The 57,671-nt window shown below is 45.7% G+C and carries 52 protein-coding genes and 1 tRNA gene (2 of these 53 cut by a window edge); 4 read left to right on the forward strand and 49 right to left on the reverse strand.

Annotated elements, in window-relative coordinates; translation table 11 throughout:
• The 7 genes from hydG to H8704_RS07305 all read right to left on the reverse strand — a co-directional run.
• Positions 1 to 1,196, reverse strand: the 5' portion of a protein-coding gene (gene hydG / locus H8704_RS07275) for a [FeFe] hydrogenase H-cluster radical SAM maturase HydG (RefSeq protein WP_249297827.1). Its footprint begins 232 nt before the window's first position; 1,196 of the gene's 1,428 nt are visible here — the first part of the coding sequence; the start codon lies at positions 1,194 to 1,196; the stop codon falls past the left edge of the window.
• 93 nt (positions 1,197 to 1,289) lie between these two features.
• Entirely contained in the window at positions 1,290 to 1,535 is a 246-nt protein-coding gene (locus tag H8704_RS07280; protein WP_022464981.1) for a TM1266 family iron-only hydrogenase system putative regulator, read from the reverse strand.
• Between the two features lie 433 nt (positions 1,536 to 1,968).
• Complete coding sequence (gene glpK, locus H8704_RS07285; protein WP_249297828.1) at positions 1,969 to 3,456, reverse strand: glycerol kinase GlpK; 1,488 nt, start codon at positions 3,454 to 3,456, stop codon at positions 1,969 to 1,971.
• Between the two features lie 100 nt (positions 3,457 to 3,556).
• A complete protein-coding gene (locus H8704_RS14250) occupies positions 3,557 to 5,224 on the reverse strand; it encodes a glycoside hydrolase family 36 protein (RefSeq protein ID WP_249297829.1) in 1,668 nt (555 codons plus the stop codon).
• Positions 5,225 to 5,324: 100 nt separating this feature from the next.
• Complete coding sequence (locus H8704_RS07295) at positions 5,325 to 6,143, reverse strand: class I SAM-dependent methyltransferase (RefSeq protein ID WP_249297830.1); 819 nt, start codon at positions 6,141 to 6,143, stop codon at positions 5,325 to 5,327.
• Between the two features lie 86 nt (positions 6,144 to 6,229).
• Entirely contained in the window at positions 6,230 to 6,406 is a 177-nt protein-coding gene (locus H8704_RS07300; protein WP_022305870.1) for a DUF6472 family protein, read from the reverse strand.
• A 203-nt stretch (positions 6,407 to 6,609) separates the two neighbouring features.
• Positions 6,610 to 7,155, reverse strand: a complete 546-nt coding sequence (locus H8704_RS07305) for a spore maturation protein (RefSeq protein WP_022464985.1) — start codon at positions 7,153 to 7,155, stop codon at positions 6,610 to 6,612.
• 185 nt (positions 7,156 to 7,340) lie between these two features.
• Here H8704_RS07305 and H8704_RS07310 point away from each other — a divergent pair, with 185 nt between their 5' ends.
• The gene (locus tag H8704_RS07310) at positions 7,341 to 8,900 is read left to right on the forward strand and encodes a response regulator transcription factor (protein ID WP_249297831.1); all 1,560 of its coding nucleotides are present in this window, start codon (positions 7,341 to 7,343) and stop codon (positions 8,898 to 8,900) included.
• A 58-nt stretch (positions 8,901 to 8,958) separates the two neighbouring features.
• On the opposite strand, the gene H8704_RS07315 is transcribed toward H8704_RS07310, so the two are convergent.
• The 13 genes from H8704_RS07315 to H8704_RS07375 form a co-directional block, all read right to left on the reverse strand.
• Positions 8,959 to 9,459, reverse strand: coding sequence for a CarD family transcriptional regulator (locus H8704_RS07315; RefSeq protein WP_118677271.1), 501 nt, complete (start codon positions 9,457 to 9,459; stop codon positions 8,959 to 8,961).
• Positions 9,460 to 9,672: 213 nt separating this feature from the next.
• Positions 9,673 to 10,560, reverse strand: coding sequence for a ribokinase (locus tag H8704_RS07320; protein ID WP_249297832.1), 888 nt, complete (start codon positions 10,558 to 10,560; stop codon positions 9,673 to 9,675).
• Between the two features lie 33 nt (positions 10,561 to 10,593).
• Positions 10,594 to 11,157, reverse strand: coding sequence for a hypothetical protein (locus H8704_RS07325; protein WP_249297833.1), 564 nt, complete (start codon positions 11,155 to 11,157; stop codon positions 10,594 to 10,596).
• Positions 11,158 to 11,595: 438 nt separating this feature from the next.
• Entirely contained in the window at positions 11,596 to 13,467 is a 1,872-nt protein-coding gene (gene ftsH, locus H8704_RS07330) for an ATP-dependent zinc metalloprotease FtsH (RefSeq protein ID WP_243101842.1), read from the reverse strand.
• A gap of 117 nt (positions 13,468 to 13,584) precedes the next feature.
• Complete coding sequence (hpt, locus tag H8704_RS07335; protein WP_022464991.1) at positions 13,585 to 14,115, reverse strand: hypoxanthine phosphoribosyltransferase; 531 nt, start codon at positions 14,113 to 14,115, stop codon at positions 13,585 to 13,587.
• Positions 14,060 to 15,661, reverse strand: a complete 1,602-nt coding sequence (gene tilS / locus H8704_RS07340; protein WP_249297834.1) for a tRNA lysidine(34) synthetase TilS — start codon at positions 15,659 to 15,661, stop codon at positions 14,060 to 14,062. Before tilS ends, hpt begins: the two co-directional genes overlap by 56 nt.
• Before the next feature lie 17 nt (positions 15,662 to 15,678).
• Complete coding sequence (locus tag H8704_RS07345) at positions 15,679 to 18,012, reverse strand: SpoIIE family protein phosphatase (RefSeq protein WP_249297835.1); 2,334 nt, start codon at positions 18,010 to 18,012, stop codon at positions 15,679 to 15,681.
• 147 nt (positions 18,013 to 18,159) lie between these two features.
• On the reverse strand, positions 18,160 to 18,462 hold the full coding sequence (locus H8704_RS07350) for a septum formation initiator family protein (RefSeq protein WP_022464994.1): 303 nt from the start codon (positions 18,460 to 18,462) through the stop codon (positions 18,160 to 18,162).
• Positions 18,463 to 18,628: 166 nt separating this feature from the next.
• Entirely contained in the window at positions 18,629 to 19,021 is a 393-nt protein-coding gene (gene yabQ / locus H8704_RS07355) for a spore cortex biosynthesis protein YabQ (RefSeq protein WP_022464995.1), read from the reverse strand.
• Positions 19,018 to 19,314 carry a sporulation protein YabP gene (yabP, locus tag H8704_RS07360; RefSeq protein ID WP_022464996.1) on the reverse strand — a complete coding sequence of 99 codons (297 nt, stop codon included), beginning with the start codon at positions 19,312 to 19,314 and terminating at the stop codon, positions 19,018 to 19,020. Before yabP ends, yabQ begins: the two co-directional genes overlap by 4 nt.
• A gap of 173 nt (positions 19,315 to 19,487) precedes the next feature.
• Complete coding sequence (locus tag H8704_RS07365) at positions 19,488 to 19,727, reverse strand: RNA-binding S4 domain-containing protein (RefSeq protein ID WP_022464997.1); 240 nt, start codon at positions 19,725 to 19,727, stop codon at positions 19,488 to 19,490.
• A 122-nt stretch (positions 19,728 to 19,849) separates the two neighbouring features.
• Positions 19,850 to 20,125, reverse strand: coding sequence for an HU family DNA-binding protein (locus tag H8704_RS07370; RefSeq protein WP_022463587.1), 276 nt, complete (start codon positions 20,123 to 20,125; stop codon positions 19,850 to 19,852).
• 176 nt (positions 20,126 to 20,301) lie between these two features.
• Complete coding sequence (locus H8704_RS07375) at positions 20,302 to 20,847, reverse strand: stage V sporulation T C-terminal domain-containing protein (protein WP_022463588.1); 546 nt, start codon at positions 20,845 to 20,847, stop codon at positions 20,302 to 20,304.
• A gap of 433 nt (positions 20,848 to 21,280) precedes the next feature.
• Here H8704_RS07375 and H8704_RS07380 point away from each other — a divergent pair, with 433 nt between their 5' ends.
• Complete coding sequence (locus tag H8704_RS07380) at positions 21,281 to 22,654, forward strand: sodium-dependent transporter (RefSeq protein WP_249297836.1); 1,374 nt, start codon at positions 21,281 to 21,283, stop codon at positions 22,652 to 22,654.
• 3 nt (positions 22,655 to 22,657) lie between these two features.
• Here the strand turns inward: H8704_RS07380 and H8704_RS14375 are convergent, their stop codons facing one another.
• Positions 22,658 to 22,819, reverse strand: coding sequence for an MATE family efflux transporter (locus H8704_RS14375; RefSeq protein ID WP_334299404.1), 162 nt, complete (start codon positions 22,817 to 22,819; stop codon positions 22,658 to 22,660).
• A 159-nt stretch (positions 22,820 to 22,978) separates the two neighbouring features.
• Between H8704_RS14375 and H8704_RS07390 the strand changes: the two genes are divergently transcribed.
• A complete protein-coding gene (locus H8704_RS07390) occupies positions 22,979 to 23,551 on the forward strand; it encodes a carbonic anhydrase (protein ID WP_249297837.1) in 573 nt (190 codons plus the stop codon).
• Positions 23,552 to 23,679: 128 nt separating this feature from the next.
• Positions 23,680 to 24,621, forward strand: coding sequence for an ion transporter (locus tag H8704_RS07395; RefSeq protein ID WP_022463591.1), 942 nt, complete (start codon positions 23,680 to 23,682; stop codon positions 24,619 to 24,621).
• A 7-nt stretch (positions 24,622 to 24,628) separates the two neighbouring features.
• On the opposite strand, the gene H8704_RS07400 is transcribed toward H8704_RS07395, so the two are convergent.
• From H8704_RS07400 to H8704_RS07535, 28 genes are all read right to left on the reverse strand, one after another.
• A complete protein-coding gene (locus H8704_RS07400) occupies positions 24,629 to 25,303 on the reverse strand; it encodes a DNA alkylation repair protein (protein WP_249297838.1) in 675 nt (224 codons plus the stop codon).
• Between the two features lie 24 nt (positions 25,304 to 25,327).
• Positions 25,328 to 26,359: an acyltransferase gene (locus H8704_RS07405; RefSeq protein WP_182439747.1), complete on the reverse strand. Its 1,032-nt coding sequence runs from the start codon at positions 26,357 to 26,359 to the stop codon at positions 25,328 to 25,330.
• Positions 26,360 to 26,412: 53 nt separating this feature from the next.
• The gene (locus H8704_RS07410; protein ID WP_249297839.1) at positions 26,413 to 27,732 is read right to left on the reverse strand and encodes a M18 family aminopeptidase; all 1,320 of its coding nucleotides are present in this window, start codon (positions 27,730 to 27,732) and stop codon (positions 26,413 to 26,415) included.
• Between the two features lie 30 nt (positions 27,733 to 27,762).
• On the reverse strand, positions 27,763 to 28,461 hold the full coding sequence (locus H8704_RS07415) for a DUF3795 domain-containing protein (RefSeq protein WP_249297840.1): 699 nt from the start codon (positions 28,459 to 28,461) through the stop codon (positions 27,763 to 27,765).
• Between the two features lie 41 nt (positions 28,462 to 28,502).
• Positions 28,503 to 28,706: a hypothetical protein gene (locus tag H8704_RS07420; protein ID WP_249297841.1), complete on the reverse strand. Its 204-nt coding sequence runs from the start codon at positions 28,704 to 28,706 to the stop codon at positions 28,503 to 28,505.
• Entirely contained in the window at positions 28,660 to 28,935 is a 276-nt protein-coding gene (locus H8704_RS07425) for a hypothetical protein (RefSeq protein ID WP_249297842.1), read from the reverse strand. Before H8704_RS07425 ends, H8704_RS07420 begins: the two co-directional genes overlap by 47 nt.
• 60 nt (positions 28,936 to 28,995) lie before the next feature.
• Positions 28,996 to 29,496: a TPM domain-containing protein gene (locus H8704_RS07430; protein WP_249297843.1), complete on the reverse strand. Its 501-nt coding sequence runs from the start codon at positions 29,494 to 29,496 to the stop codon at positions 28,996 to 28,998.
• Positions 29,489 to 31,186, reverse strand: coding sequence for a hypothetical protein (locus tag H8704_RS07435; protein WP_249297844.1), 1,698 nt, complete (start codon positions 31,184 to 31,186; stop codon positions 29,489 to 29,491). The genes H8704_RS07430 and H8704_RS07435 overlap by 8 nt, the downstream gene beginning before the upstream one ends.
• A gap of 64 nt (positions 31,187 to 31,250) precedes the next feature.
• Positions 31,251 to 32,096: an NYN domain-containing protein gene (locus tag H8704_RS07440; RefSeq protein WP_022463598.1), complete on the reverse strand. Its 846-nt coding sequence runs from the start codon at positions 32,094 to 32,096 to the stop codon at positions 31,251 to 31,253.
• Between the two features lie 3 nt (positions 32,097 to 32,099).
• Positions 32,100 to 33,677, reverse strand: a complete 1,578-nt coding sequence (locus tag H8704_RS07445; RefSeq protein ID WP_249297845.1) for a sensor domain-containing diguanylate cyclase — start codon at positions 33,675 to 33,677, stop codon at positions 32,100 to 32,102.
• Positions 33,678 to 33,807: 130 nt separating this feature from the next.
• On the reverse strand, positions 33,808 to 35,895 hold the full coding sequence (locus tag H8704_RS07450; protein ID WP_249297846.1) for an aminopeptidase: 2,088 nt from the start codon (positions 35,893 to 35,895) through the stop codon (positions 33,808 to 33,810).
• A gap of 42 nt (positions 35,896 to 35,937) precedes the next feature.
• The gene (locus tag H8704_RS07455; RefSeq protein WP_118677244.1) at positions 35,938 to 37,014 is read right to left on the reverse strand and encodes an HD-GYP domain-containing protein; all 1,077 of its coding nucleotides are present in this window, start codon (positions 37,012 to 37,014) and stop codon (positions 35,938 to 35,940) included.
• Positions 37,015 to 37,092: 78 nt separating this feature from the next.
• Entirely contained in the window at positions 37,093 to 38,067 is a 975-nt protein-coding gene (locus tag H8704_RS07460) for an aldolase catalytic domain-containing protein (RefSeq protein ID WP_022463602.1), read from the reverse strand.
• 229 nt (positions 38,068 to 38,296) lie between these two features.
• Complete coding sequence (locus H8704_RS07465; RefSeq protein ID WP_022463603.1) at positions 38,297 to 39,091, reverse strand: RnfABCDGE type electron transport complex subunit B; 795 nt, start codon at positions 39,089 to 39,091, stop codon at positions 38,297 to 38,299.
• Between the two features lie 15 nt (positions 39,092 to 39,106).
• Positions 39,107 to 39,706, reverse strand: a complete 600-nt coding sequence (locus H8704_RS07470) for an electron transport complex protein RnfA (protein ID WP_022463604.1) — start codon at positions 39,704 to 39,706, stop codon at positions 39,107 to 39,109.
• Complete coding sequence (gene rsxE / locus H8704_RS07475; RefSeq protein ID WP_249297847.1) at positions 39,706 to 40,536, reverse strand: electron transport complex subunit RsxE; 831 nt, start codon at positions 40,534 to 40,536, stop codon at positions 39,706 to 39,708. Before rsxE ends, H8704_RS07470 begins: the two co-directional genes overlap by 1 nt.
• A gap of 12 nt (positions 40,537 to 40,548) precedes the next feature.
• The gene (locus tag H8704_RS07480) at positions 40,549 to 41,214 is read right to left on the reverse strand and encodes an RnfABCDGE type electron transport complex subunit G (RefSeq protein WP_022463606.1); all 666 of its coding nucleotides are present in this window, start codon (positions 41,212 to 41,214) and stop codon (positions 40,549 to 40,551) included.
• Complete coding sequence (locus H8704_RS07485) at positions 41,204 to 42,196, reverse strand: RnfABCDGE type electron transport complex subunit D (RefSeq protein ID WP_178658997.1); 993 nt, start codon at positions 42,194 to 42,196, stop codon at positions 41,204 to 41,206. The genes H8704_RS07480 and H8704_RS07485 overlap by 11 nt, the downstream gene beginning before the upstream one ends.
• 13 nt (positions 42,197 to 42,209) lie before the next feature.
• Positions 42,210 to 43,532 (reverse strand): electron transport complex subunit RsxC, encoded by a 1,323-nt coding sequence (rsxC, locus tag H8704_RS07490; protein ID WP_022463608.1) that lies wholly within the window; start codon positions 43,530 to 43,532, stop codon positions 42,210 to 42,212.
• A gap of 387 nt (positions 43,533 to 43,919) precedes the next feature.
• Positions 43,920 to 43,992, reverse strand: a tRNA-Thr gene (locus H8704_RS07495).
• 108 nt (positions 43,993 to 44,100) lie between these two features.
• Positions 44,101 to 46,239, reverse strand: coding sequence for a methyl-accepting chemotaxis protein (locus H8704_RS07500; protein ID WP_249297848.1), 2,139 nt, complete (start codon positions 46,237 to 46,239; stop codon positions 44,101 to 44,103).
• A gap of 304 nt (positions 46,240 to 46,543) precedes the next feature.
• A complete protein-coding gene (locus H8704_RS07505) occupies positions 46,544 to 49,372 on the reverse strand; it encodes a cellulase family glycosylhydrolase (protein WP_249297849.1) in 2,829 nt (942 codons plus the stop codon).
• Positions 49,373 to 49,612: 240 nt separating this feature from the next.
• Complete coding sequence (locus tag H8704_RS07510) at positions 49,613 to 50,590, reverse strand: substrate-binding domain-containing protein (protein ID WP_249297850.1); 978 nt, start codon at positions 50,588 to 50,590, stop codon at positions 49,613 to 49,615.
• Between the two features lie 12 nt (positions 50,591 to 50,602).
• On the reverse strand, positions 50,603 to 52,603 hold the full coding sequence (locus H8704_RS07515; protein WP_249297851.1) for a methyl-accepting chemotaxis protein: 2,001 nt from the start codon (positions 52,601 to 52,603) through the stop codon (positions 50,603 to 50,605).
• Between the two features lie 213 nt (positions 52,604 to 52,816).
• On the reverse strand, positions 52,817 to 55,471 hold the full coding sequence (locus tag H8704_RS07520; RefSeq protein WP_249297852.1) for a M56 family metallopeptidase: 2,655 nt from the start codon (positions 55,469 to 55,471) through the stop codon (positions 52,817 to 52,819).
• 210 nt (positions 55,472 to 55,681) lie between these two features.
• On the reverse strand, positions 55,682 to 56,599 hold the full coding sequence (locus H8704_RS07525) for a nucleoside hydrolase (RefSeq protein WP_249297853.1): 918 nt from the start codon (positions 56,597 to 56,599) through the stop codon (positions 55,682 to 55,684).
• Between the two features lie 14 nt (positions 56,600 to 56,613).
• On the reverse strand, positions 56,614 to 57,573 hold the full coding sequence (locus H8704_RS07530) for a ketopantoate reductase family protein (RefSeq protein WP_249297854.1): 960 nt from the start codon (positions 57,571 to 57,573) through the stop codon (positions 56,614 to 56,616).
• A 21-nt stretch (positions 57,574 to 57,594) separates the two neighbouring features.
• On the reverse strand, positions 57,595 to 57,671 hold the 3' end of the coding sequence (locus H8704_RS07535) for a hypothetical protein (RefSeq protein WP_249297855.1). 148 nt of this gene lie beyond the right edge of the window; 77 of the gene's 225 nt are visible here — the last part of the coding sequence; its start codon lies beyond the right edge, outside the window; the stop codon is at positions 57,595 to 57,597.

The following is a 57,671-nucleotide window of genomic DNA, read 5'->3' on the forward strand; positions in this document are numbered from 1 at the left end:
CCGGTTCTTCCTGCACGGTAACATGCAGTACAGAAGCTTGGAATATATCCCATCTTCATCAGCCAATTTACCACCTCGTCCAATGTACGGGTATCGCTGACATCAAACTGTGCAGAGCTGTCATCACGAACCGGCTCAGTATAACCACCGACACTGGTACGGGAACCGCCACTGATCTGTGAAATTCCCAGATGAAGGACATGCTCTCTGGTTCTCTGGGATTCTCTGGTTGATATGATCATACCGGTATATGGCACGGCAATACGGATCACCGCCACGATCTTTTCAAAAATCTCATCCGGCACGGCATTACTGAAATCGTCTGTATCAATATCGTCAGCCGGACAGATACGCGGAACACTGATGGTATGAGGTCCCACTCCCTGCGCTGCCTCCAGATGCTCTGCATGCATCAGGATTCCTACCAGCTCGTAACGGTATCCCTCCAGACCGAAAAGAACACCAAGACCAACATCATCAATACCGCCCTCCATGGCACGATCCATCGCCTCGGTATGATATGCATAATCATGCTTTGGTCCCGTTGGATGGAGCTGCTCATAGGACTCCTTGTTGTAGGTTTCCTGGAACAAAATATAAGTACCGATCCCAGCATTTTTCAGACGGGTATAATTCTCTACTGTCGTGGCCGCAATGTTGACATTCACACGGCGGATCGCTCCGTTTTTGTGCTTAATACTGTAGATAGTATCAATACTTTCCAGAATATATTCCAGCGGATTGTTCACCGGATCTTCTCCTGATTCGATTGCCAGACGCTTATGACCCATATCCTGCAGAGCAATGACCTCATCCCGGATCTGTTCCTGGGTCAGCTTGATTCTCGGAATATGTTTATTTTTGTGATGATACGGGCAATAAGTACATCCATTCACACAATAGTTAGAAAGATAAAGAGGTGCAAACATGACAATACGGTGACCATAAAATTTCTCCTTGATCTCCATCGCAAGCTCCCGGATCTGACGATTGATCTCCGGATCATCACACTCCATCAGGACTGCCGCCTCCTTGTGGCTGATTCCCTTTGCCTTTTTTGCCTTTTCCAGGATTTCCTTCATCAAAGGAATATTGTCCTTATTTTTCTTTGCATAATCAAGAGACTCCAGGATCTCCTCATGGTTAATAAACTCCTCTGCCTTCAATGACTTTGGATCATACTTGTAGCTACTCATTATTTTTCCTCCATATTTTTATAACTGTTATTTTAACCTGTCCGATATTCCGGACACTGTATCTTACAAATATCATTTTATCTTCAACGGATACTACGTCTTGGAATATACCGCCTTTGCACTAACCCCCGGTGTCATTCCCAGCTTACCTGACAGCGCACTTACCGTATTGGTATCCGCATCCATCACAACACTGATCACGGAAACGCCACGCTCCCGGTAGGGCATCCCCATCCTGCCCACAATGTACTCCCGGTACTCGTGAAGCAGTTCATTGACCCGTTCCACACGATCCATATCCTCGACGATAATACCAAGGATTGCAATTCTCCGATCCATAATAATCCTACATCCTCCATCCATAACTTCCTGCCACGAACCGTCTGTCTTGTCTCTGCTCTTTCATCTAAAAAGAAAAAAACCGTATCTTACCCTTAATCCTCACCGCGTTGCGAACATTTCCCTATACGCTGAAAAAGGGCAAAACCAGCGTTTTGCCCTCCAAGAATTGCTTCGCAATTCTCGTTGGCTTCCCTCTACGCTACGAGCATTTTCCTATACGCTGAAAAAACGTCCCATGTCCAAATGACATGAGACGTTTCCCGGTACAAAATCAATATTTATTGTACTAATAACAAACCGCAGACTTCCCCTGCGTAATCCTTCAAAACATATCATGCCTTTGCGTTGGGACGAACCCTTCGTGTCAGAACATGAGAATATTTTATCATCTAAGGTCTGGAATGTCAAAAATAAATTAACTCAGACTTCCTTAATCAGTCCAGCTTATGGCACATTTCACTGCCCGCTTCCACCCGGCAAGTTTTTGTTCACATTCTTCCTTGGAAATCTCCGGCATAAATCTGCCTCCGACACCGGCATTTTGACGGATATCTTCAAAGTCCTTCCAATATCCTGCAGCAAGTCCCGCCAGATATGCCGCTCCCAGAGCCGTGGTTTCGAGACACAACGGCCGGTTGACCGGCGTCTGGATCACATCAGCCTGTGTCTGCATCAAAAAGTTGTTGGCACTGGCTCCTCCGTCCACCTTCAAGGCTGACAGGGTGATCCCGGAATCTGCTTCCATCGCCTGCAGCACATCACTGACCTGATATGTGATGGCTTCCAGTGTTGCACGGATAATGTGGTATTTATTGACGCCACGGGTCAGGCCCACAATGGTTCCTCTGGCATACTGGTTCCAGTATGGTGCTCCCAATCCCGTAAATGCGGGTACGACGTAGCAGCCGCTGGTATCCGGCACCTTACGGGCCATATACTCGGAATCCTCCGCGGAATCGATCAGCCGCAGTTCATCCCGCAGCCACTGTACCGAAGCACCTCCGATAAATATAGATCCCTCCAGCGCATAATAAACCTTTTCATCAATCCCCCATGCAATCGTCGTTACCAGACCATTTGTAGAAAATACCGGTCTCTCTCCTGTATTCATCAGTAAAAAGCAGCCTGTCCCGTATGTATTTTTGGCCTCACCCTGAGAAAAACAGGTCTGACCAAACAATGCCGCCTGCTGGTCTCCCGCCACTCCGGCAATAGGAATCTCTCCTCCCAGAAATGATGTGTCCGTTTTTCCGTACAGTCCGCTGGAAGGACGCACCTCCGGCAGCATACATACCGGAATGTCAAGCCGCTGCAGTATTTCCTGATCCCAGCACAGATCATTGATATTGTACATCATAGTCCGGGAAGCATTGGAATAATCCGTAGCGTGAACCTTACCTCTGGTCAGCTTCCATATCAGCCATGTGTCTACCGTACCAAACAGCAGCTCTCCCCTTTGCGCCCGTTCTCTGGCTCCCGGCACATGATCCAGAATCCATTTCAGCTTCGTAGCAGAGAAATAGGCATCGATCACAAGACCTGTTTTCTGACGGATCATCTCCGTGAGGCCTTCTGCCTTCAACTGATCGCAGTATTCCGACGTTCTGCGGCACTGCCATACAATGGCATGATAAACCGGTTCTCCGGTTTCTTTATCCCAGACGATGGTCGTCTCTCTCTGATTCGCGATCCCGATTGCCTGAATATCCTGTGCCGCAGCACCTATTTTGGACATTGCCTCCACTGCCACTCCAAGCTGGGTGGACCAGATCTCACTGGCATCCTGCTCCACCCAGCCCGGCTGAGGAAATATCTGTGTAAATTCCTTCTGTGCCACAGAGACAATTTCTCCCTTTTCATCAAATAAAATGCAGCGATTACTTGTAGTTCCTGCATCTAAAGCCATGATATACCCCATATGACTACCCCCATTTATAGCATTTTTCAATGATTTACCAAAACTTCGCACATGCAACTTATCGCTGTACTCATAATATTTCATATGCAGTCTGAGTTATTTATAATTTTACCTTTAATTCCTTTTCTCCGTCCTGTCCCTGATATCGGACAACGGTATATCTGCCCCTGCGCTCCACACTCCGGGATGCCCCATGAAGTTCAGTCAGACTCTTCTGTAATTTTCTTTTTTCTGCATCATAGTTTCCCACATCATCCGAGGTAAAAAGCAGACCTCCAAACAATCCATTTACCTGCGCCAGTAATGCCTTCTGTTTCGCTGACAGCTTAATATTGTCATCCCGCAGCAGATAAACATCCGGATCATTCCAAAACGCCCGCCCATTTAACTGCCTGCGATAAATCGTATTGCCAATGGTGTTTTTGGTGGAAACACGCTCTCTGTGTAGAAGCTTTTCCTTTGGAGATCCATCCCAGTCCAGCCCCACATCCGGACCGATCCGGCAGTAATCCACCTTACCAAACGCCGGCCCCAGTGGGACACCACAGCCAAGGATCAGCTTGTCTCCAACAAGCTCCCGCAGAAAATCCATAGCTTCACACATAAGCTGCCCTCTCGTTTTATATGGCGTCGGCTGCATACAAGCACCATAAAGAAAATCAAGCTTCACCAGATCAAAGCCCCACACATCCAGGACCTGATGAAATACTTCTTTTAGATATTCCCGCACCTGCGGCAGCTCTGTATTTAATGCATAAAAGGTACTCCAATTACTGCCACCGCACACCGGATGCCCATTTTCATCCCGTACCAGCCAGTCCCGGTGCTCCTGATAGCATCTGGAATTTTTTTCGCATACAAACGGAGACAGCCACAGTCCCGCCTTCATGCCATATGTATGGATCCGATCCACCACCGGCTCCAGCCCATCCGGGAACTTGTCCCGGTTCACATCCAGCCAGTCCCCCACATAGGTCTGATACCCATCATCAATCTGAAAAACATCAAAGTTCTGTCCCATTTCGTGGACATGTTCCAGATTTTCCATAATGATCTGCTCTGAAATATTCTGGTAATGATTGTACCAGCTTGTATAACCTGTCATAGGACTTCCCGCCGGCTTATTAATTTGCATTTTTTCAAAATAAAGATCAAACACCTGATCCTCTGTACCAGAAAGCTCCACCAGATCAAAAGCATTCCACTCCTCCGATATCCTTAAGCCTGAACAATCCTTTTCTATGGTCATCTGCTGTGCTCCGCCATTATAATAAAACACGGTAAATCCGGCACGTTCGCTTAAGGAGCCCAAAAAGCGGTATCTCTCTCCATCCCGGAAATAACAATAGGTAAATCCATGAAACTGTCCCGTTCCCTTTGGCTTCATGGTAAAATTCACATCACCATAACGATCCAGATAATATTTTTCCACCATGCCAGAGGCCAGCGGAGATATAGCCGGTTCCTTTTCGAGAATCGTATGTTCATGGGAATCCGTCCAGGACTGATATCCATTCATGAAAATCTGTTCCGGCTTCCTGCCACCCCTGCACGACCATGGAAAGGTCATACTGACAGATTCCAGCGTCAGCTCTCCCACGGGATTTCCATAATCATCAAAATCCTTCGGAATGATCCGGATATGAAGCTCCCCCTCATCCTCCTGCCAGCGCAGAGTAAAATAAGGCTGCTCACCTCCCTGATACATTTCCGCCACAAAGGGTTCCCCATTCCGGTTTCCCCTGATCAAAAATATAATATCTTCCACGTCTTTTCCTCCCTGATCAAGTTATCTCTCTGACTCCTTCGGCAGAGTCTGTAAAATAACCTCTGTAACAATCATTTTATATCTGTTCTTTCCCGCAGCTTTATCTTTCCAATATATCCAGCGTATGCGCTCCTGCTCCGATCAGATCCTGTCTCTCACAGACCGATAAATGGTACTGTATAAAAAGCTCAAAGGTCTCCTCGTCCATAGAATTCAATACCGGCCGCATATAATTTGCCGGACCATCCGGAGAAATAATTTTGATCCGCTTCAGATCTGCCGCCCGATTCAGTGCATCAATATCCTCAATGCGCATATAATCGTACAAGTCGCCCTCTTGTGGTGTACAATGAAAATCCTGAGACAGTCTTCCATCCTCCAGACATTGCTTTGCATTGCCGTCCCGGAAACCGTACAGAAGAACTCCGTATTCATTCATACAGTACGCCACCAGTATCCGGCCTCCCGGTCTGGTCACGCGCTTTGCCTCCTGTAACGCTTTCCGCTTATCCTCAAAGGTATACAAATGATACATTGGACCAAACAACAAAGTAATATCAAAGGAACAGTCCGCAAAACGGGACAGTTTTAATGCATTTCCCTGATATGCCTTTACGCTGCTCCCCTTTGATTTCAAAATCCCCAGATTATATTTCACAAGCTCCACTGCCGTAACATCATATCCCTCCTCCGCCAGCGCAACACTGTATCTGCCGGTGCCGGCGCCGATATCCAGAATACGAATTTCAGAACAAGCCGCTGTATCTGATTTATTCCCATCATTTTGTCTGTTCTCTATAAGTTCATCAATGCACTGATGAATATACTTCATAGAAGTAATATACTCCACCTTTCCGTGGCGTCTGGTAAGCCTTTTATCCTCGTTAAATTTATTATAATATTTTTCTAATTCCGTCATATGATTTATTCTCCCGATCGTCTCCTATATCCTCTAGCGGTCCATCGCATATATACTGCTCCAAACCTTTATCTGGTGCCGGAATCTTACATCTGATGGCGAACCACCTGGTACTCATCTCCATTGCGGTAATATGGGCAGCTGTTTCGATGATCTGTCATAAATCGTACCATATCATCCTCATCCATATTTACATCACAGAAATACTCCTCATATTCTTCATCATAACTGTAATTTGCACAGGTATCACATTCGTTTGACATTTTTATCTCCTTTATTCCATTTGTAAATTTTCATTATAATGTATTTACCCATTAAAATATCAATTAAAATTCTTAAGTATAGTAAGAAAATTATAACTCCCATCATAAACTCCTGTCAATTTGAACTTCGTTAAAATCAGCAAAAACAGGATAACCATTCATCTCATATTTATATGTTTTCTCTGATATCATCCCCCTCTGATCTATCCCATTCCCCGGCACAGCCATACACTTGCTGCCATCCCAGCAAAGGTAGCGATCAGTGCCCCGGTTAATGTCCAGTTCATTTTCGTTACCGGAGAATGTTTTTTATCCCCGGTGGCAATAAAATACACGGAAATTGTATAAAAGATCGTTTCTGAACAGCACATCAAAACAGACGCTAAAAATCCCTCATGGGAATCAGTTCCAAACTCTTTATAAATATCGAGAAGCAGACCGGTGGCTGCCGAAGATGATACCATTTTGATCAGGGAAAGAGGCACCAGAACAGCGGGAAAATTGATTTTTTCCGCCATAGGTGAAATCCATGCAGAAAATGTTTCCAGCAGACCGGATGCCCTGAGAATGCCAATGGCCATCATCAGTCCGATCAAAGTCGGCAGCACCTTTAATACAACCCGGAAACCATCCTCTGCTCCCTTGACAAATGCGCCAAAAATATCCGTATGGCTGCAGAGGCCATACCCCACAATATAAAAGATTACAATGGGTATCATAAAATTGGATAAATATAGTAGAAACTGCATGAAAAAACTTCCCCTTTCTTGCAAATCCTGAGACGAATGTATATAATAACAGTAAGTGGGGTTAAACATCCTATTGTGCAGAGTTTCGTATACGGAACTCTGTCTTGTTGTAAATATATTCTGTCAGGAAGTCTTTCATTCACGAAATCTCCTAAACGCAGAATCAGAAAGGTTTGGTAAATTACATGAATACCGTTTTTATTGCGGATGACGAACTAATTATACGTCAGGGTTTAAAATGTATTATTGATTGGGAATCTCTGGGATTTTCAATTATTGGCGAAGCATCCAACGGCATTGATGCATTAGATTATATTGTCCGGGAGCAGCCGGATCTGGTACTGATGGACATTCGTATGCCCGGTCTTCTGGGAGTGGATGTGGTTAAAAATGCCAGAGACAAAGGATTTGAAGGTCACTTCATTATTCTGAGTGGATTTACTGATTTCAAATACGCACAGTCAGCCATCCGGTATGGAGTCGATTTCTATCTCACAAAACCCATTGATGAGGACGAGCTTCTGGAAGCCGTACAGGCCTTAAAAGACACCATCGAGGAACAAAGCCGTCAGACCGGTACCTGGCAGCATTACCGCCAGAAAGCCCACGGCATGATCTTGTTGGATATTCTTACAGGGAAGGCAGATCTTGACCGGATCAATATAGAGGATCTCCATATGGAGGCCGATGAATATCAGGTCGTTATCTATGAAAAATACAGTCACAACGCAACACAAATGTCTTATCGCTTTGCCGATCTCTTAAAGGTCACCAATGAAATGAACAGCTCCTACGAGCAGATCACCATTGATGACAATGAGATCCTGTTGTTAAAGGGAGAGTTTACGCTTCACAAATTCCAGCAGTTTCTGGAGCATTACGAGCGGGAGCAGAAGCCTCAGAAGGATTCTCCTCTGGATTCTCTTTTTATCACCTATGGCAGACCGGTAAAGGATCTACAGGAAGTTCATACCTCCTATCAGGAGGCACTTCGTCTGCTGCAGCGTCGTTTCTTCTGCGAGCACCGCCAGCATACCATCGGTTATGACCAGCTCCCAAAGCAGGATGAGGAAAACCGTTTTGAATTAACTCCGGAGGTACTGCAGTTTTACTGTGAGACGCTGATTGGTTATATTCAGGCCGCTAAGCGGAATCAGATGGCAGAAATGCTTCATGAACTGGAAACAAAGCTGTACTCCTGCGATGAGGATATTCCCCGGATCAAATTGTTTTTGACCGATCTGTATCTGTCCATCAAAGAAAAGATTTTTCATTTGTACCATAATGCGGATATTGCTTTTCCAAGTAATGCCGAAATTATTGAATTTATTAACGAGAAATATTATTTATACGAAATTGTACTGTTCTTTACAGAACAGTTTGAAATGATCATCCGCGCCATTGGTAATCCATCCAGCGAAAGTGTAATGGATGATATCATCCATTATATCGAACACAATTATATGGATAATATCAAGCTGGAAAATATCGCTCCTCTTTTTGGATATAACAGTTCGTATCTGGGCAAGATCTTTACCAAAAAAGTAGGAGAGGGATTTAATGTTTTTGTAGACAAGATCCGTATTGAGCACTCCAAGGAGCTTTTGGAGGGCAGTTCCCTGAAGGTATATGAAATTGCCGAAAAAGTCGGTTACCGGAATGTGGATTATTTCCATACAAAATTTAAAAAATATGTAAATCAAAGTCCGGCAGAATACCGTAAACAAATGCGTAAATCCGAATAAATATCACAAAAGCCATGACCAAAATGATCATGGCTTTTATTTTATGTCCATCGGTATTTTACCGGCCGAGCTTTTGAGCAATATAATCTCCCACCTGGGAAATCTCCATTCCCAGCGCATAGGCAAGCTCTCCATACAGCAGCTCCTCTGCCTGATGGAAATAACGCTCATCTACTGCTGCCACCTTTTTCCCCTTATCCATACGCTCTTTTTCGTGAAGATAAATGGTTTTAATAATCCGCACAAGTTCCCGGCAGTCCCCACTGCGGACGGCCTCCTTATATTGGCTTTCTCTTTCCTTTTCATTGACGATCCAAATTGTTTCCAAAGAAGGAATCTCCTCCACAAGCTTCTCCGCTTCCTCCTTACCAAGCACCAGCCGCATCGGCAGTTTTATATGATCCACCGGCACATACACCAGAGAATCCTTTTGATACACCGGACGGAGTGTATAATATTTCTTCTTGCGATCCGCTACTGACATGGATAATCTTCCAACTGCTGTCACCTCACACACCCCATGTGTTCCATACACAACACTGTCATTTACCTGATACATATTTTCCCTCTTTTCATACTGTAGATTCCGTTTCATATTGATACTTACATTAGACCATAGATAAACCGGAAGCCCCTGCAGACTGGGCTTCCGGTGTCCGATACCGTTTCAAGTTCTATGGTAATTGTACCACATTTTAAGTATTTTTGTAAGTCAAAATTTGAAAAAAGAGTTTTTTGTATACTGATAAATTACCGTTTTATCCGTATTTTGTTACTGTTTCAGTGCTTCTTCCACCTCACTGCGGTAAGGAATGGAAGGAACCGCTCCTTCTCTGGTCACAGCAATAGAGGAAGCCTTTGCACTCATCCTCAATGTCTGCTCCACCGGCAATCCTTCCACGAGTCCTGCCAGAAAATATCCGGTAAAGGTATCCCCTGCCGCCGTGGTATCCACCGCATGAACCGGAAAGATCGGCTGCCTGTAGGTCTGTCCGGTTGCTCCATAAACAGCTCCATCACTGCCCAGCGTCAGTACAATCTTTGCCTTTGGGAATCTGCAGCACATTTCATGGAATATCCTGTCCGGATCAGACAACCCCGTGATCTGTCCGCCCTCAATCTCATTGAGCAGAAAGATACTGATCTTATCCATATCCACATCCTCCAGACGTTCATTAAACGGAGATGGATTTAATGCAATCTGCATCCCCTTTTCATAAGCGCACTCTACCATGTATGCGATATCGTTTACCTCATTCTGCAGAAGGAGAATATCTCCGTCCTGAAAAAGGGACAGTACTCCGTCAATGTATTCCTTCGTCAGCATCTGATTGGCTCCTCCAAATAAAAGAATACAATTCTGCGCCTCCTTGTCGATCTGAATAATCGTATGCCCTGTCTTACCCGGAATCTGACGGATATATTCTCCGTGAACACCATACTCCTGACAGGCATCCAGAAATGGCTGCCCGTCTTCTCCGATCATACCGCCGTGATAAACCTCAACTCCCGCTTTTGCCAGCGCAATGGACTGATTGATTCCTTTTCCTCCCAGAAAAACATTCATGCCGCCGCTGCTGATGGTTTCTCCCGGCTGTACAATATGATCCACGCGGTATACATAATCCAGATTCATAGATCCAATGTTTAATACTTTCATAGAAATCACGCATTCCTTTCACATAAAAGAATTTTACAAATAAATTTCTGCATCAAGAATATAGCCACAGGAGCATTTTACAATAGTTCTGTTACCGTTCAGGATCACCTTCGGAGCATTCTTGCATTTTGGGCAAAGCACAGTAACTTTTCCATCCTGCTTCTTCTCCCTCACTGCCTGATCTGCTATTTCCTTCACCTGTTTCTTCTCGCAGGCGATTTCTTTTCTCGCTTCATCCGTCAAGCTGACCATCTCTTCTGTCGTGGAGTAATAGCCATATTTTTCATCAAAATCCCCGATTTCCCTAAGAACGTCTTCCTTACTGTCATCACTTGCATCGTACCATTCCATTCTCTTAAGATACGGACCAAGCCAGCTGTCATAAAGTGAATTTGCGACAATTCCCACTTCACTAAAGGAATCCTTTCCCTCTCCGATCGTAAAGATCAACTCCCGGTCATCCTGAGATTGTTCCTGAAAATTACATCCCGCAAACGCATCTCTTACGGTCTGATATACCGCCCCCAGATCATGCCGCTGCAAACGCAGCACCTTATCATCATCAATTTCCACTGTAAGCTTATAAAGATAATCCATACAAATACCCATACCCTTCTACCCGTTACAAATCTCTGATCCCATTATTGCCCGATCAAAGAATCAAATTGTTTCAGTTCCCCTTTTCTCCATTTTAACATCTTACACGATTGATCCGCAAGATGATATGCCTAAAAAGCATTGAACCAGTGGTTTAAGAAATAGAAACAGTAAAAGGGACAGCCTACGAACAGCTGTCCCTTTTGGAGAAGGTATTTTTGTTACTTATGGGGTGTAGCAAAAACTATATAATGTATTGGGGTTTACGATGATTAGTATAACAGCGGGGTCTGCTAAAGTGTGCATAAACTTACCATCTTTTCCAAAAAGTTTTTGTGCATTTTTGCTTTCCCATGAAAAACGGCTATCATTTTCCATAAAAAATCTGAAAATGATAGCCGTTTTTTGTGATTTCTATCAAATGCGTCCATAAACGCCTTATTTGTCGGATGAATCTGTCTCCGTCTCTGTCTGATCCTCGTGATCCTTCTCAAAGAGAGCCTCAAACTCTTCTCTGGTAATACGCTCCCGATCCATCAGAATCTCCGCTGATGCATGAAGCACATCCATATGCTCCTCAATAATAGCACGGGCTTTTTGATAACAGTCCTGAATAATGGCACGAACCTCTTTGTCAATGTCTCTTGCCGTTTCCTCACTGTATGTTCTGCTGGTATGGCCAAAATCGTTTCCAATAAACACTTCATCACTGTCGGCATAATTGATCATACCGATGGCATCAGAAAAACCATACTTCGTCACCATATCGCGGGCTGTCGCCGTCGCTGATTTGATATCCTGGGATGCTCCCGTGGTAATATCATCAAAGATCAAAGACTCTGCAATACGGCCACCGAGACTGACCATAATATCCTGCAGCATCTTTCCGCGGGTTGTAAAGGTCTCATCCTTATCCGGCAAAGGCATGGTATAACCTGCTGCCCCCTGTCCGGTCGGAATCACAGAAACAATATGCACCGGTCCCACATCCGGCAGAACATGGAACAAAATAGCATGACCTGACTCGTGGTATGCAGTGATCTTTTTGTCCTTCTCGGAAATGATCTTACTTTTCTTCTCTGTACCGATCCCCACTTTAATAAAGGATTTATCAATATCCGCCTGCGTAATGCATGGCCGGCCTTCTCTGGCACAGGCGATCGCAGACTCGTTCATAAGATTCTCCAGATCCGCTCCGGTAAATCCTACGGTTGTTCTTGCTACCTTTTCCAGATCCACGTCATCGCTTAACGGTTTGCCTTTGGAATGAACCTCAAGGATCTCCTCACGGCCTCTGACATCCGGTCTGCCGACTGCCACCCGACGGTCAAATCGTCCCGGACGAAGGATCGCCGGATCCAGAATATCCACACGGTTGGTTGCAGCCATCACAATAATGCCTTCATTGACGCCGAAACCATCCATCTCTACCAGCATCTGGTTCAGCGTCTGCTCGCGCTCATCGTGGCCACCGCCCAGACCGGTACCTCTCTTACGGGCCACCGCATCAATCTCATCGATAAATACAATACACGGTGCATTTTTCTTTGCCTCCGCAAACATATCACGGACACGGGATGCACCGACACCCACAAACATCTCCACAAAATCCGAACCGGATAAACTAAAGAACGGAACGCCTGCTTCTCCGGCCACGGCCTTGGCAAGAAGTGTCTTACCGGTTCCCGGAGGTCCCACAAGGATGATACCCTTCGGAATACGGGCACCTCTCTCGGTATATTTGGCAGGGTCTGCCAGGAAATCCACGATCTCCTCCAGCTCCTCCTTCTCCTCCTTTAATCCTGCCACATCTTTAAAATGCTTGGCATTTGGATCGTCGGGATCAATCCTCTGGGCACGGCTCTTGCCAAAATTCATCATCTTGGCATTGCTGCCCCCCTGTCCTGCTGTCTGTGCAGACAGGAACGAGAATAAAAAGAAGATGGCAATGATTCCCAAAAGATAGGGAAGAAGTGTCGTAATGATCCAGGATGGCTTCTGCACATCCTTCATCACATACTGATCTGCCAGCTTGCTGTCCTTACTCCGGATCAGCTTCTCTACCTCTGTTACATCTGATACATAAAAGCTCTGCGCAGAGCCGTCTTTCTTGCGGACGTCTACCTCTCCGGTAGGCACCTCCTCATTGGGCAGGATTGCCACGGATGTGACATCTCCATCCTCCAGATCCTGAGTGAAATTGACAATATTGTATGTCTTTTGTCCACCCTGGTCCAAAGTACCCGAAACATAGACGGCAGCCGCAATAATCACCAGAATCAGCAGATAAAAGCCGATTCCTGTTCTCATCTGTTGCCTCATGAATGTCTCCTTACCTGATATTTATTTCAGAATGAAACAGGACTGCCTGCTTCATTTCCTGTGCAGCATTACTGCTCCCCTCCTGCGAGGGCCTGCATTCGCACACTATTCTTCAATAAACTCCAGTGTGCCTACAAATGGAAGATTTCTATACTTCTGTGCATAGTCCAGACCATAACCAACTACAAACTCATCCGGAATGGAAAATCCGGTATAATCTGCCTCCATCTCTACCTCTCTGCGGTCCGGTTTATTTAAAAGAGTGCAGATCTTAAAGCTCTCCGGCTTTCTCTCCAGAAGCATCGGCTTCAGCATAGAGAGGGTATAGCCTGTGTCGATAATATCCTCGATCAACAGACAGTCCACTCCCTGGATCGACTGCTCCAAATCCTTCTTGATCGTAATCTTACCTGAACTGGATGTGCTGTTTCCATAACTGGATACAGACATAAAATCAATCGTTACAGGCATCTTCAAGTGCTTTGCCAGCTCGCATGAAAAGAATACACTTCCCTTCAAAATACAGATCAGACGCAAGGGCTTCATCCCATATTCTTCGTTGATCTGGTCTGCCATCTCTTTAATCCTGTTTTCCACCTGCTCCCGGGAAAACATAACATGTACTATTTCTTTCATCTTTTTTCTCACTCTCAGTAATCATTTTTATACATAAAATTTCCTCTGTCCTGTCCGATACATAATATCCGGCACTGACTCTGTCAAGCTCCGGGATCCATACAACGTGACTTCCCTCTGCCAGTATCCATATCTTCCTTCGATCTTCTCTGGGAACATGCCTGTCGATCAACAGACGATTCAGAGGTTTCTTCCGTGTCCCCTGTTCATCCAGCCACAGAAAATCACCTTCTTCAGGATGACGAAATTCAAGCATACCATTTATTTTAGCATAATCAAACCATTTCGTACAGTTATTTTTCGGTATTTTTCTTTCATTATCTTCAAATGCTTCAAAAAAATTCTTCCGCTGCAATAAAAGCTTTATTTCTTTGCCTTCTGTGCCGCACAGCACAATACTTTTGGGTTCTTTCCCCGCAGAATCCCAGTACGGATAAGTATTGTCCTCTGTCCCGTTTCTGCCCGCTTCTGCCGTGTTTTCTGTTTCTGCCGCAGTTTTTCCTTGTTTTGCTTTATCCGGTTGCTGTACCTTATTCGGATACTCTTTGCGGATCCAGAGGATATCGTAATCCCTGCCGGCCACCAGACCATAAGGCAGAGAAATCCGTTTGCCGCTCTCCCCTGCCGCCAGAGCAAGCAGCGCCTCCAGATGACGGCTGGTGATATCCTTCCGGTGCTCCGCCGCCTGTGTGATCATCCAATAAGCAAACTCTCTCTGCAGTGCTTTGGGAAGCATTTGAAGCTCCCTGACCCTTGCCCGAAGCTCTTTGCGCCCGGCAAATCCCTCTTCCGGGAAATCCACCACCAGCTCCGGAAGACGTTTCGCAAGCTCCTCCTCCAAAAACGCCTGTACCTCCTGCATCCGGACTGCAGTACGTGCCAGATGCTCCGACGCCCTGCGATTGACGCACTCCTCCAGCAGAGGCAGTATCTTCAGACGGATCTGATTACGGCTGCAATCTGCCTCCTGATTTGTGCTGTCCTCGCACCAGGACTGGGAGATCTGTCCCAATTCACGGACAATTTGATCGTGACATAAAAAGAGCAGTGGACGGATATATCTGCCATTCCTTGGGCACATTCCCCCCATTCCCCTCACACCACTGCCCCGCAGCATCTGAAACAGGACCGTTTCTGCCTGATCGTCCCGATGGTGAGCGATCGCCACCTTTTGGAAGCCATACTGCTCTGCTGTTTCTTCAATGCACCGATAGCGATATATTCTGGCCGCCTCTTCCAGAGAATATTTCTTTTCCTGTACCATTTTAGGGACATCTCCCCTGCATATGTGAATTCTGATGCCATTCTCCTCCGCAAAACTCTTACAAAACATCTCATCCCGTTCTGCTTCTTCTCCCCGGATCTGGTGATTCACATGGATCAGCTCCACCACAAAGTCCCATTCCCGGGACAACTCCAACAATGCCCGTGCCAGATATACCGAATCCGCTCCGCCGGAAAATGCCACCAGCACACGATCGGACGGCTCCAGCAAATGGTTTTGTCTGCAAAAGTCCTTCACCTCATGGTATGATTCCAGTCTCATTGCGTAAGTTATCTCCTTTATGACAGCCGCAGCTGTCTGTTTTTGTAAGACGGCACGTATGAATTCTCTCTGGTTCTTTCCCAGACAGCAGCTACGACCACGCTCATATCATCATTTACTTTTCCTCCACTCTGAGCCACGGCCTCATCAACAATATATTCTGCAAGCTCCTGAGGATTGACAATTCTCTGCTCCTGAAGCAGACGCTCCAGTTCCTCCTCCCGGCCTGCAAACGCATCTACAATGCCATCTGTCATCATTATAACATAATCTCCGGAATATATCTCCGTCTTCTCAAAATACGGTTCAGCCTCCTGATAGACCCCCACCGGAAGTGCCTGTCCCTCAATCCGTTCCACGCCTTTTCCCCTGCGGATCCATGTGGCAGCCGCCCCGTTTTTCATAAACTGGCAGCTTCCCTGATACAGGTCCAGTACCACCACATCTGCCGTAGCAAAGCTGGTCTGTACTGCCTCCGGCATATAAAGAGAATTGATCAGCTTCAAAGCAGAGATTTTGGAAAATCCGGCTTCTGTCATCTGTTCCAGCAGTTCGATCACCACCTGGCTTTCCCCAAATGCCCCCTTTCCGCTTCCCATACCGTCAGAGAGTGCCAGCAGCAGTTCCCCATTGGGCAGAGACAAACAGGAAAAATTGTCTCCGGAAACCTCCTCTCCTTCCTTCCTCCGTCTTCCCACACCTGTCACTGCCAGATATGGCGTATCTTCTACAAAAACCATTTCTGTTTCCTTCTTCGGAATCACATTATGACTTTCTCTGGACGGCATAAACGACCGTCCAAAAAGATCCGACAAAACACCGGCAGTCTCCCTCGCCGTCACCAGCCTCCCCTTCCCTGTATGGGCCTTCATCCGGATTTCCAGCCGGTTCCGCTTGTCTCGGTAAATGATCAGATTCTCCACCTTTACCCGCATTCCCGCAAGCTCCCGTTTGATCACATTTTCCATCTCCTCCGGCACCTTTGCTGTCTGTCCTGCATCTCCCGCAAGTTCCCGGAAAAGCTCCCCCACCTGTTCCATCTGCCCGGCCAGCACCCGTCTGTTCTGGGCAAGCTGATTCTGAAAACTCATCACGGTGCGCGCCATCCGAAGTCCCTGATTTGCCTCCATCAAAAACCAGTCCGGATGAATACATTCCTCCACAAACTCCGCAGGCATCTGATCAATGCGCAGCATTCCCCGCTCCTGCATCTCCATCAGATGCGAAACTACCTCCGGACGATTTACCGCCACCTGTCCCATACAATATTCCCGGTGACTGCATTTATCACAGACCTGTTCTGCCATCTCCTTCATCAGAAGCCTTACATCCCGGCGGTTTACTCCTGTTTTTTCTTCACTCTGCTTTTGCAGCACACGGGCAAGCTGCCGGAAGGAATCTGAAAAACCCTCCAGCTTATTTTTCATCTGCAAGCCTTCGGGATTTTCTCCTGCCCCCCGGTCTCCATAAAGAGGAATTCTTAACCGGCGGAGCAGCTTGTCCGGCACCGCCGCCAGGATCAGGCTGTCAATCACCAGCATTTTGATCATTCCCAGATCAAGCATATCACGGTTGAGACTGATCCCAATCCCAAATGCCCCCAGCAAATAAGCGGACAGGCTCCACATTTTCCCTTTATCCCGGAATAATGCCGTGATCATTCCCAACAGGCAGAGGCTCCCCACAAAGCCTTCGTCCTGTCCCATAAGTGACAAAATAATTCCCCCCGCAGCCCCTGCCGCGGCTCCCACACCGATACCATACTGATACCCCGCAAAAGGCACCAGCAAAAGCACCATAAGCACCGTCATGGAAATATCACGGATCATCACCTCCGGAATCCCGTATAACGCAAGCATTCCCATCAACACCAGACTAAGCAGCTGTTCCTGACTGATCTGCCGTCCTCTCCGAAAGTGGAACAAATACTGCTGTCCCTCCAAAAAAACTCTCGCCAATGCCACCACCAGTACCGGTTCCAATATCGTAAATAAAATATCCTTCCACTGATATGGCAAAATGGTATACTGAGTCACAGACAGGACAGCCAGCGTTGCCGCCATCAGTCCCGAAGACTGCCAGATACTCCATTTCATTCCCTGCCGTTCTATGAGATTTTTGGCAACAACAATCCCAAGCATACCGACACCGTAACGAAGGACCGCTTCCACCGGTAACGCGGAAAGCATCCCCAGTCCCACCGAAAATAGCAATGGCACAACTCCTCCGCCCTGGGTCAGTGCTCCCGCAAAAAAAGCTGCCCCGGCAGGATTTCGTTCCAGCAGGACCACACGCCCGATCAAAAAACCAAACAACAGCTGCACCAACATTTTTTTATGAATTTTTTTCATGACACATCCCCCTCTGTTTTCGTCAGTGCAACAAAGTATAGAAAAGAATTTTCAAATATTTTGTCAAAACCGGGAACCTGTCCAAAATATTTTCCTCGACAAAAATATGCAAAAAAAGAGCCTCACATTTCTGTGAAACTCTTTTTATTATTTGTCGTTTGGTTCAAAGATAATCTCATTAGGATATACAAGACCCAGCTTATCGCGGGCCACCTCTTCGGTATATTCCTTTGTCTTTGCATAGGATTCATAGTCCTTAATCTCAGCCTTCTGCTCATTCAGCTTTTTCTTTTCCTTCTTAAGCTCTGAAATCTGTGCTGAATACTTCGCCGACTCCGCCTTTAATGTGATCGTCTTATAAGTGAATGTTCCACACAGAACACAACACAACACAATCACACCGACAACCGTAAACGGACTCAGCTTCTTTTTACGTCTTCGTCGTGCCATATACTTCATCAACTCCCCTTGGACCAGCCATATTTCGTCCCCCAACGAAATACAACGGTCAATGCCTCTCAGACAGTCCATATCTAGTACAACCGATCAGTAACATATACCAGATATAGCGTCCAAATAAAATGTCAGTAAAACCTGTTCCGAATGCGCATTCCATCTAGCTTTTGCTATTTGGTCCAGTTATTTTACTATACAACATTTTGGCTAATTTCGCAACCCTAAATCCTATTTTTTTATTATATTTGCCCAATATCCGATGCAGTCCGGCACGGATGGGAATACTGATTCCCGCCTCATATAAAATCCCTCCGGCAAGCATTCCGGCAATTCCATACCACCGGGGCACCCCGTCGATCATCCGGAAAAACAAAATAAATACCGGAATGCCGGACAAACTCCAGTACAGCAAGTCCTCCACCCACACCCATATTTTTCCATGAGGAAGGAACCACCGCCAGAGCCGCAGGATATCATATCCAAACATCAAAAACATTCCTGCGCACAATGTCGTGATCTGAAAATAAATCTGTTCCTGAATGATCTGTCTCACTGAAACATTCTCCCTAAAAATGATGTTGCTTTCTTCTCAGGATCATTCTTGTCGGAATACGCAAAGCTGTCGATCCTTCCATCTACATCAACTTCTCCCTTTTCCAGCGACAGACGGTTTACATGAAGTTCATCCCCCTTGATCAGAAGAATGCCCTGCTCCGTCTCCAGATATACCTCCTTCGCATCAAAGGAAAGGACATCCCGCACCCCGGACATCACTGCTGTGCGCCGCCCATTCAGATATACCTTATGTACCCCTCTGTTTTCATGTAAATTTCTATTGTCTTCCATTTTCCTGTCTCCATTTCTGTACCGCAAAACCCTTAAGAACAACTTAAACCGAAGGCAGCTTTCTAACTATGTCAAAAATAAAAACCGCCTGCATAACAAATATATATGCAGACGGTTCTGGGATTATGTTCCTGTCTTTTCTTTTTTGAAAATGTTCTCTTCCGAAACACCCCTTAAAGAACGCGGTACAGTTCCTTCGCTTCATCCTTTTTATATGTTTCTTCGATACTGAGAACCTCAACCTTCACAACCTTATCCCCAAAGGTAATCTCAATAATATCTCCCACTTTTATGTTAAGGGATGCCTTTGCCACTTTCCCATTAACCTGAATCCTGCCGGCATCACACGCCTCATTGGCAACCGGTCTTCTCTTGATCAGTCTGGAAACCTTTAAGTATTTATCTAATCTCATAATAATTCCCCCTATAGCTTCTATCAATAAATATAAGATGTTTTATTTTTTAATTTAATAAACTGCTGTCAAAAAAAGGGTTGCCTGAACGGCAACCCAAAGCATATCCTGTTTCACAAAAATTACTCGTTTACAGCATCCTTTAAAGCCTTACCAGCCTTAAACTTAGGAGCGTTTGAAGCTGCGATCTTGATTGTCTCTTTTGTGAGTGGGTTTCTTCCCTCTCTAGCTGCTCTGTGCTGTACCTCGAATGTACCAAAGCCAACTAACTGAATCTTCTCGCCCTTCTTTAACTCTTCTGTAACAGTGTCGATAAATGCCTTTAATGCCTTCTCAGAATCCTTCTTAGAAAGCTCAGACTTCTCTGCGATAGCTGCAACCAATTCTGTCTTGTTCATGGATAAACTCCTCCTCAATAAAAATTTCCGTAAAAACTTACAAGTCTATTTATACCCTTATTACCCTTGTTTGTCAAGGATTTTCAGCAATTCTTTCGATTTTGTCCGCACTTTTTGACATTCTACGATTGTAGGGTTATAATCTCACATCAATTGGTGTATAAATGGTCTGTTTTCTACTGCTCCAGCTGTCTCCCCAGAAAACCTGCTGCCACATGAGCCAGCTTCCGTTCTGCATCACCAAGGCTTTCCTTCTGACTCCGGGTAAAGATCACCACTGCACCAACCGCATCTCCCTCGGAAATGATCGGGCAGATCACTTCCCATGCAAACGGTTCTGCCTCATCACTTATCTTGCGATACTCTTTGCTTTCTCCGGAAGCCACAGAAATTTCCCGTCCATCGATCATCTGCTGCATTTCCCGGCTGATGGCTTTGTCCATCAGCTCCTTACGTGCTCCTGCAGAAGCTGCGATCACCTGCTCTCTGTCCGTTACGACCACCTGATACCCTGTGGTCTGTGCCAACGAATCTGCATACTGCTGTGCAAAAATCCCCATATCCCCCATCAGAGAATATTTTTTTAGGATCACTTCCCCTTCCCTGTCCGTATATATCTCTAACGGATCTCCCACGCGGATCCGCAGAGTCCGCCGGATTTCCTTTGGTATGACCACCCGTCCCAGATCATCTATTCTTCGAACAATACCTGTCGCCTTCATATAAAAATTCCTCCTGCTTCTTACATACTTTCTATAATTGTGCTATATGGGTAGTATGCAAAAAACAGGAAAAATTATACACTGCCTGAAATGCACCCATAATATTTCTTATGTCCAAAAGTTAAATTCCGATTTACCGGAACGGCGAATACCTGTAACCACCCACTTTCAAAAGTCGATTTTTTTTTATTTTTTGAAACTCGTATTATTCATTTCTATAATCAGAAGCATGAATTTTCATCAAATTTCACAAACCTTTCCCTGATTTCAAACACTTTTTTGATGTCCGATTGCCCTTTTGCGCGACCTGTGTTATACTGATATTTCACGGTATTAATACTATTTAAGTAAGTAAAACAAGGAGGCAAAATCCTCTCCCCGCTATAAAGCGCAGATTTTTGCTTTACAAAAACAAGGAGGATTAAGTGAAAAAATGAAAACACATAAAAAGAAAAGAAGTTCTTTTTCCGGCAAGATCGGCTTTGTCCTGTCTGCAGCCGGAGCATCCGTTGGTCTCGGAAATATCTGGAGATTTCCATATCTTGCCGCCAAATACGGTGGAGGAATTTTCCTGCTTATCTATATTCTGCTGGCACTGACCTTCGGTTATACCATGATCATGGCGGAAACCTCTCTGGGGCGTATGACACATAAAAGTCCCGTAGGTGCTTTCCACAGCTTCGGTCGTTCCGGCTGGCTTTCTGCAGGTGGCTGGATCAACGCAGTCATCCCTCTTCTGATCGTCCCATATTATTCTGTGATCGGAGGCTGGGTCATCAAATATCTGCTGGAATACATCAAAGGAAACAGCGGAAAGCTGGCCACAGACAGCTACTTCTCCGGATTTATTTCCAACGGTACATCCACAGAGCTTTGCTTTGTCGTATTTGCCCTGATCACCGTTGCCATTATTTATGCCGGCGTGAGAAACGGTATCGAACGTGTCTCCAAGTTTATGATGCCGATCCTTGTGGTTCTTTCTGTGATCATTACGATCTATTCCGTTACCAGACCGGGTGCATTAGAAGGTGTGAAATATTTTATTGTTCCAAATCTGAAGGATTTTTCCTGGATGACCGTGGTTGCTGCTATGGGACAGATGTTTTACTCCCTCTCCATTGCCATGGGTATTCTGGTGACCTTTGGATCTTATATGAAAAAAGATGTTTCCATTGAGGACTCCACGCAGAATGTCGAGGTATTTGATACCGCCATTGCGATCATGGCAGGCCTTATGATCATCCCGGCTGTCTTTGCATTTTCCGGCAGTGATTCTGCTACACTGCAATCCGGTCCGGCACTGATGTTTATCACGATTCCAAAAATGTTTAACAGTATGGACTTCGGAACGGCTGTTGGTATTTTATTTTTTACCCTTGTACTATTTGCCGCTCTCACAAGCTCCATTGCGCTGACCGAGAGCTGCGTTTCCACCTTTGAAGATGAGCTTGGCTGGAACCGTCAGAAATCCACCCTCCTTGCCGGTGCCATTATCCTAATCCTGGGAAGCCTTTCTTCTCTGGGATACGGTCCACTCGCCGGCATCAAGATCATCGGCATGCAGTTTCTGGATTTCTTTGATTTCCTGACGAACTCTGTGATGATGCCGATCGCCGCATTTGCCACTTGTCTGCTTGTTTCCAGAGTGATTGGTGTAGACAAGATTGAAGAAGAAGTGACACAGAGCGGTATGCCATTCCGACGCAAAAAGATCTTTGTCTTTATGATCAAATATCTCTGCCCGATCTTTGCGGCGATCATCTTGATCAGCTCGGTAGCAAATGCACTGGGATGGATCTCCATTTAATTTTTATATTGCAATTGGAACTGATAGGCTGCAGAAAAAGGCGATCACGGCGAGAATAGCTCCGCAGCTGGTCGCCTTAAAATATGCCTCTCTTACTCTTCTGTAATTCCCTGCTCCGAAATTAAAACTGGCAATCGGCTGTATGCCCTGGGATATTCCGATCACAAAAGCCTGTTTATCTTCTCATACCCCAACGGATTTTCCTTCATTACAACATCCTTTCTTCTCATAATTCTTACTATAGAACATTCCATTTTTTGACATTCTTCAACCGGATTGATATGATAAAGTCATCAATATTTTCTTTTTACGAGGTGATAAGGGATGAAGGAAACATTACAGATAACAGCAAAGGAAGCCGTAGAAAAGCTGCTTACCGGCAATAAACAATATATTGACTCCAAATACGGAGTGGGAGATATTTCCAAAGAAAAAAGAAGGCTGACCTCTCTGCATGGTCAGTCCCCCTATGCGATCATTGTCACCTGCTCGGATTCCAGAGTCATTCCGGAACATATATTTTCTGCCGGAATCGGGGAGCTTTTTGTGATCCGTCTGGCAGGCAATGTGATTGATGACCACCAGCTTGGAAGCATCGAATATGCCGCCGGCCATCTGGGCTGCCGTCTGATCCTTGTGATGGGTCATACCCATTGCGGTGCTGTGGACGCAGCAATAAATGGTAATCCGGAAAACTACATTAAATTTATTACCGATGAGATCCGTCTTGCCATCGGGGACGAAACGGACGCCGCAAAAGCCTGTGAGCTAAATGTTGCCCACAGCATCCGGATCATTGAGGACAGCTTGGAGATCCATCATATGGAAGAAGATACCGGACTCCGCGTCATGGGTGCCATTTATGATATTGAATCCGGTGAGGTACGGTTATTGTAATGGCAGATCTCCTTATCACATTACTATAAGAGAGCCGGATGTCCCCGCCTGCCGAACGATTGTCTTTTGTCTACGGTATCAGGAATCAGCGTCCCATGCCGTCAAGCGTTTTATAGAAGGAGTAACTTATGAAAGAAAAATTGTTTAATATCATTCAGATCGGCGACCGGAGCAATCAAATCAGCCGTTTTTTTGATATCTTTATCACCGTAACGATTTTCGCCAATATCGTTGTCACTTTCATGGAAACCTTTCAGGAGCTGGCGTTTCTATCTACATGGTTTCGTGTCATAGAAGTGATTACCATCTCGATCTTCTGCGTGGAATATATTTTCCGTATCTGGACTGCCGGATATCTCTATCCGGAAATATCCCTCTGCCGTGCAAGACTTCATTTTCTGATCTCCTTCGACGGCATTATTGACTTACTGACCATTGTACCGGCATCTTTTCTGTCAGGCTTTGTAATCTTTCGTATGCTCCGTGTGGCGCGTATTTTTCATTTGTTCCGCCTCAATGCAAAATATGATTCCTTTAATGTGATCACAACGGTTCTCTATGAGAAAAAGAACCAGATCATTTCCTCTCTGTTTATTGTACTGGTTTTGATGCTCGCAAGCAGTCTTTGTATGTACAGCGTGGAGCACAACGCCCAGCCCGCGGTCTTTCAGAATGCCTTCAGCGGTCTCTGGTGGAGCATGTCCACTCTGCTCACCGTGGGATACGGTGACATTTACCCCATCACTCCACTGGGCAGAATCATGGCGATCGTGATCGCCTATCTTGGCGTGGGAGCCGTTGCGATCCCTACCGGTATCATCAGTGCCGGTTTCGTAGAGCAGTATCAACGAAAAAGCACGCTGTCCAATTTTCGCAATACAGATATTAAAGAAATTGCAGAAATATTTGTAGATAAGCAATATGCCGGAAAGACCATCGAAGAAATTGAAGATGACGATCAGGCAACCATTTACCTGATCCTGCGGGATGACCTGTCGATCCTTCCCCAGAAGGATACGGTCTTAAAGCTCAACGATATTATCGTGGTCAGAAGCACGGAAGAAACGTAAATTTCCGTTATCTCAGTTTTCTCAGATACACCTTCTGCTCCGGCGTGATCCGATAGCTTTCCACTGCCTTCTGAATGGTTTTGCGATGTAACCAGGGTGACAGCCTGCGCTCCTCCAGATAAGGGATCACTGTATCCCACTGCCTGGCAAGAGCCGTCGCCAGATACCACGCGATCATCATATTGACATAATATTCATCTGAGACTACTCCGGCCACCCATTCCGGATATTCCGGCCGGAAATCCTCATCCAGATACAATCTCATCAAAACGCCCATCCCATAACGGATCGTATAAGTCTCACCGGAGGCGATCCAGATCCGGATATGCCCCAGCAGCTCCTCTTTATGCTTAGCAAAACATTTCGGAAGCGGCAGATCACATGTAGCCCAGTTATCAATATATGGCAGAAAGCCCTCGATCTGCTCCAGACATCTTTGAAAATCCTTCACCTGGGTGAGCAACATCATATGAAGATTATTTTCCTCATAATAATAGTGCGGCAGCTCCACCAAAAAGTCTTCTGCCTCCGTTTTTTTTCCAAACTCCTTTGCAAACTGGCGCAGCATGGGAGTCCGTATTCCAATGACACGTTCCTTATCAATATTCGGAATCAGTTTACTGTGAAAATCCCGGTATTTTGTATCCTGTAATTCAAATAATCGTTTCTGTAATGAAGTCATATCTCTTCCTCTAAAATGTACACTCTACACGATCGCCTTAGGCAGGTACTGCCGCAGATGCTTCCACGCATTATCTGCTGCCACCGCAAACGCAAAGGTTACCAGAAAGATTCCAAGCGTATAAAACGGAATCCCAATCCATCCCGGCACATCTAACGGTTCCATTTCTTCCTTCACAATATCCAGAAAAATAATATGTGACAGATAAATAGTAAAGGAATGTCTTGAAATCATCTGCATTAACGCCTTCTGTGCTTCCGTAAAACGAATCACTCCCTGCTCTATGATCCCGCCAAAAATTCCCAGTGAACATATGGCGATCAGAGGGTTCCGATACTGGAAAAAGATTTCTTCATGACTACCGGACACCCATGTCCCCCACCATGTCAACCCGATATTTATCATCCCTGCCGCAAAAGCAATGCCAAAACAGATCTTACTTCCCAGACGATAATCCTTTGAAAAATATCGTATAATATATCCCATCACAAAATAACCAAGATAACTGGAATTGCCTACCATTGGAACGGTATATGTAAACTCCATATCCGCCAGTGCCAGTACATAATATAATGTCAGAAAAAAGATCCAAAGCATGACAAAATATTCCGTCAGGCGACGGTTCATTTTTTTAAATAATAGCTGGAAAAACGGGAGCGCAATATACATTCCAAGGATTGCATACAAAAACCATAAATGCTTTTTGACCGGTTCCTCAAAAAGAGTCGCAAAATCATACCTGTCATCCCAGAATATGATATTCCAGATATAATACAGTACACTCCAGAACACTAGAACCACAAGAGTATGGATCACCCGGTGTATACTTTTGCGAATACTGACATTTTCCTCCAGCAAAAGGTATCCGCTAATCATAAAAAAGACAGGAACCGCAACACGACTGAAGCAGTTGGTAAAAAGCGAAAATAAATATGTCCCATAGGAAACCTCTCCATATGCCCTGCTGTATACATTGGACACATGGATACATACCACTAAGATACAGGAAATGACCCGCAATAATTCGATATTATAATTCCTCTCGCGGCTCACCACAAACATCTCCTCTCATCTGAAATAAAATACCAAAATGAAGACCTTTCTTTCTGCTACAGCAGTTGATATTTTCCGTCTCCATACCGGGAGATTTTCGTACTATAGAACTCTCGAAGGGCACGGATCAGATAAGACGTGTCCTTAACTCCCGCCGTCTCATAAGGGGAATGCATTGCAAGCTGGGCCAGACCGATGTCCACCATATTGATGGATACCTGATGACTTGCAATATTGCCAAGAGTAGAACCTCCCGGCACATCTGAACGATTCACATAGCTTTGCACCGGCACATCTGCTCTCCGGCAGATTTCCTGAAATACAGCGGCAGAAACTGCATCTGTGGTGTACCTCTGATTGGCATTATACTTGATCACAATGCCCTCATTCATATATGGACGGTTCGTTGGATCTGCCTTGTCCAGATGGTTCGGATGTGCGGCATGTGCGTTGTCCGCAGAGATCATAAAGCTCTCGGAAAGCATCATCCGGAAATCCTCTGCATCCTTTCCGAGGCAATCTGCGATCCGGGCCAGTGTATCCTTTAAGAAGCCGGAAGCTGCCCCCTGCTTTGTAGCGCTTCCTACCTCCTCATTATCAAACACGCTGCATACGCTGATGCTGTCCCTGTGACCGCCTTCCACTAAAGCCCGGATCGAAGCATAGGCACACTGTACATCATCCAGATGCGGGCTGGATATATACTCTCCATGAGCTCCCCAGATCGTCCCCGGCATCCGATTATACAAAAACAGATCCGTTGAAATCAGATCCTTTTCTTCCACTCCTGCCTGCTCTGCTGCCATTGCCAGAAAGGTTCCCTCCGCCTTTTCATCTCCCCAGATCGGGATCATATCCTTCTGGGCGTTGTAAGTATATCCATCATTTAAGCTGCGGTCCATATGGATCGCCAGATTGGGAAGCATCACAAGATCCCGGTCAAAATTGATCGTTCTTGTTTCAAGGCCCTGATCTGTCCGCACCATCACCCTGCCGGCGATCGAAAGAGGTCTGTCAAACCATGGCGCACAAAGCATGCCTCCATACTTTTCTACGTTCAGTTCAATATAGTGGCCTGCCACCTTCATTTCCGGATGTTCCTTAATCTTAAAGCTCGGAGAATCACTGTGGCTTGCGGCAATCTGGAAATTCCCGGCAGCTCCCTCCGGAATCCGAAAACCGATCAAAGAGGAGCCGTTTCTCATCACATAGTAATCCCTGCCCGCCTGTAGCTCCCATCTTTCATTTTCATATAGGCGCACAAAGCCATTTATCTCCAACATCTGTGCCAGCCCGTCTGCCACATGATAACAGCTTGGGTGCGCCTGAATAAACTCCATCATTTCCTGAGATATTTTCTGATCTATATCCTGCATATCCGTTCCTCCGTCATTTTCTCATTAAGATCAAAACAGATCATCCTGCATCCGGTAATGCTCCATCAGATCCATGGCCGCCCGCAGGCTTCCCGCCTGGTTAAATCCCTTCGGATAGGCAACACCATCGTCCATAGCTTTCTTTAAGGTTTCCTCAAAACAGGCTTTTCCGTACCTCTGGATAAATATGGCCGAAACCTTGGCAATATATTCCGTCTGTATATTGTAATAGCCCTTGCTGCATGCCGGCAGATCAAAACACTGGTAGCATCCCTCCAGCCCCCGTTGTTTGGAGCAGATCACATTCTCACACTGCCCATCCGGAAATAGGGTTCCGAAGGAACAGCAGGCATAATCACTCCGGCATCCGCCACACCACTGACTCTGCAGACAGTAGGTACAATGCTGTCCACATCTTGCAATGGGATCTGTTCCCGCCTTGGCACGCTGTACCAGATATTCCTTCATCTGGCGGCACCGTTCGATCCTTTCCCCCTTCGGGTCATCCCCTTCCTGGTCATCATACGAATAGCGGTGAAGCATTTCACAGCAGAAATCCTTACATTCTCCACAAAAGTCCACTTTCTTTTTGCGAGCACAGGCCGCCAGCTCACATGGTCCGTAAAAAGGATTGCCGCCGGTTGCAACACATCCCCCGCAATGAAACTCTTCCCGATATTCACATTCCTCGCAGCTAAGACCGCAGTAAGAATCCATTCCTTTGTACATTCCAAACACCCTTACTTTCTCTCATAGTTATATCAAATTTATCACATTCTACGCCTCTGCGTCAATATGGCATAAAATATCTGCGCACAAAAACAGACCGGCATATAAAACGAACCGGTCTGTCCGTGATCCACAAGCAACTGCAGTTGTTCTGATCTGCGATTCCTGCTGCATGCTTTCGTAAAGGTCATCTGATTGTTAGAAGCTGTGGCCTCCGCCCCCTCCGGAGCTTCCGCCTCCTCCACTGCTTCTGCCTCCGCCTCCTCCGCCGGAACTGGAAGAGCTTCGCGGACTGTATGTTTTCGTATTTCTTACAAACTGTACATTCAACTGATTGATCCGCTGGGTTGTCGCAATCGATGCCAGCAGCTCCGCCTCGGACGGACTCTTGGCTCTGGAGAATAATTTCACCAGCAGATAATTGATCAAAACAGCCAGAGCTGCTGCCAGAAAGATATTACTCGCATACTTCATAGGCTGGGCAATCTTTCTGCCCTCCAGCAGAGTAACCTCCGCGTTATAAACTTCTTTTGCTCAACGGTAATAGTCGCGATCGGACGCATATTTGTAAACCTTATCGGTAATGGTATTGGCATAGGCATTGGTAATGGTCTTATAGATCACACCATTACTGTAAATGTAAATTTTACGCTGCGCCATGTCGATCAAAAAAAGTGTGCCGCTTTCCTCTGCACTGCTCTGTTTCCACAGATATTTGTCATAAAGATCATGTGCCAGTGCCGAAGTAGACCGATACTCGATATCTGTCGTAAAAAATCCCGCCGATCCGTATTGAGTCAGCCCCTTCATCTCCTTCGCCAGTGCATGCAGCTGACTATCCTCCAGCAGAGAAGCATCATCATGGATCTCAACCTTATACCCTGTCGTTTCATCGGTATAAACCGTTCCATCCGGTCGTTCTAATATATCCTCTGCCATTACAGGTGAGAACACAGGCAACAGACAAAATACCGCCAGCAGACCCACACAAAAGAGCCTTATGGCATTCCGGAATAACGATGTCTTATTATGCACGGTCATCACCTCCCTTATAATGAAACTGTGGCAATGGCCGGGTTGCAAACAGGTTATAACACCGGATCAGATCCACAAGCGCAATCAACATGGTGATCAGCAGGATACCAGCACAGCTGTAATAATATATATCACTGACCGGATTGATCAATGCCACTGCAACGGAAAGGATCGTCGGTAACAAAATCCATGTCAGCCCCATCCCTCGTCCTTTTCTTGCCTCAATATCATCCATCCGGAACCACGCTCTGAACCAGAATATAATGATCGCCACCGCAGAAAGTCCCACGGTAATTCTCGTAAAATACTGCTCCAATACACCACCTGTAAGCAGTCCTCCTACGACAAGAAATACCATAAGAACGATATCAACGATCCGTATCACCAAGCGGTTATCTTCCAGCTCCACAACACTGCTGTTTCCTGTCGTAACTACCGCCTTTACACCATCTTTTTTCTTTTCTGCCTCTACAGTGGCCGCAAGCTGTGCATCCGATTTCGGCGGAAGCTCTTCTCCTCCCGGTGCCTTTTTGTGGCTTTCCCGCTGTTTCCGCCTCTTTACTGCAATGGCTCCCTTATCGTCCTCCTTGCCCTCCTTTACCGCAATATCATCAATCTGCTCATAATAGATAAAGGACAACACTGCGGCGATCAGTGCAACGATTCCCAGAAGAATTCCCGGTATCACAGTAAAAAAACGGTTTAGCAGCAGGAAGATCGGGATCGTCAGAATCGCAGACGTTCCTAAGTACTTGGGTACATCCACCGGAAGATCAGCAACTACTTTTCCTGTCTGACCGTTTACTGTAGCGTATGCCACACGATCGTTATTTTTGTATGCCATAAACCACACCGGAAACATAGCACCGTTTACCTGATCCACCTTCGAATGAAGTTTTCTCTCAAGCGTCCTTCCCCGTTCCTCAAGAGAATACTTCCGCAGATTTGGATACTGCTCAATAAATTTCTCTGTTTCTCCCAGCGCAAATTCCTCTGCCTCCTGTACGTAAAGAGAGGTATCCACATCCGCACTGTCCGCATAAAAACCACTGAGATACGCCGGTGTAAACTCCTTCATCGCTTTTGTGTCAAAGGGTGCAAGGCATCCACTGATGTTATCGGAAAAGGAAGAGGATGCGTCATATGCAATGCCATTATAATCTGCTTCCAGGTTCATATCCAGATTATAATGACTGGTGATTATGTAATCTCCTTTGCGCATCTCCGTTGTTCCGCTCAACTGTATATCAGGGCCACCCTGCTGCACATCATAGATCCAGTACGGCATATAAATTCCCCGGAACTCATTGATATGCTTCTCACTTTTCAACTCCTTCGGGGCAAATACTGCCTTTCCCATCATTTTCATATAGGCTTTCTTGCACTGCTCCTTCGTCTGACCAAACGGAATGATATACTTTGGTCTGTGTTCCTTCTGCAGGCGGCTCTCCAGCACCGCTGACGAACCACAGAAGGTACAAAAACCTGCTGCAGTATTGTCCGTACTGTAAATTTCTCCGCCACACTGCGGACATCGGAATACGGTTACTTCGTATTCTTCCTGCTCCTGCGCTCCGTTTTTGTCTGACACTTCATAGGGATCAAACTTGGAATCACAGCTGGCACATGCCATCATTTTCGATGGAATATCATATCGCAGATTTCCACCACAATTGGGACATTCGTACATACCTTACCTCCTTTTAATGAATTTCCTGATACTCCTTCATTGCGATCTGCTTTTAACCCGTGCATCATTTAATTCGTACATATACAATGCTGAGTTTGGAATTTTTCGGACTTGGAACTGCATCAATCTCCAGAAAATCAAAGCTCCGGATCAGCTTACCAAGTTTGGAATAACCATAGTTTCTCGGATCAAAGCCCGGAATTCTTTTGGATAACTGGATTCCGATCTCAGACTGGTTGATCCATCCATCCTCATCTGACTTCAGATCAATGATATTAGCAATCTCATCCCCGAGCTCCTCCTTCGTCAGGAAGCTCTCTTCGGAACGGTCATCATAAAAATCATAGAAGCTGTCATCATAAGAATAAACCGGTACAGCTTCCTTTTTGGATTCCTTCTTTTGTTTCTTGCCGGACTGGCTGTTGCCGCCTCCTGCCGGCTTCTTTTTCTGTTGTTTTTTATTTTCATCCTCTGCCTTATATAACAGGTCCAGATACTTGAAGGTCTCACAGGCGGATACCAGAGAGATCGGTGTCTTTTTTTCTCCCATGCCGATCACCAGCATTCCGGCCTCCCTGAGACGATTGGCAAGCTTTGTAAAATCACTGTCCGACGTTACCAGACAAAAGCCCGTAACATTGCCGGTATACAAAATGTCCATGGCATCAATGATCATTGCTGAATCCGAGGCATTTTTGTTTTTGGTATAGTTGATCTGAAAGATTGGTGTTAATGCGTATTTACGCAGCTCATCCTTCCATGCCGAAGCACTCCCCTCCGAAAAATCAGCATATACTCTTTTATACGTGGGCGTACCAAATTCTATGACTTCATCTAATATCAACTTGATGTATTTGCGGGAAATATTCTCCCCGTCGATCAGTACTGCGATCTTATCCTGTTTCTGCATCCTTTATATTCCTTTCATTTTTTTCTTTTTGAACATTTCCTGATCTGCTCTGCTGAATACCTTATCATACTCCTCATCTCCCTCATCGGACCTCGCCACACCATATACGATCTCTACAGGAATGTCCGGTGATTCCTCCAGGGTTTTGTCTTTCATATGCTCCTCAAACTGCTGCAACAGCTCATCAAGCTTCATATAATCGCTTCCCTTGAGAACGGCAATAAACTCATCTCCGCTAATCCGAAAGATCGGACTATGGGAAAACTCTTTGCAGATTCCACGGCAGGCAGCCATCACTACGGCATCTCCATAGTTTCTTCCGTGATTCTTGTTCACCTTTGCAAGCCCCAGTACTGAGAATACCACAACCGCATATGGTTTCTTTTCATGCTCTTCCGCAAGGGATTTAATATATTCGAAATAATACATTTTATTTTTTACACCGGTAAGACCATCCCGGTACACAAGACCATTGATCTCCTTCACATAGGACTTCAGATTCTGTGCCATCTGCTGTATACTGTCTGTCAAAGTCTTTACTTCATCATTGGTATTACATTCAATATTAACATCCATATTACCATCCGCAATCTCTCTGGCTGCATGATCCAGCTCCTTTAAAGGTTGTACTATTTTTTTCGTCATATAGGTTGTAAAGATCAAATAACCTGCCAGAATGCCGCCGGTTACCAGCAAAATTGCGATCAGCAGATGATTTCTCGGCCGGTTTGTCTCCGCAACCGGAGCCAGAAGCACATATTTCATTCCATTGTTTAATGTCTGATATGTCATATGGGATTTTGCTCCCTGATAGGAAAAAGGAAGAAGCTTTCCTTTATTGGAATCTGCCTGTTTCAGGGTATTGTAAAAATGATCTGAGATATCAATGGTGCGGATCGTGCACTCATCATCCCCCGGTCTTCTGAAATAGACGAGACGCTGCTCCAGATCCACAAGATTGCCCCGTCCATTCTCATAGATGGCTCCCTCCTGTGCCAGATCCACCAGATAAGAAAAATCAACATCAATGCCCATAACACCTACCAGAATATCCCCCTTATAAAACGGAATGCCATAGGATATCATTTCCACGCCAACGGTCTCATTATAATAAGTACGTGTCCATGTCGGCTTTCCTGCTTTTGCAGGCTGATAATACCAGCATATCTTATCCTCATCTTTTTCTGTATATTTTGACAGATCCGTGACAGAAGTCTCCTGCAGTGTTCCCTTCAATCCGTTGCGCGACCAGAAAAATCCTGTCTTTGGATCTATCAGCTCCGGATCATAATGAAAGTATACCCCCAATGTGCCATCCGTGTGACCGGCAACATTCTCTGCCAGAGCACTTACCTTGTCCGTATACTTTTCGAGAAACTCATCATCCTGCAGCTCCTTCACCGAAGGCAGACGGCTTTGGGCGTAATTATAGATGATCGTGGCAGACTGCTTAATGGTGTCCAGCTGATTATCCATACGCAGAGTCTGCTCCTCACATACGGTATTAAGTGTCGTTTTCAGATTTTCTTTCCACTCATATCCCGCATACACCAGACATGTGCCGCCAAGCAATAGCGACATTGTCAATAGACCTGATATCATCAGGACTGTAAATTTTGTTTGAATTGATTTCATACTTTCTCCATTCTTTCGTGCTTAACCTTCTTTTATATCCAGTATATCACAAATTCGCAACCGTAAGATAATATCTCTATAAAACCCGGTTTAATTCCTCCGTACCTTCCAGTACAAACCTTCCTTTCTGAATTAACACAATCTCTCTGCCATCCCTGCAGTGAACAATAATATCTCCCAATTCATGATATGGGATCGTCACATCTGTATGACAGTTAAAATACGCTTTAGACGGCTCTGTATGACGCATTTCAGAAAAACGATTTTCTTTTGCCATCATCTGTTTGCCATCCGGATTATATGTCACAAGCTCCTCCTCATGAGAAAAACAGGTATCCCCAAAAGCAAAATGAGGTCCCGTCTTTTCTGCGATCAGAATCGGCAACAGATGGGATATACCATACTTCTGCCCCATAGCATATGCCGTGGTGTTTGTACCAATGGCAAACTCTCCCATTGGGAGCGTCGGATGCTGGAATAACAGATTTTCCTCAATATATGCTTTATTTTCCTGTTCTGTCCCAAAATTGGTACAGATATAATCAGTTACTGTACCATCCTTGATCTCCAGCGTTAAATTTTCATATTTCAGTTCATTCAGATATACTTCTGTCACATGAAGGGTTCCGTGGGTGCCCTCCAGCTTCGGGGAAGTAAACACCTCTCCCAGCGGAATATTTACATCTGCCAGACAGTTTTCAAAGTCCGTCTGATGCTCCGGATCCTCCAGCGGATGAAGTGCTACCGTCAGGCTGGTACGATTATCACCACGGCCTGTCACCGTCACATACTCTCCCTGATCCAGGGCATCGATCAATTTCTGCTGGATCACACCATACTGTGTACTGTCCAGTGTATTGACCCGCACTGTTTCATCAAATATCTCTCCATAATCCCTGCCAATCTCCGGAACCGGATAAGCAATGATCGTAAAACTGACCTGATCCCCCGGAATAAACTCATTGGACAAAAGAGAGGCTGCCGACTGGTATTCTAACTTCTGCTTTCTCTGCTTCTCCGTGTAAGCTGCCGACTCCTTTTTGGCCACAGGAACAAACGGATCCTCTCCAAACACCTCGATTACGGCCGGACCCGCAAATGCCGCTGCCTGCTCCCGGTACTCCTCATAAGCGCATCTCTGCTGTGCCAGCTTCCGGTCTGCCAGAGCTTTACCAAAGATCAATGCCTCATCAAAACGGTGGTCGTAATCATATTGCGGATTGGCTCCCCCGGAGCTATATCCTACCTTGATGCCCCTGCCATTACGATAGATCAGATTCCCCACTGCCCGGTACATCGTCGTCTCCAGTCCCATCCGGCGAAACTGTCTGACTGCCGCACGGATCATCCGTTCAAAGCCCAGACGATACCGGATATTTACAGTTTTTTTGCAGGACAGATCGATCCGGTAAAGTGCAAATCCGTTCCGATATCCTTCCGTATATGTGGATGCCATCTCCTCAATCCGGGCTTCCTCCATCTCCCCCAGATGACACGCCGTTCCAATCTCATTGTCACCAATATATTCTCCAAAATAATACAAATATCTCAGATCATCCAGATCCGCCGTCTCAATCAACGATCTGGCAAAGCAATGCTCCGGATCCAGCATCATCTCTATCCGGTCCGCAATCGTCATATCTGCATAATCGGATACATAATAATAAATCGCATTACGAACCTCATGGGGTTCACAGTTCTCATCCTCCATCAGATCGTATATTTCAATAAAAAGCTCCAGTCCGGTGACCAGAAAAAAAAGTCTTTTTTCAAAAACATATACCAGAATTTCCCGCAACTCCCCATATAAGGCACAGAGATATCTGCCAAACTCGTTTCCCAGCTTTTCTGCCGCATACGCAGGGTTCGCATAACTTGTATCATAATTCTCCGGAAGAATATCCTGATACAATTCCCGGTTCCGCTGCTGCAGCTCTTCCAGCGACAGCTCGTAAAAGCTCCCTGTATCAACTGCTTCATATGTGTCCATCATTTGTACCAGATAAGAGGACACCTTTGCAAAATAATCCCTCATCTGCTCCGGGACAACACACCCGCCTCCGTTTGTCTCCCATTTAATCCCCCGTACACGTTCTGCCGCCAGTTCATATCTCTCATGATAACGGCTTTTTTCTTCCTCTGCTTTCGGATAAATGATGTTCATATGACTCCTCACTTTATTATGTCTTCATTTGGTGTCTGTGAGCTACATGATCTCCATGATTTTCAGATCCTTTTCTTTTCGCAGATCAATAGCTTCTCCATCCACCATAACAACAGGTCTGGATAATGCATGTGCATTTACATAGATCAGCTTTCCTGTCCTGCCATCGGAAAGCTTTATCTTTTCACTGAGATAAGACTCAGCAATTCTGCGTAAAAATATCAATATATAACGGCTGTCATATTTTTGAAAGCCTTCCTCCTCAAAAATCTGTATCACGTCAAACGGACATGTCGGTCCACGGTATACCCGCGGAGATGTCATGGCATCATATACGTCCACAATTGAGACGATCTTGGCATACTCATCAATATGATGATCCACCAGTCCCAGAGGATATCCGCTGCCATCATTTCTTTCATGATGCTGAAGTGCCGTATAACGGATATGATAATCCAGCTTATTTTCTGTCAGAATTGCAAATCCATACTCCGTATGCTTTTTAATGATCTGATATTCCTCTTCACTGAGTCTCGCCGGCTTCTGAATGATTTCCAGAGGCACTCTGGTCTTCCCTATATCGTGAAGGATTCCCGCCACTGTCAAAATCTTTTTTTCTTCCTCATCAAATCCCAGCCAGTCTGCAAACACATTGCACAAAAGTCCCACATTCATGGAATGCGCATATGTACTATCATCATAATGTCTTAGATTCTGCACCATATCAAACGCATTGATGGAGTTGCCCGTATCCTTCAGCAGCATAACCACCTGTCTATATAATGCCTCGCAATCAATCTTTTGATTCTTCTCAATGACACAACTGAGCATATTTTGAAATCTCAGAATCTCAGTATCATAATTTTCCTGAAATTTCTGAAACTCCGGACTATTCTGAATCCGTTCGGAATAAGATGACCGATGATAGGAATTAGCCTCCTGGACACTTAAAACCTCCTCCTCGATCATAAACTGTGGTATTTCGAAACGATGCAGCTTTGTGATGGTTCTTTCATCTAACACCGTTCCTTTTTTTACAACGATCTGGTTGGCAAAGTTATACACGTCCTGTCCCAGGATCATCCCCGGACAAAGTCTCGCCTTATCCATCATCTGCATCTCATTTCACCACCTTTTTAAAAATAAACCCGCTTTACCGGAATATTTCGTCCGGTATTGCGGGCACCGTTTCCATCATCAATCCTTGTCAACGACTTCCATGTAGAAGCTGGAGTAATCTTTTCTCTGCTCCTTTGTCGCCGCGATCGCTGTCCGCGGATGCTGATTCAAATGACCTGTGATCATGTAAGGAATATCATATCCCCATATCGCCCCCTGTTCTTCCAGTGGAACCATATATTTCTCAACAAACTGCAGTACAGGGAAGAGCTGATATTTCGGATTCTTCAAAAAACCAAGGAGAAGCTCCATGGCACAATTACCGGCACCCCTTCCCATCCCCTTCATGGTAGCATCCAGATAAGAAACGCCATTAGTCAATGCCTCGATGGTATTGGCAAAGGCAAGCTGCTGGTTGTTATGCGCATGCATTCCTATGTACTTGCCATACTTCTCACCAATCTCCAGATACTGCTCGCTGATATTGCGGATCTGCTCCGGGAACAGAGAACCATAGCTGTCTACAATATAAATGCCATCGACCGGACTCTTTCCAAGCATATCCAGTGCACCCAAAATATCAGACTCCTTGGCATTGGAGATCGCCATAATGTTACATGTGGTCTCATATCCCTTGCGGTGTGCATCCTCGATCATGTCGATCGCTGCCGGCATGGTATTAACATAAGTGGCTACACGCACCAGATCAACCGGGCTCTCATCCTTCGGATGGATATCCTGTTTATAATTACATCTTCCCACATCTGCCATAATGGAAATCTTCAGATCGGTATCGTTGTCCCCGACAATGGCACGAATGTCATCATCATCACAAAATTTCCATTTGCCAAACTTGTCCACATCAAACATGTCCTTGTCTGCTCTATAACCAAACTCCATATAATCTACTCCGGCCTTCACATTGACCTTATACAGAGCCTTAATAAACTCATCTGAAAAATAAAAATCATTTACCAGTCCACCATCTCGAATTGTTGCATCCAGAACCTTAATGTCCGGACGAAAAGATAATAAATCTCCCTTTTGTGCCATAACTTCTTTCCTCCGTTTTGAATTCTTTGTTTCCACGATATATTATACATAATATTGGCATCTTTTACAATCCCTTTAACTTGATGGGAATTAAAAAGTTTATTTTGCCTATACACGAAAAAGAAAAATGCTGTGGTTATCCGGCATTTGCCAGACAACCACAGCATTTTGTATGAATCACTCCATCCGGTCCGGTGTATCCACACCCCACGGAATGACATTTGACCTGTTAATGTGCCAGAATGATCTTCTTCGGACACTTCTCAGCACACTTACCACAGCCGGTACATTTGCTCTGATCAATATGTGCCACATTGTTCTCTACTGTCACAGCACCGGACTCACATTGTCTTGCGCAGAGTCCGCAGCCAATACATCCTGTGTCACAGACTGCCATAACCTTCGGTCCCTTGTCCTGATTAGAACATGCCACTCCGTAGGAAGCGTCGTACGGAACCATCTCGATCAGATGATTTGGACACTCCTCGGCACATTTACCGCAAGCTACACATTTCTCTTTATCAACCACAGCAACACCATTTACTACATGGATCGCATCGAACTGACACGCTGCCACACAGGAACCAAATCCCATACATCCAAAGGAGCATGCCTTGTCGCCGCGTCCTGGAATCGCTGCGGCTCTCTTACAGTCAGAGATACCGTAATAATTTGCCTTGAGCCCTGCTTTATCGCAGGTACCGTTACATTTTACAAAGGCTACCATTTTTACTGCCTCACCGGCATCGACACCCATAACGGCTCCGATCTTCTCAGCGACTGCTGCGCCGCCCACCGGGCAGGCATTTACCGGAGCTTCTCCTGCTGCGATCGCCTTTGCAAGGGCGTCACAGCCTGCATAACCACAGCCACCACAGTTATTGCCCGGAAGGAACTCCCGGACCTCGATCTCCTTCTCGTCTACCGGCACTGCCAGCTTAATTCCCGCAAATCCCAGAAGAAGACCAATCAGAATACCGATAACTCCAACTAAAATCGCTGCATGTATAATACCAGTTACCATTTCGTCTCCTCCTTTCTATACCAGACCTGCGAAACCGCAGAATGCAATCGCCATCAGACTTGCTGTAACAAGAACGATCGGTGTACCCTGAAATGACTTCGGCACATCATTATGCTCATTGCGCTCACGGATGCTTGCCATGATCGTGATAGCAACCAGGAATCCAAGAGCGGTAAACAGACCTCTTACCACACTGTAAAGGAAACCAATCCCAAAGCTCTCACCGGCGTAATCTGTAACATTGTTTAATGCAACACCAAGCACAGCACAGTTGGTAGTGATCAGTGGAAGATACACACCAAGGGATGCATGAAGTGCCGGCATAAATTTCTTGAGAACCATCTCAATAAACTGAACCAGTGCTGCAATGATCAGGATAAATGCGATCGTCTCCAGATATGCAAGACCGGTTGGCTCTAATATAAAATAATAAATCGGATATGTTATTGCTGATGCAATCGTAATTACAAATGTAACAGCGGCTCCCATGCCCACGGCTGTCTCCACCTTTTTGGATACGCCGAGAAATGGACAGATACCAAGGAACTGGCTTAATACGACGTTGCTGACCAGCATTGATGATATTATGATCACAAATAATTCGCCCACTGCCATCAATCCTCCTTCCCGTCAGAAGCGGCTTCTTTCGCTTTGGCCTCAGCCTCCGCTTTTGCCTTTGCTTCTTTTGCGGCCTTCGCTTTTGCCGCGGCCTCTGCTTTTGCCTTTGCAGCAGCTGCTTTCTCTGCCGCTCTCTCAGCTTCCACAAGTCCTTTGTTTGCAACACTGCAGTTTCCTACACAGGATGCGCAATTGCCGCCACAGGCGATATTGCTGTCTGCATTGTCCACATTGGTAGCAGATGGCATTTTCAGCTTGTTCTGGATCGCTGTCAGGAAGGACAGCACCAGAAATGCACCCGGAGCCAGTACAAAGAATGTAATGTGATAATCATCCGGAATAAACTGATGACCGAAAATAGCACCGGCACCGAGAATCTCGCGGCAGATACCGATACAGGTCAGACCAAAGGTAAATCCAAGTCCCATACCAAGACCATCAAATGCGGAAGGAAGTAACGGGTTCTTGGATGCATATGCCTCTGCACGGCCAAGGATGATACAGTTTACAACGATCAGTGGGATATAAACTCCCAATGCTTTATTTAATGATGGCAGATACGCCTGCAGCAAAAGCTGTATCAATGTAACAAAGGTTGCTACAATAACGATAAATGCAGGGATTCTTACCTTATCCGGAATCACCTTTCTAAGCAGAGAGATGAATACATTGGACAGGATGAGTACTGCCGTTGTGGTCAGACCCATGCCAAGACCATTGATAGCAGATGACGTAACCGCCAGGGTCGGACACATACCGAGCATCATCACGAAGGTAGGATTCTCGGTGATAATGCCGTTCTTTAAACGTTCCGTACAAGAATTCATAATCCATTCCTCCTATTCTGATAATGATGCGATAAAGTCTAATGCACCGTTGACTGCTCTTGTGACAGCACGGCTGGTAATGGTAGCACCACTGATAGCATTGACGGTACCGTTATCGGTGCTGCCGGAACCATCCTTTACTACGGAAAGTCCGCTGTCACCCTTTGCCATACCTACATACTGCTCATTCCATGATGTGGAACTGTTCTGTCCCAGACCGGGTGTTTCATTGGAGCAGTCTGTCACACGGATACCTACGATATTGCCATCCTTGTCTACACCAAGTGCCAGAGTAACTGCGCCGCCATAACCTTTACCGGAGCAGGTTACTACATAACCGGCATCGGCACCGTCCTTCTGAGCCTTCATAACCTCAGAGATCTCCACGTCGCTCAGGGTCTCTCCCATCGCGTCTGCCTTTACCTCGCCGTTTGCCAGCTTCTCATTATACTTTGCAAGTGCATCATCAATGCCCTTGTCATCTACAAAATCTGCACCTTCAAAAACAGCTGCATATGCCTCTGCCTTTGTCTTCTCATTCTGCTGCTCGATCGGCTTCTTCGTCACGGTATAAACGCCGCCCAGAAGAATTCCCGCGATCAGTGTGATCAGTGTCAGTGCAATGGTATCATGGATCAGAGTATTTTCTGATTTCTTTTTTTCTTCTTTATTTGCCATCCTTGATGCCCTCCTTTCCAAACGGAACAGGAATTGTCACCTTCTCGATCAATGGCACCATCAGGTTACTGATAATGATCGCATAGGATACACCTTCTGCAGATGCTCCGAAGATACGGAAGATACCGGTCAGAACACCTAACAGAATACCAAACACGATCTGTCCCTTCGGTGTGATCGGGCTGGTTACATAATCGGTCGCCATAAAGAATGCACCGAGCATCAGTCCGCCACCACAGAACTCTGCTGCCAGATACATCAGGTTGAAACCGTGTCCGCCAAAGATCAGATAAAATACAGCGAAGGTTGCCAGATAGCATACCGGAATACGCCAGCTGATCACCTTACGGATCAGAAGATATGCTGCACCGATCAGAAGACAGAGTGCAGAGGTCTCACCAATGGTGCCGCCTGTAGTTCCCAGAAACATTTTTAATACCTGGGCCCAGTCCAGATTCATAGAGCCATCCTTGATCATTGCCAGAGGAGTTGCTCCACTGATGGCATCTAACTGCTTGCCTGACAGGTATTTGAGTCCTACTGCCTTATCATAGGCAAAGGAAGTCATCTGTCCTGCGAAGGAGATCATCAGGAAACATCTTGCACCAAGTGCAGGGTTCATAAAGTTCTGTCCCAGCCCGCCAAAAAGCTGCTTGACGATGATAATGGCAAATACACTACCAATGATCGCCATCCAGATCGGGAACTTGGAACTTAAGTTTAATGCCAGGAAAAGTCCTGTCAGAGCAGCACTTCCATCACTGACTGTCAGAGGAAGTCCCATTGCCTTCTGCCATATGTACTCGGAAAGAACACATGACGCCATACATACCACGATCAGTACCAGAGCACGGATACCGAAATTGAAAATTCCGAACAGAGCCGCCGGTGCCAGAGCAAGAAGCACATCATACATGATGGATTTTGTAGAGGTCTTGCTTCGAACATGTGGTGATGATGAAATATTCAATAAATTACTCACGATGCTACACCTCCTATTTCTTTCTTCTCTGGGCTGCCACATACTGGCGTGCCTGCTTAAAGGTCTGTGTCAGAGGACGTTTTGCCGGACATACAAAGGTACAGCTTCCACACTCATAACACTCCATACCGTTTAACTTCACAAAAGTATCGTAATCATTATGCATTGCTGCCTGTGCCATCATCTGTGGCATCAAGTTGCCCGGACATGCCTCCACACATCGTCCGCAGCGGATACATGGGGTTGGCTCATATTCTGCCACCTCATCCTTTGTCAATGCCAGAATAGACGATGATGTCTTGGTGACAGGAACATTCAGATCAAAGAATGCAAATCCCATCATCGGACCACCGGAAATGATCTTGACCGGCTCTGTCTTAAAGCCGTCTCCCTCCGGAACAAGATCTGCGTGATTGCAGCCTAAGCGCACCTCCACATTGACCGGTGTATTGAATGCATCACCTGTCAGTGTGAGAACACCCTGGATCAGAGGTGTCTGCCTGCATACGGCGCGGTAGATCGCAATGACCGTCGAAACATTATCTACGATACATCCGGCATCTGCCGGCAGCTTCGCTGAATAGATCTTGCGGCCTGTCGCTGCATAGATCAGTGTACGCTCACCACCCTGAGGATACTTCGTCTTTAACGGCAGTACCTCCATACGATCCTCATTCTTTACAGCCTCCTGCATCTTGGCAATAGCATCCGGCTTATTGTCCTCGATACAGATGACACCCTTTGCATTATCGAAAAGCTTCAGCATAACCTTCAGACCACCTACGATCTGGTCTGTATACTCAAGCATCTGACGATAATCGGATGTCAGATACGGCTCACACTCTGCACCATTTACCAGAATGTAATCAATCTTATCCGGCTCCTTTGGTGCAAGCTTTACATTGGTCGGGAATCCCGCACCACCCATACCTACGACACCCGCCTCCTTGACAATGTCACGGATCTCGTCTTTGGACAGCTTCGTATAATCCCGTTCCTCTCCAAGCCCTTCAATTCCTTTGTACTCCTCGTCGTTCTCAATAACGACACATGTTGCTTTGGAACCATTTAGAAGCATTCTCGGCTCTACCGCCTTAACAGTTCCTGAAACTGAACTGCAGATATTGGCAGAAATAAAGCCACTGGCTTCGCCAATCTTTTGTCCAACCAGTACCTTGTCGCCCTTCTCCACAATAGGAGTCGCAGGCGCACCGATGTGCTGTGCCATAGGAAATACATATTCTCCCGGCAGATTTACCTGTTTGATCGGCAGATCTTTAGACAGCTCTTTTCCCTCGTAAGGATGTACACCCCCACGAAATGTTGCGTTACTCATTCCGGTTCCCCTTTCTTTGATTTATTTTGTCGTGCCTGTTGATATCATTTATCATTTCCCTCACATATGCCTATTACAATCTATTCTTTTGGGACTGAATTCAGCCACAACAATTCACTCCTTATTGTATCATTCGTATGACAAAAGTCAACATTTTCACGGAGTTTTCGTATGTTTTTACCAAAAAATCCTATTTTTTTCCATTGATAATCTCTATCAATGACCATTCTTCTTTGCACTCCTTTTCCACTGCATAAAAAAGGCAAAACCAGCGTTTTGCCCTCCAAGAATTGCTGCGCAATTCTCGTTGGCTTCCCTCTACGCTGCGAGCATTTTCCTATACACTAAAAAAGTGCCATACATAATGTACAGCACTCTGCATGTTTAAGCTGATAACGGGAATCGAACCCGTGACCTCCGCCTTACCAAGGCGACGCTCTACCGACTGAGCCATATCAGCAGTCAACATGCGATATTATATAATATTTTTTACGAAAATGCAAGCAGTTTTTTATTTTATATATATCTATTTTTTATCCTGCAAAATCCGTCTGATTCCTTTTCCTTATCAGACCTGATACAGGTTAAATACCCCGATCAGCTCTTTCAGCTTAGCTGCCTGAGCCGCCAGCTCCTCACTGCTTGCAGAGCTTTCCTCTGCCATAGCCGTATTTTCCTGAACAACGGCTGCGATCTGGTCTGCTGCCAGTAAAAGCTGACTTAATGCATCTGCCTGATTTTCGGATGCCTCTGTGATCTTTCCGATATTTTCTACCAGATCGTTTGTCCTTCCGGCTGCTGTCACCAGCTTGCCGGCCGCCTCATCTACCAGCGTCTTTCCCTGTTCCACTGCCCGGATCGTATTGGCGATCAGTTCGGTAGAATTTCTCGCTGCCTCCGCACTCTGGGTTGCCAGCTCTCCTACCTGGGTAGCAACAACAGCGAAGCCCTTTCCGGCCTCACCTGCACGGGCTGCCTCGATAGAGGCATTTAACGCCAGAAGATTTGTCTGGCTTGCGATATCATCAATACTGCTGATAATGGAATTGATCTGCATAGAAGTGTTATTGATAACCTCCATAGCCTCAACCACCTGCTGCATGCTTGTGTTGGTATTGGTAATCTCGTCACCAACATTCTGTGCCATTTCATTGGCTTTCCTGGCATGCTCCGCATTCTGTCCGACCTCTTCGGATACATTGGAGATTGTAGCCTGAAGCTCCTCAACAGAGCTTGCCTGGTCCGTCGCTCCCTCCGTCAATGACTGCGCTCCCTCAGAGATGTTCTCCGCATTGGCTGCCACCTGCTCCGATACAATATTGATCTCTGACAGGGTATTGGAAAGATCGCTGACTACTGCAAGCAGAGACTGCTTAATGCTCTCAAAGTCCCCCGGATATTCTACGGCCGGTGCAATCGCAAAGTCATTGTCTGCCATCTGCTGCAGCACATCCTGCAAGTCGTGGATAATGCCCCTCAGGGTCCCTGCCGCATCAGAAAACGCCTCAGAAAGCTTTCCGATCTCATCCTCCGACTCAGCCCGGATCTCAATATTAAAATCACCGCTACAAAGCTGCCGGGAAGCATCCACTACCTTTTCAATCGGCTTAATGTGCTTAAAGAGCTGCTTGCTGGCCATCGTGACAATTACAAGGATCGAAATAATCGAAATAATCACCATGATCACCACAAGCTTCACGGTATTTTTGTTCAGGTCACTACGATTTAATACACTCACAGCCCACCAGGTCTGTTCCCCCGCCGTGATCGGAGTATAGAACCGGGATACATAGGAACCGTTGTCTCTTCTGGTGTTTACATTAAAACTCTTACCGGTATCAATTCCTTTTTGAATCTTTACATACTGCTTTGTATCCAGGATCTCGGTAAGCTTCTTGCCATAATAAGCATCTTCATCCTCACTGTCATAAACAAAGGTACTGTCATCGGTAAAGATATCTACATACATAGACGGATACTTGTCCGTATCGCACTCCAGCCGGGAGAAGTTATTAATATTGATATCAACAACGATTACTCCCTGCACCTTGTCATTATAAATGATCGGATAGCTTGCAGTGATCATTTTTACGCCATTGTCCGTATACGGATTGGTAAAATATGCTTTCTTAGTCTCTATCGCTTTTTTGTAATAATCATTATTACTGTAATCCGCATATGCTCCGTAACTACGACAAGTCTTTGCCTTGGCGTCATTCTCGTTGATATATAAGGAATAATCCTTTACAGCAGGGTCAAAGGCCCCCTGCTCAAAGAAAACTCCGATACCGAAAATATCATCGCTGTCTGCCACAGTAGACCATGCCGTATTCAGAACGTAATTTTCAATCTCCTTATTCATGAGCTGAAGTTTCACCTTGTACAACACACTCTGATCCGTCTCTCCGGAATAGCCATTCTTTGCGTAATCATCATATTCCGACTCAATAAAAGTCTGCATACCGGATGCGGCATTGGATGCAGTATCAATCACCTTTTGAACAGTCAGACCATTATTTTTCGCAATTTCTTCGAATTCACCCCTGATACTGCTACTCAGAAATACTCCACTCATAGATGCACTGATCACAACCATTACCAGCATACACATAATCACCACATTACCAATAGCATACGAGGTCTTTCTGGCAAGACTTCCCCTGGATCCGTTTTTCAGTTTCTTTTTCAATTTTTTCAATATTTTCATACACACCCTCCTATCCGGTGGTTTCTCCATCACTGTCAGGCTGCGGCCTTTCCCTCGTCTGGCAGATTGGTATAACGTTAATAAGTGCTTATCATTTAAAGCATATCACTTTATTCCTATTAACGCAAATTATATTATATACATTTATCCAAAAAAAGGGCAAAACCAGCGTTTTGCCCTCCAAGAATTGCTTCGCAATTCTCGTTGGCTTCCCTCTACGCTACGAGCATTTTCCTATACACTAAAAAGCAAAAGCCACCACCCAAACCGGTGGTGACTCTTGCTTTACACGTTAACCGTGTTATTATTTAAATTTTTTGTATCCGCTCTTCTTCAAGAGTTTTACATTTGCCTTACGAACCTTCGCAGATGCACCCTTTACCTTGATCTTCTTCTTGCATCCCTTGAAAGCGCCCTTGGACACCTTCTTAAGTTTTGCCGGAACGGTCAGGGTCTTCAGTTTCTTACAATTTGCAAATGCTGCAGAAGGAATTTTGTTGATATTTTTATTCAACGTTACAGAAGTTGCTTTCGCTCCCTTAAATGCTTTCGCTCCGATTCCTGTAACCCGATACTTGATCTTCTTATTCTTAACAGAAGATGCAACGGAAAGCTTCTTTGCCTTTACGCCCTTCTTCGTAAGACCTACAACTGATACAGCCCCCTGGCTTGCAGTTGTTGCTCTCTTTGTTACTTTATACTTATAATTACCTGCCGTAAATGTCTTATTTACCTTCAGACCAACCTTCTTAACAGCGGCCGGTGTTGTAATGCTTGAGGAAGAAGGAACCTTTGCAGCAGCTTCTGCTGCTTTACGAGCTGCCTCCTCGGCTGCCTTGCGTGCTGCTTCTTCTGCGGCTTTACGCGCTTCCTCTGCCTTACGCGCTGCTTCCTCTGCCTCTTCCTGCTGGATTGTCTTGTCTGTCTGAGGATTAACATAGGTCTTGTCTGCAATATCCTTTAATGCCTGATCCAGACCGGTTACTGTAAAGGTCATGCTGATGCTCTTTTTTGGCATCTTCAGTTTACCTCTGTTATTTCTGGCTGCCATAGGATATTTTGTTTCATCATCCTTATCACCATCCCATGTATTGATTGCCACGAAAGTATAATATCTGTCATCTGCCTTATGATACAGATCGATCGGATCCGGATTTGGATTATTTGGAGACTTCATTACATTTTCTCCATCTACTGTGATCGTTGTATTGGTAATTTTTACTCCCGGATATTTCTCCACCAGCAGATCCATTGCCAATCCGAGCATCTGATACTTCACACCGCTTAAAGCAGCTCCTTCCAGAGAAACAGTATACTCTCCATCCTTCGTCAGAAGAACATCTGTTACCTTCGTTGAGTCTGCAGCCTCCTTGCCGGATGCCACAATATATTCATAGCTTTTATTCTTTCCTGCTTTTGAGAATGGCAGGTAGTTGTTACGATAATCCCAGTTTGATGTCTGATAGTACAGATATGCATGGATTCCGGTGGTATTCCACAGATCCTGATCGATATATGCACCAATCTTATGATTGTCCTTAGACTCGTTTGGATCCGGCTTTCCTCCTGAAATGCTTGTCATGCTGGCATCACCTTTAGTTCCATTGATGGTATTGTAGAAATCGGCAATATCTTTATAATACATTGCCGGTGCCACTCCGTCTGCTTCTGAGCCACGCTCGAAATATGCACCTGTATCCCACAGAACCGGAACAGCACTGATCTTCTGCGCTTCTGTAAATGTATCATGCAGCCACTGGGTTACACTTGACTCAACACCTGCCGGATTACAGATACCACATTCACCGATAATGATACCATATCCCTGATCTGTAAACTTCTTAAGAGTCTGGAAATATTTTGCGGTATTTTCCTGATCTGCCACAGTATATGTACCTGTACCACCATCACCACAGAAATCCCATGGAGTATAATAATGAACAGAAAGGAACAGCTTAGATGTGCCGTTCTCCTCAATATCTGTCGGCATTACATAACGATTACCAACCTCTTTGGTAACACCGTTTTCATCTTTGACCTTCTGTACTTTATCAACTGTTTTGGTGATATCGGTATTGTAACCAGGGATCAGAAGATGTCTGTTTTTGTTGTTGCCACCGCTGTTACGGATAATATCAACAAACTTCTGGTTGATCTTATTAACCGTCTCATACAGCTCATCCTCTGTCATATAACCGGCAAGAGCCTGCTCTGTAGAATCATTTCCAACCGCATAGCCACTCTTACCGATTGCATCAATCAGACGATCACCGAGCTCCTCGTTTGCACCCTCAAAGATCAGGTGGTCAGAGTATCCTTTAAAACGCTCTGCGATCTGTGTCCAGTATGCCTCATATCTTGCCCATGCTTTTGCACGCAGCTCTTCATCCGGGACAGGAACATCCTCGCCATCTGCATTCTTTTCTGTCACATATTCCTTAACCTGATCACCGTCCTCATCTACGATTTCCCGATACTTGCAGGCACCAAACTGTCCCCACCACTGATTGTCCCAGTGATCGTTGATAACGACATACATACCATTGTTCAAAGCATAGTTGACAATCTCTTCCACACGTCCAAGGTACTCATCTTTAATCGTATAAGTACCATCATCAATATCTGCATTGGACCATGCAACCGGAATACGCAGTGTATTGATACCATAAGAATGTACTTTATCGATATAAGCCTGTGTCGTGATCGGCTGTTTCCAGACAGTCTCACAATCCTTCGATGTCACGTCCTTGTCATACTTGGTCTTGTTTCCCGTTTCTGTCTTCTCTAACGGCATAACAGCCTCCATCGTATTACCAAGGTTAATACCAACACCCATCTCCTTGTTGGCCAGATCCTGTGAAGACAGCTCCGTACGCATAGATCCGTTATCCTTTACTGTCATCACTGTGCCGGTGCCTTTGATCGTCACCGTACGGTCCTTACCAATATTAGACTTGTCATTCCAGGTTTCTCTCAGTGTAATGTTATCCGGTGTCAACACATCCGTTAAAACCGTCTTGCCATCAGCTGCTTTTACGCTTGTAACGTCAAACGAACCGGCACTAAAGCTGCTGACTACCATCGAAAAACTCATACATGCTGCAAGAATTCCTTTTAGATTTTTTTTCTTCAATGTTTTTCCTCCTTTTGAGTTAATTATTTGATCCTCTCTCCCAAAGAATCATTTGCATTTGAATATGCACATTTAATTATACACAAATTTTTTATATTTTTCAAACACTTTGTTAGTAATTCTCACCATTAAAAATAGAGGAGATTTGTAGTAAAAATTCAACATGTTACAAAAATAATTACTAAACTCCTCTATTTCTAATACAATTATTATATTTTCAAATACGATTATTCAACTTTACTAATATTGCGTAACATTATCTGATGTCACCTGCTCAAACGGAACCCATACATAAAGTCCGTTCTTCTCCGCACCAGACAGAGAGGTAATACTTTCTCCTGCTGCCAGCTTCTGCGCCGCCAGAACAGCTTCCTCTCCCTGCCCCTTTGCCGGCTGGAAGATGGTACATGCCATTTTCCCCTTTTTGATGAGGTCAAGACCGTCTGCCGTTGCATCAACGCCCAGCACCGGGAGCTTGGACAGATCCAGCTTCTCCTGTTCTGCCGCCTGTACCACACCAACCGCCATGGAATCGTTGTTACAAATGACGGCGTCCACATCCTGTCCTGTCCGCAAAAACTGACGGAACATTTTGGCTGCCGTATCCGTGGACCAGTCTGCATAATCCTCATAAACATAATTGATGGTTTTGCCGGAAGCCTCCAGGGCAGCCTTATTCGCCCTGGTACGTCCCTTCGTTGCCGAATGGGTGCTTTCCCCCTTGAAAATAGCGATATTCAGGGTGTCCTTAGAAGCATACTGATCCAACACATATTTGGCCTGCAGTTCTCCTGCAACTGCCTCATCCGATCCCACATAAACATACTGATCCTTCTGAAGATATTCCTCCTCCGGAGCACTGTTGATAAACACAATCGGCTTGTCCCCTGCAAGAGCCTCCATCTGCTGGGCTGTTCCTGCATCGCACAAGGCACAGATGATGACATCGGCATCCTTTGCCTCTTTGATCTGGTTCATCTGGGTCTCAGAGGAGCCCTTGGCATCCTTTACCTCCAGCGTTATCCCCTTCTCCTCTGCTGCTTTCCCGGCTGCGTCTGCCAGATTTGCACGGAAAGTATCCGATCCGTCTGAAACCGTCAGCATAATATTTATCTTTCCACCAGAGGATTTCCCTTTGCCGGAAGATTTGGAACATCCTGCTGCCAGCAGACAGCACAATGTCAACAAACATATGATTAATGATGCTTTCTTTTTCACAACTGTCACCCCCTATATCTGAAAACGACTCATCTGCTCTGCCAGCTTCTCCGATGTCTGTGTCAACACCTTGGCACTTCCTGCCACCTGTTCACTCTGGCCGGCCAGCTTGTTCGCCTGCTCAACCATCACCTCGGAAGTCTCACTGATCACCGCCGTAGAGGCCGCCTGCTCCTCAGAAATCGCAGAAACATCCATTGCTACATTATTTACAGTCTGGATCTGGGTGATCATACTGTTGATTCCATTGTCCACATCCTGTACACAGGTGTAAATCTCTTCAAAGGTCTCCTGTGCCACCTTGATCCGGCCACCGCTCTCGTTGATGTTCTCCACGCTGACATCTGCCTGTTTCACTGCTGCGTCCACCAGATTATCTACCTCATTGATCAGCTTGGCAATATCATCAACAGAGGATGCCGTGTTTTGTGCCAGCTTACTGATCTCTGTCGCAACCACAGAGAAGCCTCTGCCTGCTTCCCCGGCCCTCGCTGCTTCAATGGACGCATTAAGGGATAAAAGAGAAGTCTCCTCGGAAATATTGGCGATCAATCCGGTAATACCCGTAATCTCTTTGGAAGCCTCTCCCACTTTGCTGATTGCTTCTACAAGCTGTGCGATAGAATTTCGGATCTCCTCCATGGCATTCTGTACCCGTTCCATATCACTGCGTCCTTTGCGTGATATATCCACTGTCGCATTGATCTGCTCCTTGACCTTCTCGCTGTCACTGGTGGTATCCGCCACAACTCCGCTGAGATTCGTAGCACTTTCCGCAATCTCATTGATGGAATCTGAAATCTGATCTACCGTCTCACTAAGAGATGCCATTGACGTTGCCTGGGAATTCGATGCATCCTGCATACTTACAGAAACGACGCTGCTGTTGTCCGCCTGATTCTGAATATCATTTGTCACATTATTGATATCGCAGATCATTTCCCGCATATTCTCTGTAAATACTTTCACACTGTGCTGGATCTCTGCAATTTCATCCGATCCCTTCGCCTCAATCTGAATCGTAAAATCACCGTCAGACATTGCTTTGATCTTCCGGCTGAGTACCTTCAGCGGCTTCACCGTGAAAGATACATTCAGGGTATTTAACAATACAAAGACCAACAGACAGATTATTGCTACCACGATCAGAGTATTCCGCAGATTGTCCACTTCAGAAGTAATCAGTGACTTTGGAACATAGGATACCAGAACCCAGTCTGTCCCGGAGATTTCACGGGTTACTACAACTTTATCTCCAATCGTAGAAACAGAATCATCATCCTTTTGGAGCTTGGCGGCAACCTTTTTCAAAAAGCTGTCCGACGCCTCATTGACCGATGTAGAAACCAGCTCACTGTCACGGGATGTAAGAATATCGCCATTCCCCTGATCCACAAGCAACGACTCCGCCCCCTGCATGGATACACTGGAGTTTACTATGATATTAACCGAATCCAGAGAAAGACTTGTCGCCAGTACCCGGACATCATCGGGATCATCCAGCATGCCACAGGCACTGATCATCATATTGCCCTCGCTGTCCTCATACGCCTGGGTATAACCGGGGTTCATCCGGGTAAGACCCTCCTTATACCAGATCTGCTCCGTTGCCCCGTCATATTTCGTCTGATTCTCGGATGCCTGCATCACATTTCCCTTCGTGTCAGCAATATAAAAGCCGCCCACAAAGGCACTGTCCAGTCCATAATAATCATTCAGCTTACGCTGAAGCTGCTTCTGATCCTTAATAGCCCCTGAGCGTTCCAGGTCATACTTCACCGTCTTGACCTCGTCCAGCTTACGGTTCAGCCATGCTTCGATCTGGCTGCTCTGATCCTTTGCCGATGTGCTCAAAAGGCTCTGGGAGGAGGCCATAATATCAGCCTCCGACACATTATAAGCAATCGCGATCATTACAATCACCATAATGATCGTAACCGGAAGGGATACCCCCAATATCTTCGCCCGCAGTCCCAGCCGCAAACTCCTTCTTCGTTTATGATCTTTTTTCATTATGTACATCACTCCTCCTTTACATTATGATAAAATCATTATAGTATACTTATTATTATACTAAGAAACGCCATTTTTCTCAACCATGATCAACCAAAAAAACGAAGACTTCTTCACAAAGTCTCCGCTTTTATCATATATCTGCACATGACGAAGGTTCGAAGAAATTCTTAATATGAGTCTTTAGGACTCATATTTATCCCCCTGAAGCTGTCAGTCCATCTTAATATCCGCCTTTACGTCCCGTATATCTCCTGTCTCCGTATCCGTAAGCTGTACCATCCACTGTTTTTTATGATCCGGATTCTCATAAAAAGCTGAAATTTTCTCGCCCTGACGCAACGATACATGGCCTGTCTTCTCTCCTGCATAATTCCGGATCACTCCATTCTCCGAAATATACATGGAGTCCTCCCAGATAATCCCCTGCATTTTCCGGACAAATCTACGTTCTTTGCAATCATAGATAAAACAGGTTTCCTCCCCTTCTTTCATTCTGCAGTATACCGCCACACAAGCATTCATCATTTTGCACGATATGATAGATTCTACCCCCGCATCCTGTTTCCGCATATCATATGTTTTGTCATAAATATAAAATTTGGTTTTATCTTTTCCTGACCCCCTTTGAAACTGGTCCGCCGGAAAGCTGGTCCGTCCCACGGCATTCCCCAGTCCGTCATACCACGTGTCCTCATTCCAGCGAAAAATTCGCATCCCCGGATAATAACGCATCTGAGCACGGTTTCCCCAAATATATGTCAGCTCATACGTCACATAATACGTCCGGAACGCCTTTTGGGACCATAACTCATCCTCCGAATTATCCGGATCCGGCTTCTTCCGTCTCTGGTAATATGTTTCGTCCAGCCACTCACTCACCTGCTTAAGCTGCCATTCATCCAGTGTTCTGGTTCCAAACGCCTCAAATCCATCCATATGATAAGTGGCCCGGATAGAATACACCCCTTTTGTAAAATTCAGAATCTCCCCACTTCCGGCGCATTTCTTGTCTGATGTTTCAATAAAGAACGGATACATGTCCTTCTTTTTCGACTGTTCCGTCCGGTATGTATCATACAAAACCTCGTATGCTTCCCCCGTATTCGGATCAATCGCATCTGTATCATATGGAATATAAGAGATCATCCTGTGACCGCTCTCATATGTTTCCGGAGCTGAAATCCCCGTATCCAGCTTGTACGTCTGCTTTTTCTGACATTTTACTCCCACATCCGTCAGATATGCTTTATGTCCCTTATAATACCAGCATAGTTTCTCCGGTCCATAATTTGCCTCCATGACCGCTTTCGGAGAATCAAAATATGTTAAAAGCTTTTGACACAGCTGTTTTTGCTTTGTGGTCTTACTGATCGCCATAACACTGCGCCGGTAAGTCTGATCCGAAAGATGGATATCCCCGATCAAGCCCTGATGCTGCGCCAAAAGATAGTCCGGATTTGTGGAATTTTCCCAAATAACAATATCTGCTGATTTTAACTGCTCATCTATGTTCTTTGCATAATCATATGCCATAATATACAACTTCACACCAAACCGCTCCCGCAGGATATCTCCATACCATCCCCCCTGCATCTCACCGGGGGCCGGAACCTCTCCGAGCATATCAAGCACCCGGATCACCGGCAGCCCGTCAGACTCCTTCTGATCATTTCCCTTTTGTTCTTCTGCTGCCCCGGTTGTCTCCGGGCTTGTTTTCCCGGTGTCCTTTCCCGAATTTACAGCATTGGTCAGGCCAAAGATTCCTACTGCCAGTATCACAACTACTGCCACTGCTCCGATCCATTTTGCATGCTTATGAAATTTCATGACATGCTTTACTCTCCTCCGGGTATCCGTCTCCCCAAAGGTCAGCATCCCCAGCCCCGGATTTCTCCGGTTCGTCGCAAACTGCAATAAAGACTCGCTATAGACTGCCCGGATATCCTCCGGACTATTCTGCAAAACATACTCATCGCAGCTCATTTCCATATCCCGGATCATCAAAAAATAAGACAGCCACACCAGAGGCTGGAACCAGTATACACTGCAGAGCAGAAATGCCGCCGCCTTCACCAGATTGTCCCGTCGGCGGATGTGATACTTTTCATGGTTGATGATATAATCCTTCTCCTGTTCCCCCAGACGGAAGGGAATATAAATCCTCGGTGAAAGCAGTCCCATCACAAACGGAGACGGTATCGCATCGCATTCATATACATTGTCCTGCATACGGACTGCAGTCGCAACCCTCCCCTTCATCCTGAGATACAGGATAATATTTACAAACAGGATTACACACAAAACTACCAGCCAGAGATATGCCGCTCCGTATAATATCCTCCGAAGCAGCACCGGAGAGAATGCTTCCGTTTGGTTTGGAGATGTTTCCTCTGCCATATCACCGGACATATTATCGTAGATATTTTCCGATTCTTTGTCTGTATTTTTAACGGATTCATTCTGGGAAGCGGTCTGTAATTTTGCTGATGAATCAGTAGAACCCATCTGATCAGCCTGTCCGTCATTTGGTACAGTATCTGTCTGAGCTTTGTTTTGATCATCCGAAGTACTCTTTTTCTGAGATGATTTTTTGCCGGTCATCCTGACATTTTGCCATGAGACTCCCGTATACTTCTCCAGAGACTGCTCCATCCGGTCTGAGTTCTGCGGAAGCAGATTATATACACTGAATGGTGATGCAATTTTTACAGGGCATACCAGCTGTATCCCCACAATGATCCACAGAAGATACGCATATTTCTTCGGCGCTTTCCCCAATAACATTCTCGCCAGAAGAACCAGTGCAATCACGACGGAAGCATCAATCCCCATCTGTAAGATCCCCATAAATAACCGAAATACCATACGCCTCCCCCTATCTGTTTGTTTTATCCCATATCAGATTATGCTGCTGACATTTTATAACTGCCACGCATAACGCTTTGTAATCTCGCATAGAAACATATGAAAGTCTTTCCTTTTTATGTTGCAAGTTTACAATCATAAACCTTGCGTTTAGTTTACAATAATAGACCTGTATTGTCAAGAAAAACCTGTGTATAAATTTTCTATCATTTATCCGTACAATATTTGAAGCTTGCTGATAAAATCCTCAATAATAAAGCGTGAATTGATCGATGTGTATACTCTGATCTGCGGACTGTTCTCCGGATAGCGATAAGAGGTATCCTCCTGTACCTCCGGTGCTTTGCAGTACATAAAGCTGCCGCAATTTGGTTCCAGGGTCACTCCCACCGCCGGGGAGTCTCCAAGCGACCAGCTCTCTCCCGCCGACCACGAGGCGTTTTCTGTTTCATAAAATGATATGAGATTTTCGTACAATAATCTGCCGATCTCGCCATAAGGAGCGATCCGTCGTTGTATTTCTCCAAAACCGATATGCATGGTTCCGTAAACATTGTTGGGAATCAGCCATATATCTCCTCCACAGTGAAGCACTGTATTGGCCGCCTCCACATCATTTCCAAAGTTAAATTCCCATCCCGGCTTCTCACAACCAATGGGATTCCCTCCAATGCATACTACTGTCATCCTGTCCACAATTTCAGACTTTGCCCGGATGGCTTCCGCCACATTAGTCACTGCCCCAATACATAAGACAAACAGTGGCTTGTCATCCTCCTTCATGGCCTCCCCGACGATAAACTGCGCTGCCTCTGTCATGGGTTCCCCCTGATGCTCTGACATTTTGCCGGTCTGTCCCCGAAGCACCGGCACATCTGCCCCCATTGCCTCTGTTACACGACAGATCATCTCATAGCTCTGTTCCATGCTTCCCTCTGCTACAAAATGTTCCGCACATATTCCCTTGACCTCAAGCATTTTACTCATCAATGCCTGTGCGATCGCAAAAGGATCATCCGCCTCACAGGCGGCATCCGTATCAATGATCACTCGTCTTTTACGGTATTCCTGCACATGATAATGCAGGGAAGCTTTTCTCTGTTCCAGTGTAATTTTACCTGATGACATTTCCTACTCCTTTATCATTTTGCCCATGTTGTTTTATCCCGTTCTCCCTGATAATCAAAAAGTCCGTCGTTTTTCTCCTCCAACGCTTTGATCATATGATAGGTGTATTCATTATAAGGGGTTGGGATTCCAAGCTCTTCTCCCATGCGCATCAGCGTGCCGGAAAACATGTCGATCTCTGTATGGCGTCCCGCATCCAGATCCTGCAGGGTTGAATACCTTGCGGAAGCAGGAACTGCACTTCCCCTTCCGGATGTGCCCGCCATCTTACTCATATCAATTCCTTTCGCTAATGCAATCTGCTCCAGTTCCCTGCGAAGCCCGTCACTGATGACTTTCATATGTGTACTGTCACTGTAGCAGCCTACCCCCGCTCCCAGAATCGCCTGAGGAAGATTATTGCAGACATTCAGGCGAAACTTTCCCCAGATCTCCTCCCTAATAAACTCCGTAGAGCGGAAGTGAATCCCTGTGTCCGCAAAAAGGGACTCGATTGCCTGTACCCTTTCACTGTCAAAAGGTGCCGCAAGCTCTCCAAAAATAATCCCCAGAGTAGTTTCCGGATTGAAATAATATCCATTTTCCTCCTTGTGGGATGCCACCTTGATCAGAGAACGAAGAACCCTGTCATCCCCGACCTGCTCTGCAATCAGTTCCTCGCTGTCTACGCCATTCATCAGGCTCATAACTGTTGTATGCTCCCCAACGATCGTCTTAATGCTTTCCAGCGCTTCCGGAAGAGATCCATACTTCAAGGACACGATCAACAGATCCACATCCTCCGCCTCCTGCGGACTCCAAACCTCCGGACGATAAACTTCATCATTGATCCGACAGCCTCCCTTTTTCAACCGGTCAGCCCGTTCTCCCTCTGCGATCACACCCAGACGTATGTCCTTTTTGTGGGACAGTCCCCAGATTACATAAGAGCCCACAGCTCCTGCACCTAATACCGCTACTGATTGTATCTTCATATTCACGTTCCGCCTTTCCTGTTAGTTCTTTAATTTTCCCTCTGCCAGATCCCGTTCTGTCATATAATTGGTCGAAAAGGCAGCATTACATTCTGCAA

It is taken from the genome of Jutongia huaianensis (assembly GCF_014384985.1).
GTDB lineage: Bacteria > Bacillota > Clostridia > Lachnospirales > Lachnospiraceae > Jutongia > Jutongia huaianensis.

Coding starts and splice junctions, on each gene's coding strand:
- H8704_RS07280 (WP_022464981.1), bottom strand. CDS start 1,535: ATGGATCGGAGAATTGCAATCCTTGGTATTATCGTCGAGGATATGGAT.
- glpK (WP_249297828.1), bottom strand. CDS start 3,456: ATGGGGTATATCATGGCTTTAGATGCAGGAACTACAAGTAATCGCTGC.
- H8704_RS07295 (WP_249297830.1), bottom strand. CDS start 6,143: ATGACGGAATTAGAAAAATATTATAATAAATTTAACGAGGATAAAAGG.
- H8704_RS07300 (WP_022305870.1), bottom strand. CDS start 6,406: ATGTCAAACGAATGTGATACCTGTGCAAATTACAGTTATGATGAAGAA.
- H8704_RS07305 (WP_022464985.1), bottom strand. CDS start 7,155: ATGCAGTTTCTACTATATTTATCCAATTTTATGATACCCATTGTAATC.
- H8704_RS07310 (WP_249297831.1), top strand. CDS start 7,341: ATGAATACCGTTTTTATTGCGGATGACGAACTAATTATACGTCAGGGT.
- H8704_RS07315 (WP_118677271.1), bottom strand. CDS start 9,459: ATGTATCAGGTAAATGACAGTGTTGTGTATGGAACACATGGGGTGTGT.
- H8704_RS07320 (WP_249297832.1), bottom strand. CDS start 10,560: ATGAAAGTATTAAACATTGGATCTATGAATCTGGATTATGTATACCGC.
- H8704_RS07325 (WP_249297833.1), bottom strand. CDS start 11,157: ATGGATTATCTTTATAAGCTTACAGTGGAAATTGATGATGATAAGGTG.
- ftsH (WP_243101842.1), bottom strand. CDS start 13,467: ATGAGAACAGGAATCGGCTTTTATCTGCTGATTCTGGTGATTATTGCG.
- hpt (WP_022464991.1), bottom strand. CDS start 14,115: ATGAAAGAAATAGTACATGTTATGTTTTCCCGGGAGCAGGTGGAAAAC.
- tilS (WP_249297834.1), bottom strand. CDS start 15,661: ATGAGACTGGAATCATACCATGAGGTGAAGGACTTTTGCAGACAAAAC.
- H8704_RS07345 (WP_249297835.1), bottom strand. CDS start 18,012: ATGAAAAAAATTCATAAAAAAATGTTGGTGCAGCTGTTGTTTGGTTTT.
- H8704_RS07350 (WP_022464994.1), bottom strand. CDS start 18,462: ATGGCACGACGAAGACGTAAAAAGAAGCTGAGTCCGTTTACGGTTGTC.
- yabP (WP_022464996.1), bottom strand. CDS start 19,314: ATGGAAGACAATAGAAATTTACATGAAAACAGAGGGGTACATAAGGTA.
- H8704_RS07365 (WP_022464997.1), bottom strand. CDS start 19,727: ATGAGATTAGATAAATACTTAAAGGTTTCCAGACTGATCAAGAGAAGA.
- H8704_RS07370 (WP_022463587.1), bottom strand. CDS start 20,125: ATGAACAAGACAGAATTGGTTGCAGCTATCGCAGAGAAGTCTGAGCTT.
- H8704_RS07375 (WP_022463588.1), bottom strand. CDS start 20,847: ATGAAGGCGACAGGTATTGTTCGAAGAATAGATGATCTGGGACGGGTG.
- H8704_RS07380 (WP_249297836.1), top strand. CDS start 21,281: ATGAAAACACATAAAAAGAAAAGAAGTTCTTTTTCCGGCAAGATCGGC.
- H8704_RS07390 (WP_249297837.1), top strand. CDS start 22,979: ATGAAGGAAACATTACAGATAACAGCAAAGGAAGCCGTAGAAAAGCTG.
- H8704_RS07395 (WP_022463591.1), top strand. CDS start 23,680: ATGAAAGAAAAATTGTTTAATATCATTCAGATCGGCGACCGGAGCAAT.
- H8704_RS07400 (WP_249297838.1), bottom strand. CDS start 25,303: ATGACTTCATTACAGAAACGATTATTTGAATTACAGGATACAAAATAC.
- H8704_RS07410 (WP_249297839.1), bottom strand. CDS start 27,732: ATGCAGGATATAGATCAGAAAATATCTCAGGAAATGATGGAGTTTATT.
- H8704_RS07415 (WP_249297840.1), bottom strand. CDS start 28,461: ATGTACAAAGGAATGGATTCTTACTGCGGTCTTAGCTGCGAGGAATGT.
- H8704_RS07425 (WP_249297842.1), bottom strand. CDS start 28,935: ATGAAGTATGCGAGTAATATCTTTCTGGCAGCAGCTCTGGCTGTTTTG.
- H8704_RS07435 (WP_249297844.1), bottom strand. CDS start 31,186: ATGTACGAATGTCCCAATTGTGGTGGAAATCTGCGATATGATATTCCA.
- H8704_RS07440 (WP_022463598.1), bottom strand. CDS start 32,096: ATGCAGAAACAGGATAAGATCGCAGTACTGATCGACGGGGAGAATATT.
- H8704_RS07445 (WP_249297845.1), bottom strand. CDS start 33,677: ATGTCGCTATTGCTTGGCGGCACATGTCTGGTGTATGCGGGATATGAG.
- H8704_RS07450 (WP_249297846.1), bottom strand. CDS start 35,895: ATGAACATCATTTATCCGAAAGCAGAGGAAGAAAAAAGCCGTTATCAT.
- H8704_RS07455 (WP_118677244.1), bottom strand. CDS start 37,014: ATGCAGATGATGGATAAGGCGAGACTTTGTCCGGGGATGATCCTGGGA.
- H8704_RS07460 (WP_022463602.1), bottom strand. CDS start 38,067: ATGGCACAAAAGGGAGATTTATTATCTTTTCGTCCGGACATTAAGGTT.
- H8704_RS07465 (WP_022463603.1), bottom strand. CDS start 39,091: ATGGTAACTGGTATTATACATGCAGCGATTTTAGTTGGAGTTATCGGT.
- H8704_RS07470 (WP_022463604.1), bottom strand. CDS start 39,706: ATGGCAGTGGGCGAATTATTTGTGATCATAATATCATCAATGCTGGTC.
- rsxE (WP_249297847.1), bottom strand. CDS start 40,536: ATGAATTCTTGTACGGAACGTTTAAAGAACGGCATTATCACCGAGAAT.
- H8704_RS07480 (WP_022463606.1), bottom strand. CDS start 41,214: ATGGCAAATAAAGAAGAAAAAAAGAAATCAGAAAATACTCTGATCCAT.
- rsxC (WP_022463608.1), bottom strand. CDS start 43,532: ATGAGTAACGCAACATTTCGTGGGGGTGTACATCCTTACGAGGGAAAA.
- H8704_RS07500 (WP_249297848.1), bottom strand. CDS start 46,239: ATGAAAATATTGAAAAAATTGAAAAAGAAACTGAAAAACGGATCCAGG.
- H8704_RS07515 (WP_249297851.1), bottom strand. CDS start 52,603: ATGAAAAAAGATCATAAACGAAGAAGGAGTTTGCGGCTGGGACTGCGG.
- H8704_RS07520 (WP_249297852.1), bottom strand. CDS start 55,471: ATGGTATTTCGGTTATTTATGGGGATCTTACAGATGGGGATTGATGCT.
- H8704_RS07525 (WP_249297853.1), bottom strand. CDS start 56,599: ATGTCATCAGGTAAAATTACACTGGAACAGAGAAAAGCTTCCCTGCAT.
- H8704_RS07530 (WP_249297854.1), bottom strand. CDS start 57,573: ATGAAGATACAATCAGTAGCGGTATTAGGTGCAGGAGCTGTGGGCTCT.